The following is a 57,671-nucleotide window of genomic DNA, read 5'->3' as shown; positions in this document are numbered from 1 at the left end:
TGGCCGCGGAGAAGTCGTGGTCGAAGTCGGGATAGCGCAGGTAGTCGAGGTGGATGCCGTCGACGGGATAGCGTTCGAGGATGTCGCCGACGCTGCGCAGGATCGCGGCGCGCGCCCGGATGTTGGCCGGCGACAGCCAGTCCTTCGAGGCGGTCCCGTCGATGCCAGTCATCGCCAGATCGGGGTGGGCCTGTGCGACGTGCGGATCCCGGCAGGCCACCAGCCACGCGTGCACGCGAATGCCGCGGGCCTTGAGCGCTGCCACGGCACTCGAGAAGACATCGCTGCGCACCGGCCCGCCGTCGGAAGGGTTGGCGTAATAGCGATTGCCTTCGGGGTCCTTGGCCTGCACGAAGACGTCGGTCATGCCCGCGGCCACGACATCCTCGACCAGCTGCGGGATGTCGTGACTGCCCTGGCTGAAGTCCACCCACACGCCCGAGCGCGACGGCGCCGCATCCAGGACGCGATCGACGTACTGCTGCGCCGTCATCAGCTCGCCGCCGCGCTGGCGCACCAGATCCAGGAAGTCGGGCAGCAGGCTTTGCCGCTGAGCCAGCAGGCGAGGGCGGAACATCACGACCAGCGGCCGTCTGCGCGCGGCGCGCTCGTCGAAGCGTCGCTGCAGCCACGCCAGGGCCTGCGCTTCGGTCATGCCTGCGCGTTCGAAGAGGTCGTAGTCGGAGGCGAGGCGCTCGCTGCCGTCCTCGTTGGAAAGCGGCAGCTCGAGCATCGAGAGCTGGCGCGACCACCGTTCCTGGTCGGAGCTGTCGTACCGGAAACCGACCTTGACGGCGGCCCTCACCACCGCATCGTCGTAGGAGAGGAACGGCGCGCGGAACCACTCGATGGGGGAGCCTGCGATCTTCTCGAGCACGAGGCGACCGAGCTGGAGCTCGCGATGCAGCGCTCCGGGATCGAGCGTCGTCAGGTCCGGGTGCGAGTAGGACAGCGAGCCGAGCGTGTTGTTGGCGGCCAGCCTTCGCACCAGCGCCTCGTGTCGTTCGGCGAAGGCGCCGGTGACGAAGTAGGTGGCGGGAAGGTCGCTCGGAAAGCTTCGCACCGCCAGCGCGTCGTCATCGGTCTCCAGATTGAAGGTGACGATGACCGGACCGGCGCTGCCGCCGCCCGCGGCCGCCATGGGCACTGCTGCCAGCAGGAGCATCAACGCAACGACTGCGCCTGAAATCATTGACTTAAGACGATCGCTCACGTCAGATGCGGCTCGCTTCGGAGGGGGACCCCTGCTCGACACTAGCCCGCGCTGGCGGGCATTTGGAGCGGCACGCTCATGCCGCCTCCGGGTACATGCGATTGTAAGAGGGAGAAGTCGATGAAACTGCCGCATATCTTTGTATCCACCTGCCGCAGGGCGGTCGCCGTTGCCTGCCTTGCCGCCGCCACCCACGGCCACGCGCAAGCGGCCGAGGTGCCAGCGCAGGAATTCTTTGGCGGGTGTCCCGGCCCGATCTTCATCGCCGAAGACACGGTCGTCAGCGGCAAGGCCACTGTCGAAGGCAGCTGCACCTACGGCATCAGCGGCTTCTCGCTCGCCTTCCAGGACGTCAAGCTGACGATCAGCGGAGATCTCTATGTCAGCGGAGACGCGACCACGTTCACCATCGATGGCAGCCGCATAACCGCCGGCGGCTCGATCACGCTGGATTCGTTGGGTCTCCTCAGCATCGTGGGCAGCAAGCTGACCTCCGAAACGAGCTTCATCCGACTGCCTCCGCGCAACGGCGCAGTCATCGAGGGAAGCAGCGTGACGGCGCCCGGTGATGTCACACTCGGCGGCTCGACCGGCCCGTGGACCGTCACCGACAGCAAGCTGACCAGCGGCGGTCAACTCAGAATCGCACCCGGCACCAGCGGCGGCGCTCCGATCGGCATCTACTCGAGCACGCTGTTCAGCGAAGGGCGGCTGACGCTGGCCGGCGCGGCGCACATCATTCACGACTCGGCGCTCGTGACGATGTCCTCGGAAGCTTCGAGCTTCAACGGCTCGATGAACCTGGGCCCGTCGACGTTCCCTCCCGTCGACAGCGAAATTCGCCGGACGACGCTGTCGGCGCTGAACGGCACGATCGGCCTCGGCGGCAACTGCCAGTTCACGCTCGAGGACGTCGACTTTCATGCCGGTGGCGCCGGTGGCGCCAACCCGCACGAGTCGGCATTGTCGATGGCCCCCGAAGGCGTCACCGGAACCAACGTTTCCTTCGTTGCGGACCAGGGATCGGTGCACATCGGCGGCAACGGCACCTGGACGTGCACGGACTGCAAGATCGACGCTGCGGGCGTCAACTATGCGGGCGAGGGCGTGGCGATCGGCCCGTCCAGCGTGCAGCTGACCAATGCCAAGATCCGGGCGCGCGGCGGCAGCATTCGCGTGGGCGGCTCCGGCACCGTCACGATCGCCGACAGCCAGCTGCAGTCGGATACGTTCGATGCCGACGGCGATGCCATCATCATCGGCCCGGGCGGAACGCGCACGATCACCGATTCCAAGTTCAAGGCCGACGAAGGACGAATCACCGTCACCGGCAGCTCCGCTGCCACGGTGTCGGGGTCCAAGTTCACGGCCAAGCTCGGCAACGGGGTGTTGTTCACGGGGTCGAGCACGATGACGGTGACGGATTCGAAGATTGGCGCGAAGTTGGGTGACGTCACCGCCCCCAACGGTGGCAGCGTCACGTTCAGCGGCAACAAGATCAAGGCGGGCGGCGTTCTCGGTTTCGTGGCCGAGAGCGGGTTCAACGGCAGTACGGACGTGTCGGAGAACTCCATCAAGGCCGACGCCGCAGCGATGCGGTCGTTCCAGAACACCACCGCGCTCAACAACGATTTCAACGTCGACGGCACCATCGAGATCAGCGCGTCGAGTACCTGCACGTCCAGCGGCAACGACCCGGACGTGCCGTGCATGTAGATCGAACGACAGTGGTCGGCGCGGCCATCGCGGGGATGGCCGCGCCGCACTTTCCACGGTGACGGGGGCTTCATCCATCCTCTCGCGCCTGACCCGGCGCGAGATTCGACTGACGCAGGTGCTCTTGGCGGCTGCGCTGGCAGGGCTTGCCTTGCCGCTGACGGATATCGCCCATGCGCTGGCATTGGCGGTCGCTCGCGGGGCGTGGTTGGACGCGCTCGCCGACGCCATCTCTCTGTTGGTGCTGTCGTGCGTAGGCTACGGCGTGCTCGTGCACGAAGTTGCGCGGCTTGCGTGGCTGCGCTCGTCGCAGCGGCCTGCGATGCGTACGGCGGTGCATGCGGGATGGGGTCATCCGGTCGAGAGCGGCGAGGCGAGTGACAGCGCCCGGGCCGGCAACGGGAAGAATGCGTGCGGCCGGCCGAGCGCCAGCGGCTGCGCAGGCGACGATCGCCACCGGAGCGCCGGCGCGCAGTCCGTCGCCAGCTCGGTGCCCTCGCTGACGATCCTCGTGCCTTCGTACAAGGAGGAGACGCGGATCGTGCGGCGCACGCTGCTCTCGGCGGCGCTCCAGACGCATCTGAGTCGCCGCGTGGTGCTTCTCATCGACGATCCGCCGCATCCGCAGGACGTCGAAGGCCGCCGTCTTCTTCTGTCGGCGCGAAACCTGGTGCAGGAGCTCGATGCGCAGCTGCGTTGCATGCACGCGCGCTGCCGCGACGCGGGGTCGGCGCTCCTGTCCTGCGGCGAGACGGCCGAGTCGCGCATTCGTCTGGCCGAGCTTCTCGAGTCGTGTGCGCAATGGCTGCGCGAGCGCGCCGCCGACTGCGACGTCCGCGACCACGAAGAATCCTTCTTCGCCGACCACTGCCTCCTCGCGAGGGCGACGGCGCTCGAGGAGGAGGCGGCGAGCTGGCGCTCTGGAAGCGGCGACATTGCCGAGATGGCGCGGGTCCACGCCGAGGTTGCGTCGATGTTCGACTGCGGCGTCGACGCGTTCGAGCGCAAGCGCTTCGAGAACGTGGCACACGAGCCCAACAAGGCGATGAACCTCAACAGCTACCTGGCCTTGATGGGCGGCTGTTACCGCGAGGTCGCCTCGGGAGCCCGGCTGCTCCTGGAGCGGTGCGATGCGGCGCATGCAACGCTGCGGGTACCGGAGACGGAGCTGGTGCTTTTCCTGGACGCCGATACGATCGCGCTGCCGCAATATGCGCAGCGGATGGTCGAGGCGATGCGGCGCCGCGGCCACGAGAGCGTGGCCGTCGTGCAGACCCCTTACAGCGCATTCCCGTCCGCCTCCGGCTTCGTCGAACGCATCGCCGGCGCGACGACCGACGTCCAATACATCGTTCATCAGGGGATGACCGTGGCCGGCGCCGGCTTCTGGGTCGGCGCCAACGCCGTCGCACGTCTGGCGGCTCTGCGCGAGGTCGCGGTGACGGGCTGCGAGCGCGGCTGGCCGGTCACCAAATACCTGCACGACCGTACGGTGATCGAGGATACCGAGACGACGCTGGAACTGCGCCGGCGCGGCTGGCACGTGCGGAGCCTGGACGAACGCTTGGTGTTCAGCTCGACGCCGACCGACTTCGGTTCGCTTCTCGTGCAGCGACTTCGCTGGGCCAACGGTGGCGTGCTGCTCGTGCCGCGCCTGGTGCGGTCGCTGCTCGGCGGTGGGGGCTCACTTCGGTCCCGGGCGGCCGAAGCGGCGGTTCGCCTGCACTACCTGGTCTCGCTCGGACCGGCGAGCCTGGCGCTCCTGGCGTTGCCGTTCTGTTTCTACGACGAGGCGGTGCGGGCGCCGTGGCTGCCGCTGATGACGCTGTCGTATTTCGGACTCTACGGCCGCGACCTCGTCCGGTGCGGCTATCGGTGGAGCGATGTCGCCCGCGTCTATGCGCTCAACCTGCTGCTCATCCCCGTCAACGTTGCCGGGCTTCTCCTGTCGCTGCGGCAGTTGCTGACCGGGGACAAGCCGCGCTTCGTGCGCACGCCCAAGGTGGCTGAGCGCACGCCGGTGCCGGGAACGTGCATCGTCGCGCAGGTGGCGATGCTGTGCTTTTGGGCGGCCTTCGCGATCCACATCGCCATGGAAGGTGCGGTGCTGCGCTCGTCGCTGGTCGCGCTGCACGTCGGGTTGCTCGCCTACGGAATCACTCGCTACATCGGGTGGAACGAAGCGCTTTGCGACTTCCTTGCCGACGTGCGTGCCAATGTTCCGGAGGTATCGCGGGCTGCCGTGGAAGAGTGGGGTGTGCCGGGCGAGCGGTGATGGAGGCGGCCGCCGCTGGCGTGCGAAACGCGGCGTAGGCGCGTGTCGATTTCTCGTCGCCGCTCCGCTTTCGGGCTGCCGAAGCGTGCGCGTGCTGCGTCGAGATGCAAGCGTTGCAAGCCGCGGCGGGCGCGGCTACTTTCTTCGTTCCACGAACGGAGAGGTGTCCGAGCACGGTTTAAGGAGCACGCCTGGAACGCGTGTGTACTGTAACAGGTACCGTGGGTTCAAATCCCACCCTCTCCGCCACTTCATTTTCTGCGAAACGACGGTTCACAGACGACGACGCGACAATTGCGGGATTGCCGGGGCTTCTGGTGATCCAGTGGGCGCGGACGCTTCTCTCTGAACTGGGTTCGGGTCGATCTCCGCCGATATGGCCGAGTTTCTCCAAGTGCGATTTGGCCGGTTCCCGTAGGGTCGGCGGTGAGGCGAAAGTACAAGAGCCCGGCGGCTCGCTTCGCTGGCGACACCGGCCGCTGACGCCGGGCCTCTGGTTGGCGTGAAGCGGCCCGCCAGATGAAAGAAGAGGACGGCCCCACTGGACTTCTCGATCCGCCGAGCATCACGCGCTTCGCATCCGTTGGACCAAAGTCAACGCGGATTGGTCTGGCACGCCGTGTAGGAGTAGGATCGTATTGCTATGACAAAGGCTCTCCAGAAGGCTTTCGAGATCGCGTCGCGGCTGTCCGATCGCGAGCAAGACGAACTCGCTGCGGCCATCCTCGAGGAGATTCGTGCGGAGGATGCAAGGGATGCGGCTCTCGCAGCACCGCTGCCTGCTCTGGAGAAACTTGCAGAAGAAGCGCTGGCCGAGCACAGGGCCGGGCGCACCGAGCCACTTGATCCCGACAAACTGTGACATCGAAGACCACGGCCCGGTCGCGGCGCTGGAGGCGCTTCCGGCCCACGTTCGTGCGCGGGCGCGCAGCTCCTACCGCCTCTTCAAAGACAACCCCTCGCATCCCAGCCTGCAGTTCAAGCCGGTACATCCGCAACTTCCAATTTATTCTGCTCGGATCGGCTTGGGACACCGAGCGGTAGCGACGGTCGATGGGGACGAAGTTGTCTGGTTCTGGATCGGAACGCACCCGGAATACGAAAGGTTGTTAAAGCAGCTGTGAGCGGTGGGTCCAACTACACATGCAGCGGACGGGACGAGGCGGTGTTGCTGAAGGCGCAGGGCGCCCGCCGCTCAGGCAATCGTTAGGCGACTCAATCCCGACCCGTCACGCGGCGATAGGCTTTACTCCCAGTGTTTTTCGCTTCCGCTCGACCGCGGCCGGGTCGTACTGGATCTGCTGTGCAAGCCAGCTCTCCGCCCGTCGTGTCGAACGCGATGGAGAGACGCACCGCCACCATCCCGCTTCCCTTTCAGTGGGTGCCGCTTTGATGCTCGGACAGCCACATGGATAGTCGCTCCGGTGCGAAAGAGTATCTCGAACTTGAGGTCACAGTTTGTGACCTCGAGTTGCCGAATCCGTTGCTGACAGCTGAAGCATGGCGTCGCGACTGATGCTCCCTTACGTCGATCCAAATAAGCCGCGCAGCCGCCTCTACCTCGCCCTCGCGCGCCTTTCCTCCACAAGCCTCGGCGCCTGGATCTCCACCAACATCTCCTGGAAGCTCGACCCCTTCCTCCTCAGGCTCACGAACGGCCGCCTCAGCACCGCCAGCCCGCTTCCAACCGCGCTGCTGGAGACGCGAGGCGCCCGGACCGGCCAGCCGCGTTTCAACGCCACGCTCTACTTCCACGACGGCGACCGAGTCACGATCATTGCATCGAAGCGCGGCCTGCCGGAGCACCCGGCGTGGTACCACAACCTTCGCAAGAATTTCGACGTCATCTACGGCGGCGTTCCGTTGCGCGCCGTCGTCGTCGAGGACGACGCCGAGCGACAGCGGCTCTGGCAGCTTGCGGATAAAGTCTTCCCGGAGTTCAAAGGCTATCGCGCGCGAGCTGCGCAGGCCGGCCGCACGATTCCGATCGTCCAACTCGTTCCGCGTTGAACTGGCCTGAGGGTATGGAGATGAGCGAACCGCCATCACCAATAGAGTTCTGGTTCGACTTCGCTTCCGGCTACGCCTACTTCGCCGCGCTCGAGATCGACGCGCTGGCGCAGCGGCACGGCCCGGCCAGGTCGGCAAGGTGGGGGACCGATCGGACGGACCCAGAGCTGCGGCGCGCGGCCGAGTTGACAGGAGACCGACGGATTCGACCGGCGACGCTTGGAGATGGCGGCCTGTTCTTCCTATCCCCCGAGGTGCTGCGCAGCCTCGGTCTGACCGACGGCTGCGGCTTCGACTCCGAAGGCAACCTGTGGGTAATGCTGGTCACCGCGAACAAGATCGTCGCGATCACGCCGGCGTTCGAGGTGGTGACCATGCTTGAGGGACGGGAGTCACGACCGAGACCAAGGAACGCGGTGGAGTCGCTGGCCACAGTCAATGCCTGACTGCTAGGTTCGGCCCATGTCACGGCAGACGGTCGCAGTAGCACCGGTGGTCGCCTTTTGTCTCGCGGCGGCTATAGATGCGTTGGCCGCCCCGCCGCTTTTCTTTCCTGCCACTGAGGATCTCATCACCACCACCCTCCAAGCAGTGCCGGCGGTGAAAGAAGGCATTGCCGGCCGGGCGTTGCGCGAACGGCTCGTCCTGCTCGAGGCCGGGCTGCTGGAACGCTCATCAACTGTCGAGCTGAATCTGTTCGACGATGTCCGCGTCTTCGCCCGCCGGACCGCCTTGACATACCGAGCTGGTGGCATGCTGAGCTGGAGCGGCAAGCTCGAGGGCGTTGACGTCGGTCAAGCGGTGGCGGTAGTCGCGGAGGACGGCATCGTCGCACGGGTTCAGGTGGACTATGCAACCTTCGAAGTGGAACCGGCTGCGAACGGACTTCACTGGATCCGGCAACTGCAGCCACAGCCCATATACGGCGACGGAGAGCCTCTGAGGGCGTCCCACGGACACAAACGGCGTGACTTTCCGGACGTCACTCATTCGCTGCCATCTGTACGCGAGCGCCACTCGGACGTCATCAATGTCCTGGTGGTCTACACCAACCGAATCGCGACATTCGATCCAGCAGCCGAGGCAAAGATTCAGCTTGCTGTGGATGCCGCAAACGACGCCTACGACAATAGCGGCATGATCACGAGAATCCGGCTGGCTCATGTCGCCGGCCTCGACTATCCCGAGGTATCGCCTGATCCTGCGGCGATCGTTCCGAGCCTGCGTGATCCCGGTGACGGAGTCCTCGATGAGGTCCATGCGCTGCGCAACGCCTATCTCGCTGACCTCGTCGTCTTCGTCTCGCACACTTCCGACAACGTCTGCGGCCGTGCCTATCTCATGCAGGACGTGGACGTCTCCTTCGAGTCGTCTGCCTTCAGCATGGTGCTCTTCTCCTGCCTCCCTGGCGGACTGACCCTCGCGCACGAGCTGGGGCACAACATGGGCTGCCAGCATGATCGGGTGAACGCCGGGTCGGTGCCGGCATTTCCCTACGCCTATGGCTACCAGGAACCACGAGGCGATTTCCGCACGGTGATGGCTTCTTTTGAGGGCTGCGCGGGGAGCTGTCCCCAGATTCCGTACTTCGCCAACCCGGAAGTTCTCTACGAGGGAGCACCGACCGGCGTGGCGGCGGGGTCGGCCGACGCCGCGGCCTGCGCGATGGCGATCGATCAGACTTACGAGACCGTGAAGCGATTCCGCGAGCTGATCGCGCCGACGGGAATCACAACCTCCTCGGATCTGACGGACGCGGTGCGTATCGACGTCATCCACCCATGGCCGTACCGCTTCCGCATCTACCGATCGTTGGCAGATTCACCGCTGGAGTTGATCGCCGACGGCGTGGAAAGTTCCTTTCTCGACCGTCCGCTTCAGGCCGGTATCGGTTATCAGTATTTCGCGAGTGCTGTCACGGCGGATGGCCAAGAAAGTGACGTGTTCGGCCCTGTCCTCGGCACGCCTCTCGTCCCGACGTGCGGCAACGGGCTACTGGAAACGCCGGCCGAGGAGTGCGACGACGCGAATACTGAAGCGGTAGACGGGTGTTCACCTTCGTGTTCGCGCGAGCCACGGATCAGCCAGATCGGCGAGGCCTGCATCGGTGTCGCGAATCGAACGGCGATAAACGTGAGCTCGATGCAGGCACGACAGAGCCTGTCGTGCCTGTCGGATGCGCAGGCTGCCCGCGATGATTTCGGCGACTGCGTCGACAGCCCCAATGATAGCCTCGCTGCCGCACGCGACGACGCGATCGCCTCTGAATGGCCGGAGTGCAGCAAAGTCGAGTACGGTTACGCCGGCATGGCCGCCGCCATCGATGCAGCGGTCGCCGAGCGGACCGCCCTTCTCGAAGACCTGTTTGGACGAGACATATCCGCGGCACCGGTCATCCGCAGCCAGAACTCATCGGGCGCACGCTGTCAAAAGCTAACTGTTAAAGCCGTCGACGGTGTCATGGCCAAGTACATGCGCCGCTACACGGCCTGCACGGACGTCCGCATCGATCAAGGCAAAGTGACCGCACCGCAGAGCTTCGCGTATTGCTTGACAGCCGCCCCGGGCGACACACCCAAGGAGGACCGCCTGCTGTTTCGTGCGCTCGACAAGCTGGAGCGAACCGTTCTGCTGAGCTGCGCTCCGACAGAATTGGCGCGACTTTTGCCGGGTCAATGCGCAACGTCTTCACCGCAAGTGTTCACGCAGTGCATGCACCGCGGCGTGATCTGTCGAGCTTGCCGCATCTACCGTCAAGCGGGCGAGCTACCGTTCGATTGCGACGTGATCGACGACGGCACCGCCAATGGCAGTTGCGCGCCGTGAAACAAGAGCGGCAAGTACAGCACGTCGGCGACGTTCGTGGTGATGAACTGAGCCGCACCGATGGAAGCATACTACCTACTAGGCATCATTGCGTGGTCAGCCGCGCCTGCACCGCGGTGTTGCGCCGCACGGCGTCGAGCTCGGCGCGCACGCACCACTGCTCGACACCGTCGCGGCTCATCGACAGCTCGGCAACCACCGGAGTGGCCACCGGCAGCCTCGAAGGATGCAGGCCCTCCGCCAGCAAGCGAGAAGCGGGTACGGCCGGCGCCGGCGCGAAGACGCGCCCCGGCCACTGCGCCCGAGACGTTGCGGTCCGGGTAGGCAAGCGTGCCGGGACTGCGTGCGGTCCAACACGCCGGCTCGGCGCACTCGTTCGCGAAGATGAGCTCGCGTGAGAGCGCGCCGTCGTCGTGAACGCACAGCGCGTAGCTCGCTGTCGAATCAACGGACGGATCGAGCAGCTCGGCGGCCGTCACCTGCGGTCCGTGGACGTGATCCCAACCCAGCCTGTCGCCTTGCGCGCCTGCATCTATTCGCAAGTGCGCCTTCTCCTGCTGCCGGTCGCGGCACGGTGACGGTTCGCGCACTGCCGGCGGACACCGGTAAGGCGGAGGCGGCAGGCTCTTGATCCACTCCTCCAGAACGGTGACGAACTCCTCGTCACGCTCGGCGCGTCCGACCGATGGCATGCGAGCGGCGCGATCCGTCGTTTCGGTTCGCTGATGGAGGATCGACAGCGACGGGACACCGGGCCGCACCACCCGCGCGGCGTCGCTGGCATAGTCGCCGGCCAGCTCGCCCATGACCAGGCCCTGCTCCGCAAGCGGCGTGGTAAAGCGGCCGTCCCACAGCGCACGGTCGATCACGATAGCACCGTGGCAGTGCGAGTAGTTCGAATCCAGATACGAGCGCACGTGCGTCTCGGCCGTCGCCGTCTCGTCGTCCAACGCGCGCAACGGCTCGATCGCGGCGATGGCCTCGTCGCTCAACGGCGTCGAGAAGTACGAGGCATCGCTCAGCCACTGCAGCTGATCGAGATCCGAGTCGAGCGAGGCGTCGGCGGTCAGGCCGGTCGGATGGCGCGACTTGATTCCGAGGACCTGGCCGGCGCCGCCCGTGTGGCAGGTCAGGCAGCCGTTGGGGCCGGGAAACCAGTAGGTCTGCATTCGCGTGCCGCCGCCGGTCTGCACGGCGATCTCGGCCTCGAAGGGCTCGGTGTGAGATCGGCATCGCTTGCATCGGCGCGCCATCGATATGTTGCGCCATAGAGCTGCCGGCTGGCCTGCATCACCAGCACACGCGTCTCCAGCGGTGTCAGCTGTGCGGTCGACGTGGCTAGGTCGAAGTGCTTGACGAAGACGCTGCCGGCCGGGAACGTCCACGCGCCGTCGGTCGAGTACGTGATGGAGCTACCCGTGGGGACCGCCAGCCAGCGCCGCTTGAGCGCGCCATCCGACCATAGGGGGCTGCGCACCCAGTACGGAACCAGACCGGTGCGCGGCGTCAGCGGCGACAGATCGGTGAAGAGCCCGGTCTGCGAGAGCAGAAGAGGCATCGCGCCGGGATCCTTGGGAGCGGCCACGATCTTGTGGATCTGACCCGGCTCGCCGAGCGTCAAGAGGTGCATCTCGCCGGCATGGTCGACTCCGAAGGAGGTGATCCCATCCTCGCGGAAGCGGAACGGCGTCTGCATGAGAAGGGTGTTCTCCAGCACCGAAACGGTCTGCCCGGTCTTCCCGTACCGAAGGGCCCCGACGCGGCCCGAGAGGTAGTCGCCGTAGATGTACCTGCCGTAGAGATCGCGTAACGGCTGCCGCGATCGACGTATCCGCCGATGATGGTCCCGCCCAGGCTGCGGTCGTAATCCAGGATCGGATCGGTCCGGTGCCGATGAGCGGGCTGGGAACCCCGAGGTGGTCCTCGAAGGCGATGCTGCCTTCGCGCCAGTTCCACTGGAAATTGGCGCCAGCCTGCAGGATGTCGAGCTCCTCGCGATTGTTCTGGCCGGCGTCGGCGATCCAGGTCAGGTCGTCGGCGGCATCGTGCGTCATGCGGTGAGGGCTGCGAAGGCCGATGGCGTAGAACTCCTCGAGCGCGTCGGTGACACCGACGAAAGGGTTGTCGCTGGGAATGTAGTAGTTGTCGGTCATTTTCGTCAGCGGCTGGCGCCAGATCGGATGGCTGACGTCGCCTCCACGCATGTCGACGTCGATGCGCAGCACGCCCGGCCAGGTCGGCAAGGTGGGGGACCGATCGGACGGACCCAGAGCTGCGGCGCGCGGCCGACGGATTCGACCGGCGACGCTTGGAGATGGCCGCTTGTTGTTCCTATCCCTTATCCCCTTCAGTCCGGTTCAGCTCCGACTAGGTCTTCGAGCGACACGCGAAGCACCTTCGCAAGCCGGCGTAGCAGCGCGACCGAAGGATCCCCTTTGCCGGATTCCAGCTTGAAGACGTGGGCGGGAGTGATGTCGACGGACGCCGCGACCTGGGCTGCCGTCATACCGCGGTGCTCGCGCCATACGCGCAGCGGAGTCTCCCCGGCCAGCAGCCGATTGACGACAGCGGCAGGGACCGTCTCCTCCTTGCCCGCGGCGTAGCGCTTCGCGAAACGAACGAGCGCGGCGGTGTCCTCCGCGTCGTCGGCCAACGCGCGCAGCGCCTGGTATTCATCGTAAGCAAGCACTGCGAACGCAGGCTTCCCATTGGCTTCGAGAATTCGGACACTCATCGATACACCTCGCTTCGCGACTCGGATTACCTGGATCACGATGCGTCCATGGTCGAGCAAATACACGACGCGCCAGTCGCCGACTCTCAGACGGTAGCCCGGATGCTCCGTCAGCTTCTTGACGTTGGCGGCCGCCTGCGGGTTCTTCGCCAGTTCGTCGAGCTTGCGGCGGATACGAAGAGTCTGGTCTCTCGGCATCCGCAGAAGCGCCCTCGCGGCATCGCGCGTGAATTCCAACTCCCACACGCGCCAGAGATAACCTGAAGTGTACCCAGAAGCAACTCTGAGTTTACGCCCAGTACGGCACGTTTTTGATGGAATGGAACGGAAGCCGGCGGAGTTCTCGGTATTTGGAGGGCCCGTCTTCTGTCTTCACGAGACAATGGCTCCGGGGCTTCGATTCTGTCGCGAGGGCCTACGAAAATTGGCCCCATCTAATTTTGCTGACCGCTGGGACCAACAGCGATTTTTTCGGGACGCCCCGAATTCCGGTGACAATTCCCACAGCTTTTGGTGACAAAAGTCTCTCGCGAATGATGCCAACGATTGGCCCGACATTGGCATCCCACGCGCAGGCGACTGCGTTCCCGCGCGTTCCCTGATCCGGCGAGGCATTCTGTTCGGTGGTTCAGGGAATTCACTCGGATTCAGGCAAGCGCAGCAGACTCGCCGCTAGGCAGCCAGTCGCGAGAACTCCCAGTAAATTCCCGAGTATCAGGGAATCTGCGGTCCAGTCCGCAGAGAACGGATCTCCGATACCTCCGCCCACCGCCAGGTTACAGAAGATCGACTGCCGGCATCGCGGCGGTGGTAGGCGACGACGGCCTGAGTAGGATCGCGCGGCCGGCGATCTAGTGTCGCAGGTCTTCGGACAGCACTTCGCTTCTGTCGGCGCGCACCGTCAACCGTCCATCTTGCACGGTGACCTGGATGTCGTCGGCCGACGGCGATAGCCTGGCGCGAACCTCGCCGTTGACGATGACGCGGTCGTCTTCGACCAGCAGCTCGTGCTCTCCGACGCGAACTCTTGCCCTGCCTCCCTCTGCCTGGATGCTCACACCACTGTCGCCGGACGCGCGGATGGTGCGATCGCCCACGGTTGCCGTCGCCATTCCCGGCGTGGCGCTTCCACTCGTCGCGCTGCCGCTCGTGGCGCTGCCGCCAACGGCCGTTGCCGAGCCGCTCGTTGCCGATCCGGGGGTTGCGGAGCCGCCAGTCACCGAGCCGCCGACCGCAGACCCGCCGACGGCATCACCACCGCGCGCGTCACCGCCCCGCGCCGAGCCACCGGTAGCCGAGCCGCCGGTAGCCGAGCCGCCCACGGCGGAGCCACCAGTCACCGTGCCGCCCGTGATCGTCACGCTTGAGTCGCCTCGTCGATGTTTCTGCGGATCCGCTTGCGCGGGAGATGTCAGGCAAAGAATCGACAACGCCGCAGTTGTGGCGATGCCGGATAGCGATGGAACACAGAGTGATGATGGTTTCATGGAAACGAAACGCGACAGCCCGCGGTTTCCCGCGGGCCGTCATTGCGTTCTCTATGTTTTGTATCGGACCTTACGGGGCGGCGGTGCCGTCGCCGCCGGTGCCCGTGGCCGAGCCGCCGGTGCGATCGATCGAGCCGCCGGTGCCGCTGCCGCCGGTGCCGGTGGCCGTGCCGCCGGTGCCGGCTCCGCCAGTGGCCGAGCCGCCGGTGGTGGTACCACCAGTGGCGCTACCGCCAGTGGCCGCTCCGCCCGTCGCGGTGCTGCCGGTCGTCGGCGTGTTCACCGTCGAATGCGGCATGATCTTGGCCTTGTCGCCGAGCTGGATGGTCGCACCCGTGGTGTCGCCACTGCTCGCCGATCCGCCGGTGGCCGCGCCGCCGGTGGTGTCGCCGCCGCGAGTGTTGCTCGCAGCGTCGCCGCCGGTGCCCGTGCTGGTCGCGGTGCCTGAGCCGCCGGTGCCCGTGCTGGTCGCGGTGCCACTCGTGGATGCGGCGCCCGATCCGCCCGTGCCAACGGCCTTTTCAGAGCCGGTTGCGCTGCCGTGTTTGTTCTTCTGGTGCCCCTTGCCGTGTTCCAGCCCAGTCTCCGACTGGGCAAAGCTCATCGGCGCGGGTGCAACTGTGATGAGAAAGGCTGCTCCAAGGATTGCCGTGCATGCGTTGAGTTTCTTCATAATGACCTGCGACCGGCAGCGGGTTTGTATTATTCATGTTGTGCCGGTGCGATTCTTTTTTAGCAGGCAATTGCACAGTCGACAGGACCGCAGCCGTGGGTATGGCGCGCATCCAGCAGAAAAATGACTGGTCGCGTGGTGAGCAAACGTCGAAACTCTGCTGCGCCAGCGCGTCTGCGCACTGCGCGAAGCTGTCGTCGCATGTTCATTCCAGCGCTTGCGCGAGCGAGGCCATATCTGCCGGTGGCGATCGAGAACGGTAGCACGCCCGACGGCAGCATCGCCGCGTGGCATCTGCCTCAACGTACCTCAACGAGCGTCATCATTCCCGAGTCCGCATGCTCCAGGATGTGGCAGTGGAGCATCCAACGTCCGAGGTCGACCGGAACCACACCGATGTCGATCGATTCGCGCGGCCGCATCAGCACCGTGTCACGCCATGCCGGTTCGTCCACTGGGGAACCGGAGCGCGCCAGTACCTTGAAGAACATCCCGTGGATGTGCATCGGATGGAGGCGTGCCGAATCGTTGATGAAGCGGATCTTGGCGAAGCGGCCGGCGTCGAGCCGATACGGCGCCTCGTGATGATGGTGCCCGGGCTCGTCATGCCGCATCACCGCAGCGTTGATCGTCCATTCGATGCCATAGGGGCCGCCGGCACGTGCGTTGAGGCGCAGCTCATGGTCCGGCGCGAGCCTCGACGCCTCCGCCCACGCCGGCACGGTGCCGGACGGATGCCCTGCAGGAGGCGTCGCAACCGCCTCGCCTTCGACAGTGATCGATGCGAGCTCGATGGGAGTCCTGGTGAACCGGTCATGGATCACGAAAGTGCGGCCGACAGCGTCCGAGGGGATGACGAGGTCGAAGTCGGCGCGGTTGCCCGGTGCCAGCTCGACGCGCGAAGCCGGTCGCGGCTGCGGCAGATACATTCCGTCCTGCGCGATGATCTGCGGCCGCAGCTCGCCAAAGTCGAGCGCAAACACGCGGCCATTGGCGACGTCGACCGCGCGGATGCGCAGGCGTTGCCCCGGACGTGCCGAGAATCGCGGACGCACCTTGCCGGACACCGTCACGACGTTCCCCCAGCGTCCGTCGTGCGCAAGGTCGCTGCGGGTGATGAAGCTCTCGCGCAGCCGGCCGGTGCCGTCGAGCAGCCAGTCATCCAGCACCCAGATCATCTCCTCGACGTGCGCGGCCGGTGCTTCGTCCTCGACGATCAGCACGCCGTACAGGCCTCGCTCGACCTGCTCGCTCGAGCGCAGATGCGGATGGAACCAGAACGTTCCCGCCTCGCGCGGGGTGAATTCGTAGACGAACGTCTGTCCGGGCTGGACCGGTTCCTGCGTCACGCCCGGCACGCCGTCCATGGCGTTGGGCACGCGTACGCCGTGCCAGTGGATCGTAGTCGGCTGCGGCAGGCCGTTCGTGAAGTGAACGCGAAGCGTATCGCCGCGCCGTACGCGCAAGGTCGGCCCCGGCACCTGCCCGTTATACGCCCACACGTCGAAGGCGCGGCCGTCGAACATCGGCACGGTCGCCGGCGCCGCGCGAATTGCCGCCTCCACGATTCGCCGGCCGTTGCGCTCACTTGCCTCGAAGGCGCCTTCGGCTTCGAGCGCCAGGCATTGGCGCAGCGTCGCATCGTCGACGGAAGCCCCTGACCGGCAGCGCTGGCGAAGCTGCCACCGCTCCAGGCCCGGCAAGGCCACGGCTGCGGCGGCCGCGGCGACCATGGCGGCCGCGACAGCTGCGGCAAGGACGCGCGGGCGCGGCCGGCCACCTTCCCTGGACACGTCGCGGCTGCGCACGTGTTCGTCGTCGATCATCGGCAACTGCGCATGCTGCGGCATCGGGCCGCAAAATCCATCGAGAGTGGGCGCTTGCATCGGTGACGATGCGCAGGAGGGCCGGCGGCGAGCCTGGCAGACGCCCGCGGCCGTCCGCGCGCGCCAAGGAAACGTTGCACCGCCGTGCTAGCATCCAGCATCCGGCTGCGGCCATGAAACGCCTCTCCTCACCGTACACGTTTCTGAACAAGCGCGTCTTTCCCGTGCTGTGGTTCGTCTTCCTCGGCGGGTTCCTCGTTCACGTCGCCGTCAGCGGCCGCGGCCGGGAAAGGCCGATGCTCTTCGTCATCCCCACCGTCATGGCGGCCTTCGGCTTCGTCACCACCAGGAAGCTGGTGGGTGATCTAGCCGATGAAGTCTACGACTGCGGCGACTTCCTGCTCTTCAAGCGCGGCGGGGAGGAGGAGAGAATTGCGCTGTCCGATGTCATGAACGTCAGCATCACGACGCTGGTCAATCCGCCGCGCATCACGCTGCGCCTGGCGGCGCCGTGCAGGTTCGGCGATGAGATCGCCTTCTCCCCGATCGTCGGGCTGCGCCTGAACCCGTTCGGCAGGATCGAGATCGGCGAGGACCTCATCCACCGCGTGGACCGTGCGCGGTCGCAGCGGCGAAGCTGAGGGCCACGCCTGCGCCCGGGCGAGTTGCTCGCACACGCGTGAGCGAGCGGCTGCCGCCCATGAGCGCACGGCGTGCGTGCGCGGGCGCGAAACGCGTTGCTGAGGGCGCAATGGCAGGCCACTACTCTCCTGTCGGACGCGCGAAGCACGCAAGGAGACGGCCATGAACGAGGACATCCAAGTGGGCTATCACGCCTTCACCAAGGACGGGACCGAGGAGTTCGGCGCCATCCGGGGAATCGATCCCGAGCGTCGCCGCCTGACGGTCTACGTCGAGAACGCGGGCGACTTCGACGTCTCGGCGGATGCCGTCGCGCAGGTGGGCTACCAGAAGGTGATGTTCGATTGCGACAAGCTCGATCCGGAGCTGCGCGAGGCCATCGTTCATGCGCACGACGCGGAGCTGGCCAACGACGCCGCCATCGTCGACTATAACCGCGACGAGGGTGACGACGGCGACCCGAGCGATGCGGAGAAGCTCGAAATCCTGGACGACCTCGAGACCATCGCCAGCAACGGCCTGCGCAACGAGCGGCGAAGCTAGCGCAAGGGACGACGCCTCTTCACGCGTGACGCGGCGAGCCGCTCCCGGTGAGGCGGCGCATCACTCGCCCACTGCGGCGCGGCGCTGGCCGGCCGATGCGTCGCAATAGAATTGCCGCGCATACCTTCGATACATCGCGATTGGCGCTTCGGCCGCCGTCAGCGGCGGCCGCTCCACGAACCGTTTGCGCGTCCAGATCGGGATGTCGCGCAACAAGTCGGAATGGTAGCCGCGGACGAAGGCGGCCTTCATCAGCATGGTCAGCAGCGGCACGCGCGACCTGCGCACGCGTGCGCCGAAACGCAGCTGCACCGTAGAGGCATCGATCGGAGTCGGCAGGATCAGCAGATCGGCCTCGATCCCAACGCGGGAGACTCGCGCCCGCACGCGCGACAGGCCCAGCCCGTGGACCTGCGCATCGAAGGAAAGCTCGGCCTTGGCGCGCGGCAAGCCGATGAAGTCGAGGCTGCGGTCCATGGTGTACGAAGAGTAGAGCACGTGCCCTTCGATGCGCGGCCCATCCGTGATGCAGGCATTGCCGTAGCCGTGCGTGGGTCCGAAGTGGCCGCAGTCGGCGCTGTTCTCGGACACTTCCTGAGGGTGACCACGAAACGTCCGGCTGCTGAAGTGGAAGCCCGTGAACTCCTCTTCGTCGAGGTCGGGCGGCTCCCAGGCCGGGGCCTCCCCACGCTCGTGCCAGTGCGCGAGGATGATCCCGTTGGTTTCTCGGATGGGAAGGCCAACCAGACGGATGCTCGGCGGCGCGCCGCCGGAGGGAGTGGCGGCGCAGCGGCCGTCGGTCGCGTACTCGAAGTGATGGAAGGGGCACTGCAGGTGCTCGCCGCAGACGCGCCCGTCACCGAGGTGCGCGCCGAGGTGTGGGCAGTAGGCGTCCTGCATGGCCACGCGGCCGCTGACGCTGCGCCACAGCACCCATTCCCGCCCGAAATAGCGTCGCTCGAGGACGCAACCGCGGCGCAGCTCGCTGCTGGTGGCAACGGCGAACCAGCCATGCGGGACGCCCTGATATGGAACCGTCATGCCTTTCCCCTCAGGCATCGCGGCGTGGAAGAGGCACGTGGCGACGCGCCGCCATGCCATAGCAAACGTGCAGGGTCAGGACGAGCCATCTGCGGTGGTGGCGGGCGGTGCGCCCGCACCCGGCGGAGGCAAAGCCGACGGAGAAACGTGCCTTTCCAACTGGACACCCACGGCGCTGTCGTGCCAAGAATTTTTGGAGGAGTTGCCGATCCCTCAGGTGCTGAATCGGCCTGATCGATCGGGGCGGGGGCCGGGACAGCTCGTAGCAACCGGAGGGGGTTCCCTGAAGATCCACCGGCCCATAGCCAGCGGCACGCGACTTTTCCTCCTGGTCATCTGCCCCTTCGTCCTGACGCTGGCCTGCCTGCTCATCTTCTCCGCCGTCAGCATGGACATCCTGACGGCGCTGCGGGCGTATGTGACCGGCGAGGCGATGTGGTCGAAGGCGCAGAAGCAGGCCGTCTACAACCTGCAGCGCTACGCCCAGAACCGCGACGAGCGGGAGTTCCAGCGCTACCTGAAAGCGATCGCGGTTCCCCTCGGCGACCGCAAGGCGCGCGAGGAGCTGGAGAAACCCGAGCCCGACTACTCGCTGGTCCGTCAGGGATTCCTGGAGGGCCGGAACGATCCTGCCGACATCGACGGCATGATCATGCTCTTCCGCCGCTTCCGGAACGTCAGCTTCGTCAGTGCCGCCATCGACATCTGGACCGAAGCGGACCAGCACATCGAGAAGCTCACCCATCTTGCCGACCAGCTCCGCGCCGAGGTCCAGAAGGAACATCCCGATCCGGCGCGGGTGGCGGTGCTTCTGACGCAGATCGACCGCATCGAGCGTATTCTGACTCCGCTCGAGGACGCGTTCTCGTACACGCTGGGCGAGGCATCGCGGCAGACGCAGCAGCTGCTGGTCCTGATGCTGACGGTGGCAACTTTCGTGCTGACCGCGCTCGGCGTGTGGATCACGCGCGCGGCGCTCCAGGAACGCGAGCGCTACCAGCAGGCGCTGAGCCAGAGCGAGGAACGCTACCGCTCGACATTCGAATGCAGCATCGACCCGGTCCTGGTCGCGCACCCCGATGGTGCGATCCTGGCGGCCAACCCTGCCGCCTGCCGCGCCTTCGGCTACACGGAGGCGGAGCTGCGCGCGTTGCCGCGCGGGGCCGTGCTTGCCGATCCCTCCGACCTGCAACGCGCGATCACGGCTCGCAGCAGCACGGGCACCTTCAAGGGCGACATGGTGTTTCGCCGCAAGGACGGCAGCACGTTCGTCGGAGAGGTGTCATCGGCCAGCTTCGTGGACGCGGCAACCGGCGAAAATCGCGCCAGCGTCAGCATCCGCGACATCACCGAGCGCACTCGTGCCGAGGAGGAGATACGGCGCCTGAACGCGTCTCTGGAGGAACGCGTCAGCACCCGCACCGCCGAGCTCGAGAGCGTCAATCGCGAGCTCTTCGCATCCAACCGCGAGCTCGAAGCCTACAGCTACTCGATCTCGCACGACCTGCGTTTGCCCCTGCGCGCGATGAGCGGCTTCAGCGAGATGCTCATGAGTGAGTACTCCGACAAGCTCGACGACCGCGCCAAGGGCTACCTCAAGAGGATCCGCGACGCGAGCCAGCGCATGGGCCGGCTCATCGACGACCTGCTGAACCTCGCCCGTTACACGCGCCAGCGGATCGTGCCCGCCGAAGTCGATCTGGCCGCCGCCGCCAACCGGATCGTCGAGGAGCTGCGCCGCGAGCATCCCGAGCGCAGCGTCGAGGTGCGCATCGAGCGCGATCTCGTGCGCGCCTACGGCGACACGGGCCTGATCCGTGTCGCGCTCGGCCATCTGCTCTCCAATGCCTGGAAGTTCACCGCTGACCGCGACCGGCCCGTCATCGAGCTCGGCTGCTACGCCGAGAGCGACGAGACGGTGTACTTCGTGCGCGACAACGGCTGCGGCTTCGACATGCAGTTCGCCGACAAGCTCTTCGGTGTATTCAACCGCCTGCACGCGCCCGACGAATTCGAAGGCACCGGAATCGGTCTCGCTACCGTGCAGCGCATCATCGCCCGGCACGGCGGCCGCGTGTGGGCGCAGGCGGCGCCGGACAAGGGCGCCACGTTCTTCTTCACTCTTCCCACGTTTACGGGACGCAGCAGCACCGCACGCCACAACGCTGCCTGAGCATCTTGCCCGGGGCCGGCCCCGGTGGTACCGACAGCGTTCGGCCATGTCGTATGAGGTTGTAGCGCGGCGCTGGCGTCCGCTGAGTTTTTCGAGCGTGGTGGGGCAGAGCCACGTCACGACGACGCTGGCCAACGCCATCAAGCGCGACCGGGTGCCGCACGCGTTCCTGTTCACGGGCACGCGGGGAGTCGGCAAGACCACGGTGGCGCGGCTGCTGGCGCGTGCGCTCAACTGCTCGAACCGCCAGGGCGCCGAGCCGTGCAACCAGTGCCCGTCGTGCAGCCAGTCCCTGGCGGGCGCCTCGGTGGACGTCATCGAGATCGACGGCGCGTCCAACCGCGGCATCGACGAGGTGCGTCACCTGATCGAGGCCTCGCAGTACCGTCCGGCCATCGGCCGCTACAAGGTCTACATCATCGACGAGGTGCACCAGCTTTCGACGGCGGCATTCAATGCGCTGCTCAAGACGCTCGAGGAGCCGCCGCCGCACGTCAAGTTCATCATGGCGACCACCGAGGTGCACAAGCTGCCGGCCACGGTGCTGTCGCGCTGCCAGCGCTACGACTTCCGCCGCCTGGGCGAGGAAGAAATCACGGAACAGCTCGCGCGAATCGCGGGCAGCGATTCGCTGCCGATCGCGCGCCCGGCGCTGGCGCTGCTGGCGCGCGAGGCCGACGGCAGCATGCGCGATGCGCAGTCGCTGCTCGAGCAGGTGCTCTCGGGCGCCGACGGCGAACTGAGCGCCGACGACGTCGCGCAGGTGCTCGGCGTTGCCGGCACCGAGCTGGTCAGTGGCTGCGTCGAGGCGGTGCTTCGGGGCGAGCCCGCGCGCATCGTCGAGCTGGTCGCCCAGGTCCGGCGCTACGGCTACGACGCCGAGAAGCTGGTGGGCGAGATTCTGGAGACGGTCCGGCACGTCACGGTTGCCGCCGTGGCCGGTGCCGGCGCTCTCGGCGACAATGTTCCCGAAGCGCAGCGTCGCCTGGCGAACGAGCTCAGCGGCGCGCGCAGCGTGCTGGACCTGCAGCGCATCTTCTCCTCGCTGCTCGGCACGGCTTCCGACCTGCGGCGCGGCAGTCATCCGGAGCTGGTGCTGGAGATGGGGCTGCTCAAGGTCGCGTCGCTGGAGCCGGTCGCGACGGCTGCCGAGATCCTGGCGCGGCTCAACGCCGGCGGGGACGATCGTGGTGGGCGAGGGGCGCAGCCGGCGGCCGGCGCCGGCGTCACGCCCGTGCGTGCGCCTGCCGCTCCGCCGCAACGGGTTGCCGCGCCCGCGCCTGCCGCTCCGCAGCGAACGGCGGCGCCGCCGCCGGCCGCCGCGCCGGCACGCCAGGCACCCGCGCCTGCGGCCGCAGCGCCGCGCCGACAGGTGCCCGGCGCTGCCGACACGGCAGGCTCGCTGCCGCCGGCCGCGACCGCCGGCGTTTCCGACCTGTGTGCCGCCGCGCCGCCGGGACCGGCAGGCGAGCGCCTGCCGCTTGCAGGCTCGCGTCCGCCGGCGCAGCCCGAGGTGTGGGACGGCGCCGAGGGTGAGCCGCCCGAGCCCGTTTCCGACGAAGAGGCCGCCGCCCGTCGCTGGGAGGCCTTCGTCAACGACGCGCGCACGCGCTATGGCCTCGACCTCTACGTCACGCTGACCAACTGCAAGGCAACGCGCATCACGCCGACGCACCTGGACCTGTGGCCGACATCCACCGCCGTGCGTCCCGACAAGCTGCAGAACCCGACCGTCATGTCGCGCATCACCGAGCTGGCGCGCGTGCACTTCGGGCCGGACGTCAAGGTCTCCATCACCGACAGCGGCGGTGGCGGCGACGTGAGCATGCAACGCATCGAGAACGATCGAATCGCGCGCAAGCGGCAAGAGGCGCTGGCCGATCCGCTGGTCGGCCGGGCCGTCAGCGAGCTCGGCGGGCGCGTGACCAAGGTTTCGGTCCTGGACGAGTAGTCCGGCGCCGGCAAAGGAGTACGAACGTGGCGGAAGAGCCATCCATGATGCAGATGCTGAAGCAGGCCCGCGGCCTGCAGAAGCAGATGAAGCAGATTCAAAAGAAGGTCGAGAAGCGGGACGTCTCGGCTACCGCCGCCGACGGCAAGATCGAAGTGGTGTGCAGCGGCAAGCTCGAGATCAAGCGGGTGCTGATCGACCAGTCGCTGCTCGAGAACCCGGACAAGCGCCAACTCCAGGATCAGCTCGTCAAGGCCGTCAACGGCGCCATCGCCAAGGCGCAGAACCTGATGGCAGCCGAGATGCAGAAGATCGCCGGCGACATGGGATTGCCCGGCGGCGGCGAGGAGCTGGGGCTCGGCGCCGACGAAGACGACAAGGACGAGGCGGCGGGCGAGAGCACGGGCGGCGGCCGCTTCCGCCGCTGGCTCGGTCGCTGAGGCGCCGGCTCCCGGTCGTCGGACGGAGAAGACGTGGCCTATACGCCGGCGCTGCAGGCGCTCATTCAGCTCTTCACCAGGCTGCCGGGCATCGGCGAGAAGAGCGCCGCGCGTCTGGCCTTCTTCATCCTGCGCGGAGACCAGGGCTTCGCCAGCGAGCTGGCGCGCGCCATCGAGACGGTCAAGACGCAGACACGGTTTTGCAGCCGCTGCTTCGCGCTGACCGAGAAGGATCCGTGCACGATCTGCGACGACCTGCGCCGTGACCGTTCCGTCCTCTGCGTGGTCGAGGAGCCGGCCGACCTGGTCTCCATCGAGCGCAGCCACGGCTTCGCCGGCACCTATCACGTCCTGCACGGATCGATCTCGCCGCTCGACGGGCGCGGCCCCGAGCAGCTTCGCATCCGCGAGCTGATCGAGCGCCTGGGCGGCGAGAGCGTGCAGGAGGTCGTGCTGGCGACCAATCCCACCATCGAAGGCGAGGCCACCGCCGTGTATCTGGCGCGCCTCATCAAGCCGCTCGGCATCCGCGTCAGCCGCATCGCGCACGGCATTCCCGTGGGCGGCACGCTCGAGTACAGCGATCAGGTCACTGTCGGGCGTGCGCTCGAAGGGCGGCGGGAGATGTGACGCGCGACGGACGCTGCGCTCAGTCGTTGACGGGGATACCCCCTACGTAATCCATCTTGCCGAGCTCGACCCCGTTGTGGCGGAGGATCGCGTAGGCGTGGCAGACGTGGAAGTAGAAGTTCGGCACTCCGACCTGGGTCAGGTACTCGTCTCCCTTGATCCACTTTCCCTGCAGCCACGCCGGCGACACGCGGGCGTCGGCGGCATTGGCGTACCTTGCCGCATCGGTGCTCTCGACGAAGGCCACGCACTTGCCGATGCGCGCCCGCAGCTCCTCGATCGTTTTTTCCGTATCGGGGTGCGACGGCGCCTCGCTGCCGGACAAGTACGCCGCGGCGTACTTGGCGGCGTCGCATGCGGACTGGACCTGGCGGATCAGCTCGTACTGATCGGGCGCCAGCCGCGATTGCGTGTACACCTCCGGATCGAAGCCCTTCTTCCTGGCGTGCTCGACCGCCGTCTCGATCCAGCGGTCCAGGTTCTTCAGCATCTTGGCGAACTGCGTAATGGTCGCGGCTGTGGTCATGGCACTACTCCTGCGGAAACGTTTCGACCCGGTAGGTGCGCATTAATGAGGGCAGCCACCGTTTCCAACAACGGATGAGCAGGTTGGCGCGGATCGAGGGGCCGGCGGCCGGCTCGTCGGCGCGTCGTGCACGCCAAGCGCGGCAGTGAACGCGACGCGCGCCCGCCAGGCCGTCGCCCGCGCCTTGACCCTCCACACGCGAATGATAATTATTCGCAGCCGATGACGACTTCCAAGTCCCGCAGGATGTTGCCGGCCGCCGCCGCGGACGGTTTCGCCCAGCGCTGCCGCGCCGCGGGCCTTGCCGACACGCCGCAGCGCCGCGTGATCTATCGTTGCCTGGCCGAGAGCCTCGATCACCCCACGGCCGAGGCGGTCTATCTGCGGGTAAAGCCGCATCTGCCCAAGGTCTCGCTGGCCACCGTCTACCGGAACCTCAAGCTCTTCGCCGAAGCCGGCATCATCGACGAGGTCGCCACCGGCAGCAGCCTGGCGCGCTACGACGCCAACCAGGACCAGCATCATCACCTGATCTGCAAGTCGTGCGGCAGCGTGGCCGATTATTACGACGATCGTCTCGACGGCGCCGGAGTGCTGACGAGCGCGGCGGTCATCGACGGCTTCGAGGTCCACGGCGCCAAGGTCAACGTCTTCGGTCTTTGCAGCGCCTGCCGGCCCTCGGCGGCGCGCAGCGAAAGCGGCCGCAGCCCTGCGGCCGATGTCCCGTCAACCGAGCAATGAACAACGGCCGCGCCCTCGCGGTTTCAAGGTGGAGGAACACTCATGGCACAACTCAAAGGAAGCAAGACCCAGGCGAACCTGCAGGCGGCATTTGCCGGCGAGTCGCAGGCGAATCGCCGCTACCTGTATTTCGCCAAGCAGGCCGACGTCGAAGGATATCCGGATATCGCCGGTCTGTTCCGCGACACCGCCGAAGGTGAGACGGGCCACGCCCATGGCCATCTCGACTATCTGAAGAAGTGCGGCGACCCGGCCACCGGCCTTCCGCTCGGCGACACCGAGGCCAACCTGAAGTGCGCGATCGCCGGCGAGACGCACGAGTACACCGACATGTACCCGGGCATGGCTCGCACTGCTCGCGAGGAAGGCTTCGACGAGATCGCCGACTGGTTCGAGACGCTGGCCAAGGCCGAGAAGTCGCACGCCGGTCGTTTCGAGCAGGGACTCAAGACCATCGCCTGATCACTTCGAGCGGACGCCGATAGCGGGTGATCTGCATTGCGGCGGCTCGCTCATCGCCACGGCGATGGTCGAGCCGCTCGCTTCGTGCCGGTGGAGCAGGACGCGGCGCCTTCGCGCACGGCAGCTCCTGCTCCACGCACGGCACGTCGCCTTCGCCCGCGCTCGGCATCCGCACCGAGAGGCGCCATTGGACCCCATCAAGACACATCCGACTCCGGGGCTGTCCTACAATCCCTCCGACGAGAAGTATTGGGACGAGAAGGGCCTGCACGACGAGATCGAGCGTGTCTTCGACATCTGTCACGGCTGCCGCCTCTGCTTCAACCTGTGCCCGTCCTTCCCTGCGCTGTTCGACGCCATCGACGCCAACGACGGCGACGTCCGCGCGCTCGGTGCGGCCGACGTCGAGCGCGTCGTCGACCTCTGCTACCAGTGCAAGCTCTGCTACGTGAAATGCCCGTACACCGCCGATGACGGGCACGAGTTCCAGCTGGACTTCCCGCGCCTGCTGATGCGCTACACCGCGCAGCGTACGCGCCGGCGCGGCGTGCGGCCGCGCGAGAGGATGCTGGGTGATCCGATGCGCCTCGGGCGCCTTGCCACCCGGGTCGCGCGGCTCGCCAACTGGGCCAATGCCACGCGCTTCCACCGCCTCGTGCTCGAGAAGATGGCCGGCATCCATCGCGACAAGCTTCTGCCGGATTTCGCGTCCCAGACGTTCGGGCGGTGGTGGAGCCGGCGCGGCGCCAGGCCGGCAACGGCTAGGCAGGTGGACGAGGTCGTGCTCTTCCACACCTGCTTCGTCGAGTACAACAATCCCGATCTCGGCCGCGATGCGGTGGAGGTGCTCGAACGCAGCGGCGTGCGCGTGCTGGTGCCCGAGCAGACCTGCTGCGGCATGCCCGCGCTGGACGGCGGCGACGTCGATTTCGCGCGCGAGCAGGCGCGGCGCAACGTGGCCGTGCTCGCGCCGTACGCCGACCGCGGCTGCTCGATCCTGGCGATCAATCCGACCTGTTCCTACACGCTGCGCAAGGAGTATCCGGAGCTGGTGGGTGCCGACATGGAAGCGGCCGCGCGCAAGGTGGCCACGGCAACGCACGATCTGATGGAATACATTCACCAGCTGCGCCGCAACGGTCATCTCGACACCAGCTTTCGCAGCACGCCCGGCGCGGTGGCCTACCACGTGCCGTGTCATCTGAAGGCGCAGAACATCGGCTTCCGCTCGCGCGATGCCATGAAGGCCGTGCCCGGCGCCACGGTGCGCGTGGTCGACGGCTGCTGCGGCCACGACGGCACGTGGGCGATGAAGACGGAGAACTTCGCTCTCTCGATGCAGGTGGGAAAAGCGACGTTCGAGGCGATGCAGGAGGGCGGCGTGATGGCCACCGACTGCCCGCTGGCGGCCATCCAGTTCGAGCAGGCGACGGGCACGCGTCCGATGCATCCCGTGCAGGTTCTGGCGCTCTCCTACCGCGAGAACGGCTTTCCCACTCCCGTGCCGCCCAGGGAGGATGAAGCGACATAGTGGCGGGCCTGCCGCCTCCAGCGCGACGCGCGGCTGCATGTGGTGCGCCGCCGCGTTCCAGAGGAAGGTGATTCATGCGACCCATCCAGCCTTCGGAAGTGAAACCCAACGCGGATTACGAGCGCGTTCGCGACCAGGTGCGCCAGCGCATCCTGCCGATCAAGGCCGCGCGTCGGGTGCAGCTCGGCGACGAGATCACGCTGCTGTTCGAGAACCACGACACGATGCTCTACCAGGTGCAGGAGATGGCGCGCGTCGAGCAGATCACCGACCCGAGGGCGCTCAAGCATGAGGTCGAGACGTACAACGAGCTCGTGCCCGGCGACGGGGAGCTGTCGGCGACGCTGCTGCTCGAGTATCCGGAGCCGGAAGTGCGCGCGCGCCGCCTTGCCGAGCTCGTCGGGATCGAGAAGCACGTGAGCATGGAGATCGAAGGCGAAGGCAGCTTCCCGGCGGTCTTCGACATGCGCCAGATCGACGACCGCAAGGTCAGCTCCGTGCACTACGTCAAGTTCCGCATCGGCGATGCCGGCGGGCGGGCGATCTGCGGAGGCGCAGGGGTCGAGGTCGTCGTCGACCACCCGCGGCTGCAGGCGCGGACGCGGCTGACGGATACGCAGCTGGCCGCGCTGCGCCAAGACCTGACGAGCTGAGCGAGCGCGTAAGGCGCTCAGTCCACGGCGGCTGCGCTTCCGAGCCGGCCTAAGTGCAGCCACTCGGCCATGTCGGGCGGGATGCGCTCGGCCAGCAGGCGCTCGTACAGCTTCAGGCTTTCCTCGTTGAGCATGCCCTGCCACTGTCCCGACTGCCCCTTGTGGAAGAAGCGGGCGTTGTCCTTCCAGCCATTTTCTTCGGACAGCGGGGCCAGCTCGGCGGCTCGGGCCTTCATGCTCTCGAACGACGCAGCCTGCACCAGCTGCGGCCATTTTTCCTCGGGCACCTCGATGTCGAGGAAGCGCGCTATGCGGCGCATTTCGCCTTCCCGATCGCGCTTCAGATCGGCGTAGTGCAGCAGCAGGATGTTGGGAAGGTGCCGGAACCGCCAGAACGTGCGCGTATGATAGAAGGCCGAGCCGAACGGGAAGCCATCCTCCATCCAAGGCGTGGCACCGGTCGTCAGCCACATCTGGAACGACTCGTTCGGATCCTCGGGGAACTCGAGCGGCACGTCCATTCCGGCGGCCGCCATGATGCGCTCGCGCATGCTGTCGCTGAGGTTTTCGGCGTGGTTGCCGAAGGAGAAGAAGATGTCGCGCGGATCGCGGCCGCAGTAGAGGTAGCGGACCTCGTCGTAGAAGGGGAGGCCGTCCAGCGGCGTGTGCGTCTTGATGAACCGGCGATGCTTCTGCGTCTCGTACTCGGCGGCGATGGCATCGATGTCGCCGCCGCGGAAGTCGAACCACTGGGAGATGACGCTTAGCGGCCGGCCGAAGTCCGGGGACTGGAAGATGAGCAGGGCGCAGATCATCTGCGTCCAGGTGGTGCCCGCCTTGGGCGGCGTCGAGATGACGATGTCGCCTGCCCGCGGGGCGTAGCGCTCCCACCGAGTACTGTCCGTGGTCAGTGTCAGGTACTCGTGCTCGCGCTGCGGCCGTGCCGACGTCGTCATGGCGCGCAGAATGAAACGCGCTTGGTGCGGGCGCAACGGCGGCTCCGCGAGCGCTGGCGGCACCGCGCCGCCGGTGTCGCCGGCCTGCGGCGCGCAGCCGCCGCGCTTTGTCTTTGCCGGCGAGCCGTCCCAAAAACGGCGGCTGCGCCGCGCCCGCGCTGCGCTCACGCGATCCTGGTCCGCCCTCAGGTGCCGAATGGAACAGATCGACCCGACTCAGCAGACTCCAGCTCCACCCGGTGGTGACGTCGTCCGCCACGGATCGGCCGCGTGGCGCTGGATGGACCAGAACGTCTTCGAGCTCGGGCGCGAGATGCGGCTGTCCTACCTGCCGCCGCTCATGGTGTACATGGCGGCGGGTATTTCGAGCCTGACCGGAATCGTCGGCACCTTCTTCGTCAAGGAGTATCTGGGATTGTCGGCGGCCTTCCTTGCCGGCCTCGGGTTCTGGGCCGGCATCCCGTGGGCCCTGAAGATGCCGGTCGGGCACATCGTGGATCTGGTCTGGCGCTGGAAGAGCTGGCTCATCTATCTCGGCGCCGGGCTGATCACGACCAGCCTGCTCATCATGATCGGCCTGCTGACCGATCGCGCCGCGATGACCACCGTCATGCCGGCCGAAGCCTGGTACGTGCTGAGCGTTCTGCTCGCGCCGATCGGCTACGTCCTGCAGGACGCCGTCGCCGACGCCATGACGGTCGAAGCCGTGCCGCGCGTCGACGAGGAGGGCAGGCCGGTCGCCGAGGAACGCCGCAAGCTCATGCACACGACGATGCAGACGCTGGGGCGCGTGGCCATCATCGGCGGCGGCGTCATCGTCGCGTTGCTGAACCTGTACGTCTTCACCGGGCTCGAGCAGCTCCCGCCCGAGCAGATGACGCCGGTGTACCGCCGCGTCTACCTGATGGCGCTGGCGATCCCGCTCATCTCCGTGCTCGGCGTGGCCGTTGCGGCGGCGCTCAAGGTGCGCGACCGCCGCCGCCTCATCGCCTCCGGCATCGACCCGGCCAGGGCGCGCGAGCTGCTGCGCGAGCCGCACGTGCCGCCGCCGCCGAACTGGTGGATTCTCGGCGGCGGGCTGCTGTTCGTGATCTTTACCGTCTCGATGGGCCTGAGCGAGATCGCCTACAGCCAGGAGATCATCTTCGCCGGCTCCTTCGCGATCGTCGCATTCCTCGTCGCCCGTCTGACGCGCGAGCTCGACGACGTGGCGCGCCAGACGCTGGTCGGCACCGCCATCGTCATCTTCGTCTTTCGCGCGCTGCCGACCACGGGCCCCGGCGTGAGCTGGTGGATGATCGACACGCTCGGCTTCGACCCGCAGTTCTTCAGCGTCCTCAGCCTGATCGGCAACGTGCTGACACTCGCGGGCATGTTCATCTTCCGGCGTTTCATGGCCGAGCGTTCCATCACCTACGTGGTCGGCTTCCTGACCATCTGCGGCACCGTCCTTACCCTGCCGTACGTCGGCATGTACTACGGCCTGCACGAGTGGACCTCCGAGATGACGGGGGGGCTGATCGGAGCGCGCTTCATCGCGCTCATCGATACCGCGCTCGAGTCTCCGCTCGGGCAGATCGCGATGATTCCGATGCTGGCCTGGATCGCCCGTTCGGCGCCGGCCAATCTCAAGGCCACCTACTTCGCGGTGATGGCCTCCTTCACCAACCTTGCGCTGTCGCTGGCCCAGCTCGGCACCAAGTACGTCAATCAGATCTTCGTCGTCACCCGCGAAGTGAAGGACCCGGCCACCGGAGCGGTCGTGACGCCGGCGGACTACTCGCAGCTCGGCGATCTTCTCATCACGACCACGGCGGTCGGCCTGCTGCTGCCTTTCACGGCGATCCTGCTGGCGCGGGCGCTGCGTTTGCGCACGGCGTGACTTCACGTGGCGCGGTTGCGCCGGCACCGACCTCGGGGGCCAGTGTGTTGCGGCCGACGCCGTGCGTGGCAGTATCGCGCGCCCGGCAACTGCCGGCGGAGGTCTGCCGTTCATGAATCGCCGCGTGCTTCGCCTCTGGCTCCTGGCGCTGTTGCTGGCGCCCTCGACATCGACGGCTGCCACCGAGGGCCTGATCGGCGACTATCAATTCAATCAGACGCTGGCGCCGGTGGTGGGCTCCCTGCCGGCAATGACCGAGATCGGCCCCGCGGACGGCATGTTCATCGTCGACGAGATCCATGGAATCACGCGCACGGCATTCGAGTTCCCGCAGCACAACGGGCTGCAGATCACGCCCACGACCGGCCTCGACGGCACCGAGCCGTACACGATCATCCTGGAGGTGAGGTTAGCCGATCTTTCCGGCTATCGGCGCCTGGTCGATTTCAAGAACGGACAAAGCGACACCGGTCTCTACCTGCTCGGCGGCGCGCTGATCTTCTACAACAAGTCTGCGAGTGGAGGCCGGGTCTGCCCCGATACCTGGGTGCAGATGGCCATCACGCGCGATGCCAACAAGAACGTCATCGGCTACATCGACGGCAATGCCTATTTCGGCTTCACCGACACGACCGACCTCGCCATGATCTCCGACTCGACGCTGCGCTTCTTCCGCGACAACGAGTGCGCGGCCGGTGCCTGCAGCGAGGCTTCGGCGGGCGCGGTCGCCCGCGTCCTCATCTACGACACCGCATTCCTTCAAAGCACGCTGCGCCAGATCGCGGGGGTGCTCTGTGGGGACGCCAACCGTGACGGGTCGATCAAGGCGTCCGATGCGCTGCTGACGCTGAAGACTGCCGTTGGCGCCGCCTGCTGCCAGGTCGAGTCGTGCGACGTCGGTGCGCCCGGCGGGATCAGTGCCAGCGATTCGCTGGCGATCCTCAAGGCGTCAGTCGGGCAGGAAGTGGAGCTCGTGTGCCCGTCGCAGGCGATCGCTCCGTAGGCGGGTCAGGCCGCCTCGGTCTGCACGGGCGGCGCCGGCGCATCCATCCAGCGCATGCTGGAAGCTCCCACGAACACGCGGCTCATCTTGACGAAGCGGCGCGAGACCGGCTCCTGCAGATACGGCACGCCGTGGCGTTCGCAGATCTCGCGCACTCGCGGCTGGATGCGACGGTACGCCAGCATCGGCGCGTCGGGGAACAGGTGGTGCTCGATCTGGTAGTTCAGCCACAGGTGCGCGAAGTCGAGCACGTCGCCACCGGTCCGATAGTTCACCGAGCCGACGACCTGGCGCAGGTAGAACTCACCGCGGCTGGACGGGCTGCCTTCGAAGCGGAAGACGTCGTCTCCGGTGTGGTTGGGCCCGACGACGAAGAACGTGTGCAGATTGGTGAGGACGTCGGCCATCATCGAGTTGCAGAGCGCGGAGAATGCCGCCCACCAGCCGAACGGCGCGAACAGCAGGGGCAGCGCCACGAAGTGCAGCGCCGCATAGGGCGCGTAGCAGCGGCGCAGCAAGGCCGCCACCGGCGTCGCCCGCGGCGCATCGTCGCCAGCGCCGCGGTGCCACCACGCCCGCAGCGTCTTGGGCGCGTAGTAGGAAGCGCGCCAGCTCACGGCCAGCACGGCCAGCAGCCCGTAGCGCACGGCGACCGGGACGTCCGACGCGTTGACGCCGCTGACGTTGCGCTCGATGAGGTCGGGATCGCGCGTCTCGCCGGTGTGCTGGTGATGCAGGATGTTGTGCTCGTAGATCCACGCCTCCGGCACCATCCAGTCCGGCCAGTCGAGCATCCGACGCCAGCGTCGCGCGAAGACGCGGGAGGTGTAGCGCGGCGCCACGCCCGGAACACGGTCGTAGCCGCGGTGGCCGATGTGGTGCATGAGCAGCCAGCGCGTCGAGCGCCCGAGCGCGAGCGCGGCCGCGCTGAGCGGATTGGGTGCGATCCATGCCGTGGCCATGCCGACGGCGGTGGCGGCGCGTCCCCAGCGCTCGATGCGGCGAAGATGGCGCAGGTCGTCCTGGCCGAGAGATGCGCGCAGCTCGGTGCGCAGCTGGGCAATGTCACGTTCGAAGGCTTCGAGGTCGATCTGGTCGAGATTCACTTGTTGCGGTATCCGGGCTGGCTGCAGTGTCACGGTCGGCGCGACCTACGCCGGTAGCGCGGCGGAACGAAGTCGCTTGAATCGGAAAACGAATACACGTCGTTGCCGGCGGCGATCCTGCCGCGTCGTCGGCTGGGACGGGAAAGAACGGAGCGCTGCGGAGTCAGGTCCCGGAATGCCGACAGAACCGGCAATCCAGGCCTGACTCCGCGCACGGTCAGGCTACGCGTTTGCTGGCAGGGGCGGCGCTCTCCTCGGGCCAGATCTGCGAGCGCAGGACGTCCTCGACGGTCTCGGCGCGGCGCACCAGCTCGATGTCGCCTTCGAGATTGATCGCGTAGACGGCGCTGCGCGGGCGCGTGAACTGGTTGGAACGCGCGACGCTGTAGGCGCCGGCGTCCATGATCACGACCGCGCGGCCCTCGGCGGCGCCGGGAACCTCACGCTTGAAGTAGAGCACGTCCTGCGTGGCCAGCGTCGGGCCGGCCACGTTGTATGGCCGACCTTTGGCATCCGGCTTCTCGCCGGGAACCACCAGACGCCACTCCGAGAAGAAGAGGTTCTCGGGAACGTCGTTGATGGAGATATCCGTGAAGAGCCAGTCGTTCTTGACGATGCGCATCTGGCCAACGACGGTCTGCGCGTTCGCGCACAGGCAGCGGCCGGGCTCCAGGGCCAGGCGCGGGCTGTAGCCGGTGCTCTTGACCAGCGCGTGATACTTCTCGGAGATCGCCTTGCCGAAGTCGTCGATCGAGGACGTCTTCACCTCGATGCGTCCCATGCGCTCGAGGACCTGCGCGATGACGAACCGTCGCGACAGGCGCAGGTTGCGCATGCTCTGGGCGGGATAGCCGCCGCCCATGTTGATCTCTTCGATGTGGATGCCGCGGCGCTCGCACTTCGTGACGAGGTCGAAGATCCTCTCCATCGCAACCAGGTATCGGCTCGGCGTGAAGATCTGCGACCCGATGTGGGTCATGATGCCGCGGAAGTCGAGGCCCGGCATCTTGGCGATCTCGGCGATGGCCGCTTCGGCCTGATCGATGGGCAGGCCGAACTTCTGCTTGTACGTGGAGATGACCTTGTCGTAGTAGGGCTTGGAAAGAACCGGATCGATGCGCATGCCTACGCGCACCTTCTTGCCGGTCTCGGTGGCGATCCTGCTGATCAGGCGCGCCTCGGTCAGCGACTCGATGTTGATGAATCGGATGCCCCATTCGATGGCCGCGCGAAGATCCGCCTCGGGCTTGCACGGGCCGTCGAAGACGACCTTGCTGGGGCTGAAGCCGGCGCGGCGGGCCAGCTCCATGTCGAGCGCGCCCGAGATCTCGGCGCCGCAGCCTTCCTGCTGCAGCGTGCGCAGCACGATGCTCTCGAAATTGGATTTGACCGAGTAGTACGTCTCCAGGCCCTCCACGGATGCGAAGGCCTGACGCAGGCGGCGATAATTGTCGCGAAGCTGCCCCTGCGAGATCAGATAGAAGGGAGTGGGATACTTCCTGGCCAGCTCGGCCAGATCATGACCGTCGATGCTCGCCTTCCCCGACGGCTCCCAAACGAAGTGTTCCCCCTGCCTTGAAACGGACATACCTGTGTCTCCTGACTGTTATTCGATGTGGTGCGGCGACCTGCCATCGCCGGCGCCCTGCCACTTCCCCCGTGACGTTTGGGCCCCGCGCTGGCTCGGCGGTTCAGCTCTGCTCGGACTCGATCCGCTCCCCGGTCCCTGCTGCATGGCGGCGGCGGCGGCGCACGAGGCGCGATGCCGAAGTCGTGATCTCAGGCCATGCCGATGGATGAAGGTAGAGAGGGTCCCGGAAGCTGCGCCAATTCCCCATACTGGTCGACAAGGCCCCTATCATCAAACGCGACGGTAGGGCAAGGCCATGCCTTCCGGCACGGTAGCAGCGGGCCAGGAACGCCATCGAGCCTCTCGGCGAGACCCACTCGGTAGCCCCGGTTCGCCCAACCTTAGGGGCGATTTTCAGTCCCGTCGCCTCGTTGAAAGCGGCCAGCAGAAGATGATGTCCTGCCCTCGTCCCCAGGTTCAGCCACAGCCACGTGCGGGGGTTGGCGTCGAGGATCTTGTGCTCGCCGGTGCGCGCGTCGAGCTTGAACTCGATGTCGCAGATGCCCCAGTACCCGAGCTCGTTCAGAAGCCGCACGCACGGCTCCAGGAGCTTGGGCGCCTTGATGATGCGGACGATGAGACCGTCGCCGAACGGCTCGGGATACTCGTGCTGCTTGCACGCTGCGAAGAAGTCGCGCAGCCGGCCGTCGCGTCCGATCGTCAGCGCCACCGTCACCAGGTTCTCGAACGGCCCGGGCACCGCCTCCTGCAGCAGAGTCGGGAACTGCGCGGCGATGCACTCGCGTGCCGCCAGCGCCGGCTCGCCGCCCAGCGCCTTGGTGGCGCCGGTTGCCTGTCGGAACGTGTAGATGCCGTCGCCTTCGAGGCGGTAGCGGAGCGCGGGCTTGATGAGCCAACCATTGGCCTTCAGGCCCGCCAGCTCCTCGGCATCGTGCACCTCGCGGAAGTCGGGTACCGCCACGCCGACCCGCCTGGCTGCTTCGTACAGGCGCCGCTTGTCGATGACGTTGCCGACGACCGCCGGAGCCGGATACGGCTTGACCGATACCCGCGCCAGATCCTCGTGATGCTTCTCCGCCGCCAGCAGCGCCGCATCCTCGCTGGCGAACAACACCGGCGGCATGCGCTGCAGCGACGCCCACGCGCACGTCGCTTCCGCCCAGGCGCTGGTGCTTTCGTAGAGGTCGGGCAGGGGCAGGAAGCTGGCAAAGCGGGAGCGGGCGCCGGGGCCGGGATGCGGCCCGCCGATGACCACGCGGATGCCTGCCGAACCAAGCTCGCGCGCGGCAGCGAGCGCGGCCAGGTTGTCGGGGAACACCAGCGCCGTGGGCGTCCCGTTCATCGCACGCCTTGACCGGCGTCGCCGCCGCCGGCGTTGCGCACGTCCTGCTCGGCAAAGCGCACCAGGCCGCTGGCCTTGCGCCATACGACGTTGGCGTCGTCGCGCGAGCCGATGGTGTGGAGCAGCTTTCGCACGCCGGGAAGCGACAGCGCTCCGCGCAGCATGGGGTGCAGCACGACGCGCTGGCGGATCGGCTTCTTCTCGTACCCCAGCGCGAGCTTGAACGCGTCCAGCTCCTCGACCGGCTCGGGCGATTCCAGGCCGAACGTCACCTCGCGCACGCCCCGGCGCACCAGCATCTCCTCGGTCAGCGTGTAGATGAGCGCGTTGTTCGGGTAGTGCTTGAGCAGCTCGTTGCGCGAGCGCGCCTGATAGAACTCGCAGACGTCCTCGATGCGGATGGTGATGAGGTAGCTGGCGAACTGGCCTTCGTGCCAGGCGCTCCACACCTCGACGGCCGGCGATTCGTCGGACGCCTTCAGCAGGCGCTCCCATTGCTCCAGCGCTGCGGTCGAAGCCCTTTTCTGCCGCTCCATCGTCTCGATGAATGCGCCGCGGCCGAGCTCAAGCAACTCCGCGCCCGTGATGCGCCGGATTTCGTTGCGCGACAGCCCGCGCCGGACCTTGCTGCGCGTGTTCGCCGACAGCTTTTCGAGCGAGTAGGCGGGATCGCTGCAGGCAAGATGGAAGCTCGGCTTTCCGCCGTCGGCCTCCTCGCACACGTAGCGGACGCCGACGGTGCGGGATTGCGCCAGCAGGTCCTTGATCTCGTCGTCGCCCACGTGGATCGAGCGGTGCGAGGGCAGGCTGAGGAGGAAGCGCGGCCCTGCCTCGTACCACCAGGAGCTCGGGCTGCGGAAGATGCGCATCCCGAGGCGCTCGAAGAAGTGCGCCAGGCCGTCGGCGTCCAGCGCCGGGCCCGAAGCGGAGGATTGCGAGGAGTCGCTCGGCGGCTGCACCTTCCTTTCCCTGTCAGCGATGACGCGAGCGGCAGCCGGCGACGGCGGCTCAGAGGAGCTGCGGAGTCGACGGCAGCTTGGTCTCGCCCATCAGGTACGCATCGACGGCGCGGGCGCATTCGCGGCCTTCCCAGATCGCCCAAACGACGAGCGACTGGCCGCGCCGCGCGTCTCCGCAGGAGAAGACGCCGTCGATGCTGGACATCCAGTTCGGTCCCGCCTTGACGTTGCCCCGCTCATCCAGCGCAACGCCGAGCCCGTCGAGCAGCGGGTTCTTCTCCGGCCCGACGAAACCCATCGCCAGCAGGACCAGATCCGCCGGCATCTGGAACTCGGAGCCTTCCACCTCGCGCATCTTGCGACGCCCGTCCGTGTCCGTAAACCACTCGACGCGCACGCACTCCATTGCGCAGACGCGGCCGTTCTTCTCGACGAAGCGCTTGGTGTTGATGCTGAACTCGCGCTGCACGCCTTCCTCGTGCGAGCTGGAGGTGCGGTAGATCATCGGCCAGTAGGGCCAGGGCATGTCCTGCGTGCGCGTCTCGGGCGGCTTGGGCAGGATCTCGAGCTGGGTGATGCTCCTGGCGCCCTGCCGATTGGAGGTGCCGATGCAGTCCGAGCCGGTGTCGCCGCCGCCGATGACGATGACGTGCTTGTCGGTGGCCGTCAGCGTTCCCGCCTTCTCGTCCGGATCGCCTGCGACGCGCTTGTTCTGCTGCGGCAGGAACTCCATGGCGAAGTGCACGCCATCGAGCTCGCGGCCCGGCACCGGAAGATCGCGCGGCTGTGTGGCGCCGATCGAGAGCACCACCGCGTCGAACTGCTTGCGCAGCTCGTCGGCGGTGATGTCGGTGCCCACGGCCACTCCGGCACGGAAGGTCACGCCTTCGGCGCGCATCTGCTCCATGCGGCGGTCGATCAGGTGCTTCTCCATCTTGAAGTCGGGAATGCCGTAGCGAAGCAGGCCGCCGATGCGATCGGCACGCTCGAACAGCGTCACGTCGTGACCGGCGCGCGCCAGCTGCTGGGCGGCGGCCATGCCGGCGGGCCCCGATCCGACCACCGCCACCCGCTTGCCGGTCTTCTCGAGCGGAGGCTGCGGCCGCACGAAACCCGCCTGCCAGGCGTGATCGATGATGTTCTTCTCGATCAGCTTGATGGTCACCGGGTCGTCGTTGATATTGAGCACGCACGCCTCTTCACACGGCGCCGGACAGATACGGCCGGTGAACTCGGGAAAGTTGTTGGTGGCGTGCAGCGCCTCGATGGCCTCTTTCCAGCGGCCTCGATACACGAGATCGTTCCAGTCGGGGATGACGTTGCCGAGCGGGCAGCCGTTGTGACAGAACGGTATGCCGCAATCCATGCACCGCGCGCCCTGCGTCTTGACCGTGTCCTCCGAAGGCTTGCCTTCGAATTCCTTCCAGTCGCGCAGACGTTCGGGCACCGGGCGCCTTCTCGGCACCTCGCGGCGGTACTCCATGAATCCGGTGATCTTTCCCATCAGGTCGTGTCTCGTCGTGGGGCAGGCCGCGGATTAGCGGCCCATCTGCTGTGTTGGCCGCGGGGCGCTCGCTCGGGCGTACATCGAAGTACGCCTGCGCTCGCTTCACCCGCGGCCGCCTTGCATCTGGGCCACTCTTCGCGCCCTGCGCGTTGTTATCTCTACCGTCTGGTCAGCTGCGGCAAATCCCTGCCGCGAAAGTGTCGCGCGGGGGCGGCGTGTCTGCCGCGGGATCCGCCGCGGACATGCCCGCCCCCGCGCCGCAACGCTCGCGTGAGATGTCCTCGCTTCAGACCGCCGCCAGCTTCTGCGCCTCCGAATCCAGGTGCATCGACTCCAGCACCTTGCGGTACTCGGTGGGCAGCACCTTGAGGAAGTCTCGGCACGCCGCGTCCCACTCATCGAGCAGACGCTCGGCCACCGTGCTTCTGGTGTACTGGTGGTGGCGAACCAGGAGCTGATGGACGCGCTTTCGATCCTCTTCGTCCTCGAGCTCGAACAGCTCGACCATCCCCATGTTGCAGCGCCGCTTGAACACGCCCTCTTCGTCCAGGACATAGGCGACGCCGCCGCTCATGCCGGCCGCGAAATTCCTCCCGGTCGGCCCCAGGCACAGCACGGTCCCGCGCGTCATGTACTCGCAGCCGTGGTCGCCGAGGCCTTCGACCACGGCCGTGGCGCCGCTGTTGCGAACGCAGAAGCGCTCGCCGGCGCGGCCGCGAATGAAGACCTCACCGCCGGTGGCGCCGTACAGCGACACGTTGCCGATGATGATGTTCTCGTGCGGCTTAAAGGTGACGCGCTCGTGCGGCATGATCACGACCTGTCCGCCCGTCATGCCCTTGCAGAAGTAGTCGTTGGCGTCGCCCTTGACGGTCACCGAGACGCCGCGGGCCAGGAAGGCGGCAAAGCTCTGCCCGGCCGAGCCCTCGAAGTTGATTTGCACCGTGTACGGCGGCAGCCCCTCCTCGCCGTATCGCTTGGCGATCTCGTGGCTCAGGGTCGTGCAGACGGTGCGGTTCGTGTTGCGGATCGGCAGATCGATGCGCACCGGCTTGCGATCCTCGAGCGCGGGCCGCGCCAGGCGGATCAGCTCGTTGTCGAGCGCCTTCTCCAGCCCGTGGTCCTGCGTGCCGGTGCCCGAGATGCCGACGCCCTCGGGAACCTGCGGCTTGTAGAGGATCGGCGAGAAGTCGATGCCCTTGGCCTTCCAGTGCGTGATGTTGTCGCGCACGCGCAGGCAGTCGACGCGCCCGGTCATTTCGGCGACGGTGCGGAAGCCGAGCGAGGCCATGATCTCTCGCAGCTCCTGCGCGATGAAGAACATGAAGTTGATGACGTGCTCGGGCTGGCCCGTGAAGCGCTTGCGCAGCTGCTCGTCCTGCGTGGCAATGCCCACGGGGCAGGTGTTGAGGTGGCACTTGCGCATCATGATGCAGCCTTCGGACACCAGCGCAGCCGTGGCAAAGCCGAACTCGTCGGCGCCGAGCAGCGCGGCGATGGCCACGTCGCGGCCGGTCTTGAGCTGACCGTCGGTCTCGACGCGGATGCGGCTGCGAAGATCGTTCTCGACCAGCACCTGCTGGGTCTCGGCCAGGCCAAGCTCCCACGGAATGCCCGCGTGCTTGATCGAAGAGAGCGGCGAGGCGCCGGTGCCTCCATCGTGTCCGCTGATCAGGACGACGTCGGCCTTGGCCTTGGACACGCCCGCGGCGATCGTGCCCACGCCGACCTCCGCCACCAGCTTGACGCTGACGCGCGCGCTCGGGTTGCTGTTCTTCAGATCGTGGATGAGCTGGGCCAGGTCCTCGATCGAATAGATGTCGTGGTGCGGCGGCGGCGAGATCAGGCCCACGCCGCGCGTGGAGAAGCGCGTGGCGGCGATCGTCTCATCCACCTTGTGGCCCGGCAGCTGCCCGCCCTCGCCGGGCTTGGCGCCCTGCGCCATCTTGATCTGCAGCTCGTCGGCGTTGGTGAGGTATCCGATGGTGACGCCGAAACGTCCGGAGGCCACCTGCTTGATCGCGCTGCGTGCCGAATCGCCGCCCGGCAGCGGCTGGTAGCGCCACGGCTCCTCTCCGCCTTCGCCGGTGTTGGACTTCCCGCCGATGCGGTTCATCGCGATGGCCAGCGTCGTGTGCGCCTCGCGTGAGATCGAGCCGAAGGACATCGCGCCGGTCTTGAACCGCTTGACGATCTCGGAAGCCGGCTCGACCTCGTCGATGGGGATCGGCGCCGTCGGTGTGACGAACTCGAAGAGGCTGCGCAGCGTGCACAGGCTCTTCTCCTGCTCGTTGATGAGGCGCGCGTAGCTCTTGAAGATCTCGTAGTTGCCCGCGCGCACCGCGTGCTGCAGGCGCGCGATGGTCTCCGGATTGAACAGGTGGAACTCGCCGCGGCGGCGCCACTGGTACTGACCGCCGGGATCGAGGCCGTCGTCGTCGGCGACTTCGAGGCGCCACGCGCGCTCGTGCCGCATCTGGATCTCGCGTGCGAGCACGTCGAAGCCCACACCCTGGATGCGGGAGGCGGTCCAGGTAAAGCAGCGGTCGATGACCTCGTCGGAAAGACCGATGGCCTCGAAGATCTGCGCGCCGCGATAGCTGGCCATGGTCGAGATGCCCATCTTGGACATCGTCTTGAGCAGGCCCTTGCCGATGGCCTTGCGGAAGTGCTCGATGACCTCGTCGATGTCGTTGCCGTGCAGCAGGCCACCCTCGGCCATGTCGACCAGCGTGTCGATGGCCAGGTACGGGTTGACCGCGCTGCAGCCGTAGCCGCACAGCAGAGCGAAGTGCATGACCTCGCGCGGCTCGGCCGATTCCAGCACGATGCCGGTCAGCATGCGCAGGCCCTCGCGGATGAGGTGATGGTGCACCGCGCCCACCGCCATCAGCGAGGGCACCGGGTCGTGGCGCTCGTCGATGCCGCGGTCCGAGAGGATGATGATCTCGCAGCCCTCGCGCACCGCCTTCTCTGCGTCGGCACAGATGCGGTCCAGCGCCGCCACCAGCGACTCCCTGGTTGCCGGCGCATCGAGCAGGATCGAGATGGTACGGCTGCGAATCCCGTTGCAGTCGATCTCGCGGATCTTCGCGAGCTCCTCGTTGGTCAGCACCGGCTGCGGGATGCGAAGCTGACGGCAGTGGCCGGGGCTCTCCTCGAAGATGTTGCCCTGTCGGCCGACGCCGGTCTCCAGCGACATGATCAGCTCTTCGCGGATCGGATCGATGGGCGGATTGGTCACCTGCGCGAACAGCTGCTTGAAGTAGTTGAAGAGCAGCTGCGGCTTGTCCGACAGGCACGCCAGTGGCGTGTCGGTGCCCATCGAGCCTACCGGCTCCTGGCCGTTCAGCGCCATCGGCGCCAGCAGAACGCTCAGATCCTCGCGGGTATAGCCGAAAAGGTTCTGGAGGCACTCGAGCTGCTCGCCTTCGATGTGCCACTCCACGCTGTCCGGCTCGGGCAGGTCGTCGAGGTCGACGCCGTTCTTGTCCAGCCACAGCGCGTAGGGCTGGCGCGCGGCCAGCTTCAGCTTGATCTCGTCGTCGGCGACGATGCGCTGCTCGTCCAGGTCCACGTAGAAGATGCGGCCGGGCTGCAGGCGCTCCTTGAGCAGCACGTTTTCGGGCTCGACGTCGACGACGCCGGTCTCGGAGGCCATGACGACCAGCCCGTCCTTCGTCACCAGATAACGCGACGGACGCAGGCCGTTGCGGTCCAGCACGGCACCGATGCGGCGGCCATCGGAGAAGGCGATGGAGGCAGGGCCGTCCCACGGCTCCATCAGCGAGGCGTGGTACTGGTAGAAGGCCTTGCGCTCGGGCGGCATCGCCTCGTGCTTCTCCCACGCCTCCGGGATCATCATCGCCACCGAGTGCGGGAGCGAGCGGCCGGTCTGCACCAGCAGCTCCAGGGCGTTGTCGAAGCTGGCCGAGTCGCTCTGGCCGGCCGTGATGATGGGAAGCAGCTCCTTCATGTCGTCGCCGAACAGCTTCGACTCAAAGAGCTTTTCGCGCGCGCTCATCCAGTTGATGTTGCCGCGCAGCGTGTTGATCTCGCCGTTGTGCGCCAGGTAGCGGAACGGGTGCGCCAGGCGCCACGTCGGCAGCGTGTTGGTGCTGAAGCGGGAGTGGATGAGCGCCAGCGCGCTGATCGTGCGCCTGTCGGTCAGGTCGGGGTAGAAGCCGTCGAGCTGCGAGGAGATCAGCATCCCCTTGTAGACGATGGTGCGGCACGAGAAGCTGCACAGATAGAAGTGGTAGGCGATGTCGTCGCCGAGGCCGGCCGCCGTCTTCTCGGCGACGCGGCGTGCGACGTAGAGCCGCCGCTCGAGGTCCTCCTCGGACAGCTCGCCGTCGGGCACGACGAAGATCTGCGCGATGGCCGGACGCGTCTGATCGGCCACCACGCCGACGAATCGCGCGCCCGTCTCCGGATCGACCGGAACCACCGGCACCTCGCGCCAGCCGAGCACTCGCAGGCGGCTGCGCCGGCAGGCTTCTTCCAGGCACTCGCGCGCCTTGCGCTGAGCCGGCTCGGCCGGCGGCAGGAAGACCATTCCGACGCCGTAGCGGCCACGGTCGGGAAGTCGGATGCCGCGCTGGTCGCACGACTCGGAGAGAAGCTCGTGAGGAATCTGAAGGAGGACGCCGGCGCCGTCGCCGGTTTCCGAATCGCAGCCGCAGGCGCCGCGATGTTCGAGACGCTTGAGAACCTCGATGCCCGTCGTCACCAGGTCATGGCTGCGTTCGCCACGAACGTTGCACACGAAGCCGACGCCGCAGGCGTCGCGTTCGATCAGGGAGCGGGTCAGTCCCTGATGACGGGTTGTCTCGTCTTGCATATCGGCTGTCCTTGATCGCTCCAGCTGGGCGGGAGCGACCGGTGACGTTGGCTCGGGGGTACGAGCGACCGGCGACTCTAGGGAAGCAACCGAAAGATGTCAACCAATCGAGTATTCTGTCCTACGTATGTTGTGCCTCAATCGAGAATGGCCTAACTTCGCCCGTATCACGCAGTCCGTGACTCAAAGGTGAAGAATGCGCAAGCTCGACGAACAGGAATTGAAGATCGCGAAGGCCCTTGTGAGGAATCCGCGCCTCTCCGACAACAGGCTCGGCGAGCTTTACGACATTCCGGTGCGAACTGTCAGCCGGAAAAGGGCCCGCATGGAGCAGGAAGGCCTGCTGCGCTACTTCGCCGAGGTGGACATGGCCGCCGAGGGTACCGGCTGCTTCTCGTGCAGCCACCTCTACATCATCCAGTTCAAGGTGGGCGTCACCGTCAGCCAGATCCAGGATGAGATCCGCAACGAGCCCAACGTCGTGACGGTCTTTACCGAGCTCATCCGCGAGTCCTACATCGCCGAGATCTCGGGGCGCGTGGCGCTGGTGATGGTGGTAGAAGGGACCAGCGACCGCGACGTGGTCGAAAGCTTTCAGCAGAAGATCGTACCGTCGCTGCAGAAGAACCACGGCAAGGACTCGATCGAGGATGTGTCGACGATTCGCCTGCTTTCTCGCGTACGTATACTGCGAAACTACCTGCCTTCCGTGAACATGGAGAACGGCATGATGAAACCCGACTGGAGCACCGACTCGATCTTCGTCGCATGAAGGAGCGATACGGGCCATGGGTGCTGGTGACGGGCGCATCCTCGGGCATCGGCCGCGAGTTCGCGCGGCGGCTGGCCGCGCAGGGGTTGAACGTTGTGGTGGTCGCGCGCCGCGCCGACGCGCTCGAGGAGCTGGCGCGGCAGATTCGCGCTCCCGTTCAGTGCCGTGTCATCGCCATGGACCTGTCCGAGCCCGGGGCGGCGGCGCGCCTGGCCGAGGCCGTTGCGGACCTGGAGATCGGGCTCCTGGTGGCCAACGCGGGCACCGGATGGATCGGCCGCTTCGATCTTCAGGCGCCCGAGTTTCACAGCCGCCTCATCCGCCTTCACTGCGAGCTGACCGTCGAGCTGACCGCGCGCCTGGTTCCCGCGATGCGCGAGCGGGGGAGAGGCGGCATCGTCGTCGTCTCCTCGGCCGGCGCGTTCCTGCCGCTGCCGTACTATGCCGTCTACGGCGGGACCAAGGCGCTGCTGCAGAACTGGGGCGAGGCGATCGCGGCCGAGCTCAAGGGAACCGGCGTCGATGTGCTGGTGGTATCGCCCGGCGACACCAGAACCGGCTTTCAGGATGTCGCCGGGGAGATGTCCACCCGATGGTCGTCGGTCGAGGACGTGGTCGGCGAGGCGCTGGCGGGCCTCGGCAAGAAGACGGTGGTGGTGCCGGGGCTGGAGAACAGGCTGGGTCTGTTGGCAGCCAGGCTGCTGCCGAGATCGATGGTGATGTCGATGATCGAGAAGCGCCAGCGGGCCCAGACTCCCCGTGATCGTCGCTAGCGTTCTTGTGCGGAGCTCGCCGTGAAGCTGCCGTCGAGGATGCTGCCCGCAATCGCCGCCAGGCTCCTGGCGTCGACGATGCTGCTGAGCGCCGCAGTGGCGAGCGCGCAGCCGGAGTACGACGAATACGGCCTCAGGCCCGACGGTGGCGGTGACGGTGGCGGCGAAATGGCCTGGCCCGAGCCGCGCGGCGACGGCGCGCGTCCCGAGCCCATCGCTCCCGATGAAGAAGAGCTGGATCCGTTCGACGAACGGGCCATCGAGCTCGAGCCCGAGGTGCGCATCCCGGCCGATCCCAACGAGCAGCCGGAGCTGGCGCCGCCGCCGGTGCAGGAGAAGCCGGCCGAGCCGTTGCTGCCTCCGGTCGAGCAGCTATTGAGGGAAGGCCCGGGTGCGCAGCCTGCCGACGCCGAAGATCCGCACGGTCTCGATGCGCACGACAAGGCGCAGCAGGCGGAGAAGGCGGATCCGAGCGCGTGGTAGTCCCGCCGCGACGACGTCAACGGCGCGTTTCGGGAAGTGCAAGCCGTTCGATGCCGGCCCGGCAACGACCACGATGGACGGCGTCCGCAGATTCGCGGATGCGCGATGCAGGAGGTGAGCGATGCCCAACGTGCGTGCCGCGATCAAGCTGAGCGACGAAGAGCAGCGTCAGTTCTTCGAGACGGCCAAGACCGTCATCATGGCCACGCACAATCACGACGGGTACCCGCACCTGGTGCCGATGTGGTTCAGCATGATCGACGGCCTCGTCAGCATGCACACGTACAAGACGTCGCAGAAGGTGCTCAACATCCAGCGTGACCCGCGCGGGTCGATCCTGATCGAGGACGGCACCGAGTACGACAAGCTTCGCGGCGTCTTCATCCGTGGCCGCTTCGAGCTGATCGACGACCAGGAGCTGTGCTACCGCATCGCCGTGGCCTCCGCGCGCAAATACAACGGCCTCGATGAGGAAACCGCGGGCCCGGCGCTGCGGCATTACATCCGCAAACGCATCGCTCTCGTCTTTCATCCCGAGAAGACCTCCAGCTGGGATCACCGCAAGATCGGCTCGGCGCGCTGAGCGCGCCGCTTCTCAACTGAGCGCTGCCGAGCGCTCGCCCCCGTTTCGCAAGCTCGCATTGCGCATGCACCGCGCCGTCCTCGATGGAGGCCGCACGGCGCGTCGCGCGGAATCGCGCGCATTATCGCTCTCGTTGCTGCACGCGCGACCGTTGCACGCGCGCAATGGACGGACACGTATTGCTGCCGGTGCGAAGGCGCCTCTACATTTTCCCGAGTACGCGAGTTTCTCCGGCCCACAAGGAAAGGCCTCATGCGTCTCGAGTACCAGAACGCCCTCGGCGACATCGTCTTCTTCCACATTGCGCACCAGCTCGCGTCGGCGGCGATGCACGGCTACCTGCTGGTGGGGTCGTTCATGGTGGCGTACCTGACCACCGCCAGCTCCGAATGCCGCGGCGCCGCTCCCTGCACCGAGACGTTCAGCTTCGTGCTGCTCATGACGTATCTGCTGGTGCTGACGGCGCAGCTCCTGTTCAGCGCAATCAACCTGTTCCACGATGACAACCGCGCCTCGCTGACACGCCATGTCGTCGACGTCTCCGATGCGGGCGTCGGCGAGTACACCGTCTACCAGCACTCGGTGTATTCGTGGGAAGGCATCCTCAAGGTGGTCAGCGTGGCCGGCTTCGTCGCCATCTACGTCTCGCCGCACACCGCCCTGGTGGTTCCGCCGCGTGCATTCACGACGCAGCGCGAGCGCGGCGAGTTCCTGGCGCTGGTGCGTTCGCACATCCACGCCGCACGGATCGAGCAGACCGCGACGGCGTAGCCGCGGGCGGAGCCGCGCATCGCGCATACCGCCGCCGCGTACCGTCACGGCCACGCTTCATCCATCCGGACGATCCGGCGCAGCCTGTCGCGCCGGACGATCCGGCGCAGCCTGTCGCGCCTGCGATCGGCCCCACCGCGATCGGCACGCGCCTCTCTCCGCCTGGCGCGCGGCCGTGCAACCCGCGCCGACGCCTGCTATGCCTCCGCGCCGATGAAGAATCCCGTCTCGGCAACGCTGCGCGGCTTGCGTGACGTGCGCACCGAAGGCCGCAGCCTGGCGCCGCTCGAAGACGACGAGCGCATCGACGGCCGCACCGTCCTGGTCACCGGCGCCAACCGCGGCCTCGGGCGCGCGGTCACCGAGGCGCTGGTGCGCCGCGGCGGCCGCGTCGTCATGGCCTGCCGCAGCGGCATTCCCGATGCAGGCGAGGAGGTGAAGCAGGCGACCGGATCGTCCTTCGTGGCGATGCGGCACGTGGACATGGCCGACCTGCGGACCGTCGATGCTCTCGTCGATGGTCTCGACCGCGACGGCACCGTGCTCGACGTGCTCGTGCTCAACGCCGGCGTGGTGCCGCGTCGGGCACGGCGCACCGAGCAGGGCCTGGAGCTGATGTTCGGCGTCAACTATCTCGCCAACGTCGCGCTCGTCGAGCGGCTGCTCGCCGCGGGTCTTCTGCGCGTGGGCGGCAAGGACCGGCCGCGAATCGTCTTCGTCTCCAGCGAGTCGCACCGCGACGCCGGGCCCGTTCGTGTCGAAGACCTGGGACGCTTCGCGGCGTACGGCGCCATGGGCGGGATGAAGGTCTACGGCTACAGCAAGCTGCTGCTGACCACGTACGCGATGCATCTGAGCCGCCGGCTGGGCCAGAAGGCAGGCGTCCACGCCTGCTGTCCCGGCCCCGTCGACAGCGACATCGCGCGCGAGGCCCCGGTGTGGATCAAGCCGCTGCTGCGTCCCGTGATGAGGCGCTTTTTTCGCGCGCCCGCAGAGGCGGCCGCGCCGGTGGTCTACCTGTGCTGCGCCCGTGCGCTCGATGCCAGCACGGGCAGATATCTGCACCTCATGATGGAAAAGGCGCCCGATCCGGCCGCCACCGATCCGCAGGCCGGCGAACGCCTGCTGCACGAGAGCATGCGGCTGATCGAGCAGGCGAGGGGACACCATGCGGGAGGGACACATGAGCGATGATGCCGAGCGACGCGTGATCTCGGGCGAGAGCTGGCGGCGCTTCTGCAGACAGCTGGAGGCGGCGGGCGAGCCGATCTTCGCCAACGAGCACGCGACCGACGCCCTGAGCCGTGCTGAGGGCACGCGTTACCTGACGCGCCTCGTACGCGCGGCTCTGGAGACGTTCGTCGAGTTCGCCGATCCGATGGCGCCGGTGCTGCGGCGAACGGTGCACGAGACGATCAAGATGGGCGCCGACAATCCGGACAACTGGTACGAGAACGCGCCCGTCCACGGCGACTACGAATATCGTCTGTACGGCAGCCGCGGAACGGTGCCGTACCTCAGCATCGCCACGCAGGTCGGCCATTACGGTCAGGGTGCGGGCATGCCGCCGGCTGGTTTCCTGGAAGCCAAGGACCTGAAGATCGGCGCCGACGGCACGCTCGAGCTGATCCTGAGCCGACGACAGCAGGCCGGCAACTGGCTGCCGCTCGCCGACGGTTATGGAACGCTCATCATCCGGCAGACGTTCCTCGACCGCGCCCGCGAGCAGCGCGCCGAGCTGACGCTGGAGCGCATCGGCGGCCCGCTCTGGCCTGCGCCGCTGACGGCCGAGGCCATGGATGCCGGCCTCGCCAGCGCCGGCAGCCTGGTCGCGGCCTGCGCAATGATCTTTCCGGGCTGGGCCGACGGCTTTCGCGCGCACGCGAACACGCTGCCGCGCTTCGATCCCGATCTGTCGCGAATGTTCGGCGGCGATCCCAACATCGCCTACTACCACAGCTACTGGGAGCTGAAGGACGACGAGGCGCTCGTCATCGAGACCACGCCGCCGCCATGCGAGTACTGGAACTTCCAGCTCAACAACTACTGGATGGAGTCGCTCGACTACCGCCACCATCGCGTGTGCATCAACAAGGCGGGCGCGCGCCTGCGCAGCGACGGCAGCGTGCGCATCGTCGTTGCGCATCGGGACCCTGGCGTCGAGAACTGGGTCGACACCGCCGGCCACCGCTTCGGCACGATGTGCTTGCGCTGGGTGCGCGCGGCCGAGCATCCGCAGCCGCAGACCCGCGTCGTCCAGCTCTCGGACCTGCGACCGTGAGGACGGCGGCGGCGCCAGCCGCGGCGTTGCCGGAACGGCCCTATCGTCCGCGCGCGATAGCCGCGTTTCACGCCCTGTGCGCCAAGCTGGAGACGCGCGGCGTTCGTATCGCCCGCCTGCGAGAAGAGGAGCTGTTGCGCGACGCGCGCGCGCGCACCGGCCTGCACGACTTCGGCGACGAGTGCTTTCGCGAGCCGCTGCGCGTCCTCATCGATTCGATCGAGCGCGAGGCGCGGCTTCACCCGGTCGGTCGTCTGATCACGCGCGCGCGGCTGCTGTCGGCGCTGTGCACGCGCTTGCGCGTGCAGGAGTACGTGCGGCGCCATCCGCAGGTGCTCGCGCTCGAGCTGGCGCCGCCGGTCGTGATCGCCGGCCTGCAACGCACCGGCACGACGATGCTGCACCGGCTGCTGGCGAGCGACCCGGGGCTACGGCCGGTGCTGGCATGGGAAGGCATGGCGCCACTGCGAGGCCGCCTGGTTCTGGGGGCGGACGTGCGGCGGCTGCAAGGCAAGATCGGCGAGCGGGTGCTCTCGTACATGGCTCCCGCATTCTTCGCCATTCATCCGGCCGAGGCCGATGCGCCCGAAGAGGACGTGCTGCTGCTCGACATCGCGTTCATGAGCACGACGCCCGAAGCGACGATGCACGTGCCCACGCAGGCGGCGTGGCTGGAGCGGCAGGATCATACGGCAGCCTACGAGTACTTCGCGCTGCTGCTGCGCATCCTCGCGCATCAGGGGCCGGTCTCACGCGACCGCGTCGCCGGCTCAGGCCCGGTGAGATTCGTGCTGAAGACGCCGCATCACCTCGAGTACCTCGACGTCCTGCGCAAGGTCTTCCCCGGCGTCCGCGTCGTCCAGACGCATCGCGACCCGGCGCGCACGCTGGCGTCGTTCTGCAGCATGGTCTGGCACGGGCGCGGCGTGTTCAGCGACGAGGTCGACGCGCGCGAAGTGGGCGCGCACTGGTCGCGCAAGGTGGGGCGTCTGCTCGATCGCAGCATGGAGGCACGCGGCGCCGCAGCCGATGAAGGCTTCGTCGACGTGTCCTACTACGACCTCGTCGCCGATCCCGTCGCAGCCATCCGGCGCCTGTACGACGCCTTGGGTCTTCCGTTCACGCCGGCGGTGGAGGAGCGCATGAAGGTCACGCGCAAGGCCAACCCGCAGCACAAGTACGGCGCGCACCGCTACCGGCTGGAGGATTACGGTCTGACCTCCGGCGGCGTCGAACCGCTCTTTGCGCGCTACCGGAAGCGTTTCGCCGTGCCCGTGGAGGCGAGTGCCTGACTGCGGCACTCCGAACTGCGTGGGGCGGGTGGCGCCCGGCTCGGTACCGGCACCTCATCGCGCGCACCGGTGCGTCTGCAGGCAAGCCTCTGACAGCCGCCGCTCCCTCCCCATGCGGTCGACCGTGCCCGGATCGCGCGTGCGTCCGACCCCACTGCGGTTGGCGAAATCGTGCAAAGCGACGTTTCCCGACCCGACTCCGGCCGGCCGCATGAACAGCGGCAATGCGTGCTCGTCGAAGCCGGCAACATCGACGATCCTTGTCGCGACGGCACGACCAGTCACCGTCGGCAGGCGTCGCAGGAGGTTTTCCAATGGACGCACGAACGACGGCCAACATGCTGGGACTGACGGGTATCGGCATCGGCCTCACCGAGATCGCAGCCCCCGTCTTCGTCGAGAAGTCTCTCGGGATCGGGCACCGGCACGTGCTGATGCGGGCGATGGGGCTTCGCGAGATTGCAAGCGGGGTGGCCATCCTCACCCAGGACAAACCGGCCGCCGGCATGTGGTCACGCGTGGCCGGCGACGCGCTCGATCTGGCGCTGCTCGGCGCGGCCGCGATCAAGTCCAACCGCAAGGCTTTCGTGTTCGGTGCCATCGCCGCCGTCATGGCCATCGCCTATCTCGATTACCGCAACGCCACCGAGCTGAGCCGCTGATCCACCATGCGCGTCCACCATCTGAACTGCATTTCGACGTGCCCGCTCGGCGGCAAATTGATGGACGGCCGTACAGGATCGCTTCTCGAGCGCGGACATCTGACCTGTCACTGCCTCCTCATCGAGACTGACGAAGGGCTGGTGCTGGCGGACACCGGGCTCGGCCTGCGGGACGTGGCGGCGCCGTCGGCCAGATTGAGCAGCTTCTTCCTGTCGCTGGTCAGTCCCGACTTCCGCGAGGAGATGACGGCGGTGCGGCAGATCGAGCGCATGGGCTTCGACGCCTCCGACGTGCGCCACATCCTGCTCAGCCATCTCGATTTCGACCACGCCGGCGGCCTCGACGATTTTCCCCACGCGACCGTCCACATGCTGGGCGCCGAACGTGACTACGCCATGGCGCAGAAGACGTGGCTGGACCGGCAGCGCTTCCGTCCGCAGCAGTGGTCGACGCAGCCCAATTGGAAGGTCTATCGAACCGGCGAGGGCGAATCGTGGTTCGGTTTCGAGCGGGTGCGCACGCTCGAAGGACTGCCGCACGAGATCGCGCTCGTACCGCTGGTCGGTCATACGCACGGTCACGCCGGCATTGCGGTGGATCGGGGCGACGTCTGGCTGCTGCTGGCCGCGGATGCCTATTTCTTCTACGCCGAAATGGACGTGGGCAATCCGCGCTGCACGCCCGGTCTGCGCCTGTATCAGTGGATGATGGAGAAGCAGCGTGAGGAGCGGCTGCGAAATCAGGTACGCCTGCGCGAGCTGTGCCGCGATCACGCCGGGCGCGTCAAGGTGTTCTGCTCGCACGACGTCGGCGAGTTCGAGCGCCTGGCCGGGCGGCCGGCTGATGCGCCTGCGCCGCCGCTGCAGCCAGCCCGCGAGCCTGCTCGCCCGCACTACGCGATGGCAATCTGAGCCGCAGCGCCGGCGTCCCCGCGCATGGCGCGCGCGCCGCGCTGGTGCGAAAGCCGTGGGTGGCAGCACCACACCGCCGCCTTGCCGCACGTTGACGTGCGCCGGCATGACCGCTAACCAGGGCCGATGGCACAGGCGAAGGACTGCAACACCACGAGCGGCGAAATCCATCTCGACGATCCGGAGGCGGCGGTCGTCCTGCGCGGCCCGCTGAGCGATCTGCAGCGCGCCGCCGAGCGGCTGGAATCCAGCGGCATCGACTGCGCCATCGTGCGTCCTCAGCAGGACGCGGCCGGTTGCTGCTCGACCACGCTGTACCTGGCCGTGGCCCGTGACGATGTCCCCGCCGCCTACGCACTCTTTGATCGGGAATGGCGCCGCGGCCTGACGCCGGAGCAGCTTGCGGCTCTGGATGCCGCCTCCGATGTGGTTCTCGATCCGGACGCTCCGGAGACGACCTGCCCCGCCTGCCTGACGACGTTCGCGACGGGGCCGGCGGCTTGCCCCGATTGCGGCCTCGCACTCGGCTGAAGCGCCCAGCGATCCACTCGCGCGTTGAACTTTCCCCATCGGCGGCAGAGGTCTTGCTGACCGCGCTATTCGCCCGCAATCTAGCCTGACCGTTCGCGCTGAGGCACAGGGTGGGAAGCCCGAAGTGCCCTCGGTAACCGGCTTGGAAAAACGCTTCGGGCTTTCCTCGCAAATGCTGATCGACATCCTCGCTCTCCCCCCGTGGGGCGACGACGGCAACGGTGAAGCGGACCCGACGCAGGATCAGCGGCGCCGAAACATGCGCGCCACCCGCTCCTGCGCCAGCGTCACGGAAAAAGATCGCGATCGGAGCCGGCCAGCAGGTTCATTCGCGCGTTGCGGTTCGCTATTTATCCGAACGCCTTCGTGGCTGCGGCCTCCTCCTTGGAGAATGATCCCGCCGCCACTCGCTGCGATCGTCCATCTCCCGGGCCGCCAGTCAGCGGCGGCCGAGCGTCTCCGAGGTCGGTACCATGCCTAGAGAGATCACTGTCCAGACTGGCGGAAAGAAAGCGGCGAAGCCCGAGGCCGTCATCGTCGCAGAGCTCGAGCAGAAGGCGGGCGTTGCCGATGCGACCGCGGTCCCGCGCAAGGCTGGCGATGCGGGCGGCAAGAGGACGGCCGCCGTGATGACGGCAGCCGCAGGCAAGGCCGCGCCGCAGGCGGCCCGTGGCCGCGGCAGGAAAGCTGCCGTCACGCCGCAGCAGGGCCGGAAGGCCAGCGTCGGCGGATCGGTGGTGCGCAATGGCACGAAGCCGGCGCGCGCCAATGGCGAAGCCGGACGCAAGGGCAAGGCCGCCGTCAACGGTGCAGCCGGACGCAAGGGCAAGGCGGCCATCAACGGCGCAGCCGACCGCAGGAGCCGAGCCGGCGTCAACGGCGCTGCCGGACGAAAGGCGACCGTCGCGGTCAACGGGCGCAAAGCCAAGGCGGGCGTCAACGGCGAAGCCGCCACCAACGGCCATGCAAGCAGAACGCCTGTCGAGCTGGATCGCCGCCAACTTCTCTACGCTCTGCAACGGATGCGCGCCGGGGATTTCTCGGTGCAGCTTCCCGGCGACTGGGGCGGCCTCAACGGCAAGATTGCCGACACATTCAACGACATCGTTGCGGCCAACCTTCGGATGTCGCAGGAGCTCAAGCGCGTCGGCCAGGTGGTCGGACGCGAGGGCAAGACGCGCCAGCGAGCCCGTTTCGACATGCATCGCGGCGCGTGGGGCGAGATGGAAGGCTCGGTCAACACGCTGATCGACGACCTTCTGCGGCCGACCACCGAAGTGACCGCCTCCATCGCCGCCGTTGCCCAGGGCAATCTCAACCAGACCATGCGTCTGGACGTGGACGGCAGGCCGCTGGAAGGCGAGTTCCTGCGCTCGGCCACCATCGTCAACAAGATGATCGAGCAGCTCGGCGTCTTCACTTCGGAAGTGACTCGTGTTGCCCGCGAGGTCGGATCGGACGGCAAGCTCGGCGGACAGGCGCAGGTGCCGGGCGTGTCGGGCGTGTGGAAGGACCTGACCGAGTCGGTGAACTCGATGGCGAGCAACCTGACCGCGCAGGTTCGAAACATCTCCGAGGTCACCATCGCCGTCGCCAACGGCGACCTCTCGCGAAAAATCACCGTGGACGTGCGCGGCGAGATCCTCCTGCTCAAGGAAGCGATCAACTCGATGGTGGACCAGCTGCGCGGCTTTGCCTCCGAGGTGACGCGCGTGGCGCGAGAAGTCGGCACCGAAGGCAAGCTCGGCGGTCAGGCCGTGGTGCCGGGCGTGGCCGGAACGTGGAAGGACCTTACCGACTCCGTCAACGCAATGGCCGGCAACCTGACCGCGCAGGTGCGAAACATCGCCGAGGTGACCACCGCCGTGGCGCGCGGCGACCTGTCACGAAAGATCACCGTGAACGTGTCGGGCGAGATCCTGGCGCTCAAGGACACGATCAACACGATGGTGGACCAGCTCAACGCGTTTGCCGGCGAGGTGACGCGCGTAGCGCGAGAAGTGGGCACCGAAGGCAAGCTGGGCGGCCAGGCGCAGGTGCCCGGCGTGGGCGGCACCTGGAAGGACCTGACCGACAACGTCAACTTCATGGCGTCCAACCTGACGGCACAGGTCCGCAACATCTCGGAGGTGGCCACCGCCATCGCCAACGGCGACCTTTCGAAGAAGATCACCGTGAACGTGTCGGGCGAGATCCTCCAGCTCAAGGAAACGCTCAACACGATGGTCGACCAGCTCAACGGCTTCGCGTCCGAGGTGACGCGCGTGGCGCGCGAGGTCGGAACCGAAGGGCGCCTGGGCGGGCAGGCCGTCGTGCCCGGCGTGGCGGGCACCTGGAAGGGCCTGACCGACAACGTCAACCTGCTGGCCGCCAACCTGACCACGCAGGTCCGAAACATCGCCGAGGTCACCACCGCCGTCGCGCGCGGCGACCTCTCGCGAAAGATCACCGTGGACGTCAAAGGCGAGGTGCTCGAGCTCAAGGTCAACTTCAACACGATGGTGGACCAGCTCAACGCGTTCGCGGCCGAAGTGACGCGCGTGGCCCGCGAGGTCGGAACCGAAGGCAAGCTCGGTGGCCAGGCGCAGGTGCCCGGCGTGGCCGGAACCTGGAAGGACCTCACTGATTCGGTGAACTCGATGGCGTCCAACCTGACCGCGCAGGTCCGAAACATCGCCGAGGTGGCCACGGCCGTCGCACGAGGCGACCTCAGCCGAAAGATCACCGTGGACGTGAAGGGCGAGATCCTCGAGCTCAAGGACACGCTCAACACGATGGTGGACACGCTCAACGCGTTCGCCTCCGAAGTCACGCGCGTGGCCCGCGAGGTCGGAACCGAAGGACGCCTCGGCGGACAGGCCGTCGTGCCGGGCGTGGGAGGAACCTGGAAGGACCTGACGGACTCCGTCAATTTCATGGCGTCCAACCTGACGGCGCAGGTTCGAAACATCGCCGAGGTCGCCACCGCCATCGCCAACGGCGACCTCTCCAAGAAGATCACCGTGGACGTGTCGGGCGAGATCCTCGAGCTCAAGAACACGCTCAACACGATGGTCGACCAGCTCAACGCGTTCGCCTCCGAAGTGACGCGCGTGGCGCGCGAGGTCGGAACCGAAGGCAAGCTCGGCGGCCAGGCGCAGGTGCCCGGTGTGGCCGGAACCTGGAAGGGCCTGACCGACAACGTCAACTTCATGGCCGCGAACCTGACGGCCCAGGTGCGAAACATCGCCGAGGTGACCACGGCCGTGGCGCGTGGCGACCTCAGCCGCAAGATCACGGTCAACGTCTCGGGAGAGATCCTCGAGCTCAAGAACACCATCAACACCATGGTGGACCAGCTCAACGCGTTCGCCGGCGAAGTCACGCGCGTGGCGCGCGAGGTCGGAACCGAGGGCAAGCTCGGCGGTCAGGCGCAGGTGCCCGGAGTGGCCGGCACCTGGAAGGACCTGACCGATTCGGTGAACTCGATGGCCTCGAACCTGACTGCGCAGGTTCGAAACATCGCCGAAGTGGCAACCGCCATCGCCAACGGCGACCTGTCCAAGAAGATCACCGTCGACGTGCGCGGCGAGCTGCTCAACCTCAAGGAGACGCTCAACCGCATGGTCGAGCAGCTGCGCTCCTTCGCCGCCGAAGTGACGCGTGTCGCCCGAGAGGTGGGAACCGACGGCAAGCTCGGCGGTCAGGCCGTGGTCTCCGGTGTAGCGGGCACCTGGAAGGACCTCACCGACAACGTCAACCTGCTTGCCGCCAACCTGACCACGCAGGTCCGGAACATCGCCGAGGTGACCACCGCCGTGGCGCGCGGCGACCTTTCGCGAAAGATCACCGTCGACGTCAAAGGCGAGATTCTCGAACTCAAGCTCACCATCAACACGATGGTGGATCAGCTCAACGCTTTCGCCGCCGAAGTGACGCGCGTGGCCCGCGAAGTGGGAACCGAAGGCAAGCTCGGCGGCCAGGCCAAGGTGCCTGGCGTGGCCGGCACGTGGAAGGATCTCACCGACAACGTCAACGTCATGGCGGCCAACCTGACCGAGCAGGTGCGCGGCATCGTCAAGGTGGTGACCGCGGTCGCCAACGGCGACCTCAAGCAGAACCTGACGGTGAAGTCGAAGGGCGAGGTCGCGGCCTTGGCCGAGACCATCAACAACATGACCGACACGCTGGCGACCTTTGCCGATCAGGTGACGACCGTCGCACGCGAGGTCGGCGTCGAAGGCCGCCTCGGCGGCCAAGCGAACGTGCCCGGCGCCGCCGGCACCTGGAAGGACCTGACCGGCAACGTGAACCTGCTGGCCGCGAACCTGACCACCCAGGTGCGCGCGATCGCCGAGGTGGCGACCGCCGTCACCAAGGGCGACTTGACCCGGTCGATCCAGGTCGATGCGCGCGGCGAGGTCGCCGAGCTCAAAGACAACATCAACACGATGATCGACAATCTGCGCCTGACCACGGACCGCAACACCGAGCAGGACTGGCTGAAGACCAACCTCGCGCGGTTCACCAACATGCTTCAGGGCCAGCGCGACCTCGCCACCGTCGGCCGCCTGCTGCTGTCGGAGCTGACCCCGCTGGTCAATGCGAACCAGGGCGTCATCTACCAGATGGAAGGCGACGAGATGCCGCGGCTGCGGCTGCTCTCGGCCTACGCCGACGATGCGAACGCCGGCCATCCGGAGGAGATCCAGCTGGGTCACGGCCTGATCGGCCAGTGCGCCGTCGACCGCCGCCGCATCCTGCTCAGCGACGTGCCCAACAACGTCGTGCCCGTGGGGTCGGCGCTGTTCCGCATCCTGCCGCAGAATGTGATCGTGCTGCCCGTGCTGTTCGAAGGCCAGGTGAAGGCGGTCATCGAGCTCGCCTCGATGTCCAGCTTCACCGACCTGCAGATCACCTTCCTCGAGCAGCTCACCGCCTCGATCGGCATCGTGCTGAACTCGATCGAAGCGACGATGCAGACGGAAGGCCTGTTGAAGCAGTCGCAGCAGCTCGCCGCCGAGCTGCAGGCGCAGCAGTCCGAGCTCCAGACCACAAACGAGCAGCTCGAGCTCAAGGCGCAGCAGCTTGCCGAACGTAACGTCGAAGTGGAGCGCAAGAACCAGGAAATCGAGCAGGCCCGCCGCGCGCTGGAAGAGAAGGCCACCGAGCTCGCGCTCACCTCGAAGTACAAGTCCGAGTTCTTGGCCAACATGTCGCACGAGCTGCGCACGCCGCTGAACTCGATCCTGATCCTGTCGCAGCAGCTGGCCGAGAACGCGCCCGGCACGCTGACGCCCAAGCAGATCGAGTTCGCGCGCAACATCAACTCCTCGGGCAGCGACCTGCT

The 57,671-nt window shown here is 67.0% G+C and carries 46 protein-coding genes and 1 tRNA gene (1 of these 47 running past the window's edge); 31 read left to right on the top strand and 16 right to left on the bottom strand.

Translation table 11 applies throughout. The features are described from left to right. A protein-coding gene (locus VEC57_06165; protein ID HYB98704.1) for a polysaccharide deacetylase family protein crosses the window boundary here: on the bottom strand, positions 1–1,192 show its 5' portion. The gene continues 707 nt to the left of window position 1, outside the view; only the first 1,192 of its 1,899 coding nucleotides appear in the window; its start codon is at positions 1,190–1,192; its stop codon lies off the left edge, out of view. A 141-nt stretch (positions 1,193–1,333) separates the two neighbouring features. Here VEC57_06165 and VEC57_06160 point away from each other — a divergent pair, with 141 nt between their 5' ends. The 7 genes from VEC57_06160 to VEC57_06130 all read left to right on the top strand — a co-directional run bounded on the left by VEC57_06160 (position 1,334) and on the right by VEC57_06130 (position 10,040). Next, positions 1,334–2,929, top strand: a complete 1,596-nt coding sequence (locus VEC57_06160) for a right-handed parallel beta-helix repeat-containing protein (GenBank protein ID HYB98703.1) — start codon at positions 1,334–1,336, stop codon at positions 2,927–2,929. Between the two features lie 58 nt (positions 2,930–2,987). Then, positions 2,988–5,204, top strand: a complete 2,217-nt coding sequence (locus tag VEC57_06155; protein ID HYB98702.1) for a glycosyltransferase family 2 protein — start codon at positions 2,988–2,990, stop codon at positions 5,202–5,204. Between the two features lie 157 nt (positions 5,205–5,361). Continuing rightward, positions 5,362–5,453: transfer RNA gene (locus VEC57_06150), tRNA-Ser, on the top strand. A 394-nt stretch (positions 5,454–5,847) separates the two neighbouring features. Then, positions 5,848–6,066, top strand: a complete 219-nt coding sequence (locus VEC57_06145) for a hypothetical protein (protein HYB98701.1) — start codon at positions 5,848–5,850, stop codon at positions 6,064–6,066. A 653-nt stretch (positions 6,067–6,719) separates the two neighbouring features. Further along, positions 6,720–7,214, top strand: coding sequence for a nitroreductase/quinone reductase family protein (locus VEC57_06140; protein HYB98700.1), 495 nt, complete (start codon positions 6,720–6,722; stop codon positions 7,212–7,214). 20 nt (positions 7,215–7,234) lie between these two features. After that, on the top strand, positions 7,235–7,660 hold the full coding sequence (locus VEC57_06135) for a hypothetical protein (protein HYB98699.1): 426 nt from the start codon (positions 7,235–7,237) through the stop codon (positions 7,658–7,660). A gap of 16 nt (positions 7,661–7,676) precedes the next feature. Further along, entirely contained in the window at positions 7,677–10,040 is a 2,364-nt protein-coding gene (locus VEC57_06130; protein HYB98698.1) for a M12 family metallo-peptidase, read from the top strand. Between the two features lie 71 nt (positions 10,041–10,111). Here the strand turns inward: VEC57_06130 and VEC57_06125 are convergent, their stop codons facing one another. The 6 genes from VEC57_06125 to VEC57_06100 form a co-directional block, all read right to left on the bottom strand. Next, a complete protein-coding gene (locus VEC57_06125; GenBank protein ID HYB98697.1) occupies positions 10,112–11,209 on the bottom strand; it encodes a hypothetical protein in 1,098 nt (365 codons plus the stop codon). After that, a complete protein-coding gene (locus VEC57_06120) occupies positions 11,170–11,736 on the bottom strand; it encodes a hypothetical protein (GenBank protein ID HYB98696.1) in 567 nt (188 codons plus the stop codon). Before VEC57_06120 ends, VEC57_06125 begins: the two co-directional genes overlap by 40 nt. 651 nt (positions 11,737–12,387) lie before the next feature. Beyond that, positions 12,388–13,011, bottom strand: coding sequence for a helix-turn-helix domain-containing protein (locus tag VEC57_06115; protein ID HYB98695.1), 624 nt, complete (start codon positions 13,009–13,011; stop codon positions 12,388–12,390). Positions 13,012–13,625: 614 nt separating this feature from the next. Further along, positions 13,626–14,135: a hypothetical protein gene (locus tag VEC57_06110; protein HYB98694.1), complete on the bottom strand. Its 510-nt coding sequence runs from the start codon at positions 14,133–14,135 to the stop codon at positions 13,626–13,628. 196 nt (positions 14,136–14,331) lie between these two features. Then, the gene (locus VEC57_06105; GenBank protein ID HYB98693.1) at positions 14,332–14,865 is read right to left on the bottom strand and encodes a hypothetical protein; all 534 of its coding nucleotides are present in this window, start codon (positions 14,863–14,865) and stop codon (positions 14,332–14,334) included. A 368-nt stretch (positions 14,866–15,233) separates the two neighbouring features. Continuing rightward, positions 15,234–16,760: a multicopper oxidase family protein gene (locus tag VEC57_06100; GenBank protein HYB98692.1), complete on the bottom strand. Its 1,527-nt coding sequence runs from the start codon at positions 16,758–16,760 to the stop codon at positions 15,234–15,236. A 173-nt stretch (positions 16,761–16,933) separates the two neighbouring features. Here VEC57_06100 and VEC57_06095 point away from each other — a divergent pair, with 173 nt between their 5' ends. Continuing rightward, positions 16,934–17,401 carry a hypothetical protein gene (locus VEC57_06095; protein ID HYB98691.1) on the top strand — a complete coding sequence of 156 codons (468 nt, stop codon included), beginning with the start codon at positions 16,934–16,936 and terminating at the stop codon, positions 17,399–17,401. Positions 17,402–17,564: 163 nt separating this feature from the next. Continuing rightward, the gene (locus tag VEC57_06090; GenBank protein HYB98690.1) at positions 17,565–17,945 is read left to right on the top strand and encodes a hypothetical protein; all 381 of its coding nucleotides are present in this window, start codon (positions 17,565–17,567) and stop codon (positions 17,943–17,945) included. A gap of 60 nt (positions 17,946–18,005) precedes the next feature. Here VEC57_06090 and VEC57_06085 read toward each other — a convergent pair whose 3' ends face one another. Next, positions 18,006–18,986: a Rieske 2Fe-2S domain-containing protein gene (locus tag VEC57_06085; GenBank protein ID HYB98689.1), complete on the bottom strand. Its 981-nt coding sequence runs from the start codon at positions 18,984–18,986 to the stop codon at positions 18,006–18,008. Between the two features lie 217 nt (positions 18,987–19,203). On the opposite strand from VEC57_06085, the gene VEC57_06080 reads away from it, so the two are divergent. The 4 genes from VEC57_06080 to recR are packed head-to-tail and all read left to right on the top strand — an operon-like array spanning position 19,204 to position 24,180. Next, entirely contained in the window at positions 19,204–21,159 is a 1,956-nt protein-coding gene (locus VEC57_06080) for a PAS domain S-box protein (GenBank protein ID HYB98688.1), read from the top strand. Positions 21,160–21,205: 46 nt separating this feature from the next. Continuing rightward, positions 21,206–23,110: a DNA polymerase III subunit gamma/tau gene (gene dnaX, locus VEC57_06075; protein ID HYB98687.1), complete on the top strand. Its 1,905-nt coding sequence runs from the start codon at positions 21,206–21,208 to the stop codon at positions 23,108–23,110. Positions 23,111–23,136: 26 nt separating this feature from the next. Then, positions 23,137–23,550: a YbaB/EbfC family nucleoid-associated protein gene (locus VEC57_06070; GenBank protein HYB98686.1), complete on the top strand. Its 414-nt coding sequence runs from the start codon at positions 23,137–23,139 to the stop codon at positions 23,548–23,550. A gap of 33 nt (positions 23,551–23,583) precedes the next feature. Then, a complete protein-coding gene (gene recR / locus VEC57_06065; protein ID HYB98685.1) occupies positions 23,584–24,180 on the top strand; it encodes a recombination mediator RecR in 597 nt (198 codons plus the stop codon). Between the two features lie 19 nt (positions 24,181–24,199). Here recR and VEC57_06060 read toward each other — a convergent pair whose 3' ends face one another. Beyond that, complete coding sequence (locus VEC57_06060; GenBank protein ID HYB98684.1) at positions 24,200–24,706, bottom strand: DUF1993 domain-containing protein; 507 nt, start codon at positions 24,704–24,706, stop codon at positions 24,200–24,202. Between the two features lie 222 nt (positions 24,707–24,928). On the opposite strand from VEC57_06060, the gene VEC57_06055 reads away from it, so the two are divergent. The 4 genes from VEC57_06055 (at position 24,929) to VEC57_06040 (ending at position 28,093) form a co-directional block, all read left to right on the top strand. After that, a complete protein-coding gene (locus tag VEC57_06055) occupies positions 24,929–25,447 on the top strand; it encodes a transcriptional repressor (GenBank protein HYB98683.1) in 519 nt (172 codons plus the stop codon). A 42-nt stretch (positions 25,448–25,489) separates the two neighbouring features. Further along, positions 25,490–25,909, top strand: a complete 420-nt coding sequence (locus VEC57_06050) for a rubrerythrin family protein (protein ID HYB98682.1) — start codon at positions 25,490–25,492, stop codon at positions 25,907–25,909. A gap of 187 nt (positions 25,910–26,096) precedes the next feature. Beyond that, a complete protein-coding gene (locus tag VEC57_06045; GenBank protein HYB98681.1) occupies positions 26,097–27,440 on the top strand; it encodes an anaerobic glycerol-3-phosphate dehydrogenase subunit C in 1,344 nt (447 codons plus the stop codon). Between the two features lie 74 nt (positions 27,441–27,514). Continuing rightward, the gene (locus VEC57_06040; GenBank protein HYB98680.1) at positions 27,515–28,093 is read left to right on the top strand and encodes a DUF3501 family protein; all 579 of its coding nucleotides are present in this window, start codon (positions 27,515–27,517) and stop codon (positions 28,091–28,093) included. Between the two features lie 17 nt (positions 28,094–28,110). Here VEC57_06040 and VEC57_06035 read toward each other — a convergent pair whose 3' ends face one another. Beyond that, entirely contained in the window at positions 28,111–29,049 is a 939-nt protein-coding gene (locus VEC57_06035) for a sulfotransferase domain-containing protein (protein ID HYB98679.1), read from the bottom strand. A 196-nt stretch (positions 29,050–29,245) separates the two neighbouring features. Between VEC57_06035 and VEC57_06030 the strand changes: the two genes are divergently transcribed. Beyond that, positions 29,246–30,931, top strand: a complete 1,686-nt coding sequence (locus tag VEC57_06030; protein HYB98678.1) for a hypothetical protein — start codon at positions 29,246–29,248, stop codon at positions 30,929–30,931. Positions 30,932–31,043: 112 nt separating this feature from the next. Further along, on the top strand, positions 31,044–31,934 hold the full coding sequence (locus VEC57_06025) for a LamG-like jellyroll fold domain-containing protein (GenBank protein HYB98677.1): 891 nt from the start codon (positions 31,044–31,046) through the stop codon (positions 31,932–31,934). A 5-nt stretch (positions 31,935–31,939) separates the two neighbouring features. Here the strand turns inward: VEC57_06025 and VEC57_06020 are convergent, their stop codons facing one another. The 6 genes from VEC57_06020 to gltB form a co-directional block, all read right to left on the bottom strand. Then, a complete protein-coding gene (locus VEC57_06020) occupies positions 31,940–33,040 on the bottom strand; it encodes a fatty acid desaturase (GenBank protein ID HYB98676.1) in 1,101 nt (366 codons plus the stop codon). 217 nt (positions 33,041–33,257) lie between these two features. Beyond that, positions 33,258–34,628, bottom strand: a complete 1,371-nt coding sequence (locus VEC57_06015) for an alanine racemase (protein HYB98675.1) — start codon at positions 34,626–34,628, stop codon at positions 33,258–33,260. Between the two features lie 103 nt (positions 34,629–34,731). Then, positions 34,732–35,973, bottom strand: coding sequence for a hypothetical protein (locus VEC57_06010; GenBank protein HYB98674.1), 1,242 nt, complete (start codon positions 35,971–35,973; stop codon positions 34,732–34,734). Beyond that, the gene (locus VEC57_06005) at positions 35,970–36,932 is read right to left on the bottom strand and encodes a GNAT family N-acetyltransferase (GenBank protein ID HYB98673.1); all 963 of its coding nucleotides are present in this window, start codon (positions 36,930–36,932) and stop codon (positions 35,970–35,972) included. Before VEC57_06005 ends, VEC57_06010 begins: the two co-directional genes overlap by 4 nt. A gap of 49 nt (positions 36,933–36,981) precedes the next feature. Further along, positions 36,982–38,436, bottom strand: coding sequence for a glutamate synthase subunit beta (locus VEC57_06000; GenBank protein HYB98672.1), 1,455 nt, complete (start codon positions 38,434–38,436; stop codon positions 36,982–36,984). 289 nt (positions 38,437–38,725) lie between these two features. Then, positions 38,726–43,282 carry a glutamate synthase large subunit gene (gltB, locus tag VEC57_05995; GenBank protein HYB98671.1) on the bottom strand — a complete coding sequence of 1,519 codons (4,557 nt, stop codon included), beginning with the start codon at positions 43,280–43,282 and terminating at the stop codon, positions 38,726–38,728. Between the two features lie 196 nt (positions 43,283–43,478). Here gltB and VEC57_05990 point away from each other — a divergent pair, with 196 nt between their 5' ends. From VEC57_05990 to VEC57_05935, 12 genes are all read left to right on the top strand, one after another. After that, complete coding sequence (locus tag VEC57_05990) at positions 43,479–44,054, top strand: Lrp/AsnC family transcriptional regulator (GenBank protein ID HYB98670.1); 576 nt, start codon at positions 43,479–43,481, stop codon at positions 44,052–44,054. Next, complete coding sequence (locus tag VEC57_05985) at positions 44,051–44,827, top strand: SDR family NAD(P)-dependent oxidoreductase (protein HYB98669.1); 777 nt, start codon at positions 44,051–44,053, stop codon at positions 44,825–44,827. The genes VEC57_05990 and VEC57_05985 overlap by 4 nt, the downstream gene beginning before the upstream one ends. A gap of 21 nt (positions 44,828–44,848) precedes the next feature. Continuing rightward, on the top strand, positions 44,849–45,310 hold the full coding sequence (locus tag VEC57_05980) for a hypothetical protein (GenBank protein ID HYB98668.1): 462 nt from the start codon (positions 44,849–44,851) through the stop codon (positions 45,308–45,310). 121 nt (positions 45,311–45,431) lie between these two features. Then, positions 45,432–45,893 carry a pyridoxamine 5'-phosphate oxidase family protein gene (locus tag VEC57_05975; GenBank protein HYB98667.1) on the top strand — a complete coding sequence of 154 codons (462 nt, stop codon included), beginning with the start codon at positions 45,432–45,434 and terminating at the stop codon, positions 45,891–45,893. 252 nt (positions 45,894–46,145) lie between these two features. Then, positions 46,146–46,664, top strand: a complete 519-nt coding sequence (locus VEC57_05970; GenBank protein HYB98666.1) for a YcxB family protein — start codon at positions 46,146–46,148, stop codon at positions 46,662–46,664. Between the two features lie 213 nt (positions 46,665–46,877). Further along, entirely contained in the window at positions 46,878–47,858 is a 981-nt protein-coding gene (locus VEC57_05965; GenBank protein ID HYB98665.1) for an SDR family NAD(P)-dependent oxidoreductase, read from the top strand. Next, entirely contained in the window at positions 47,848–48,945 is a 1,098-nt protein-coding gene (locus VEC57_05960) for a DUF1214 domain-containing protein (GenBank protein ID HYB98664.1), read from the top strand. Before VEC57_05965 ends, VEC57_05960 begins: the two co-directional genes overlap by 11 nt. Continuing rightward, positions 48,942–50,237 carry a sulfotransferase gene (locus tag VEC57_05955; protein HYB98663.1) on the top strand — a complete coding sequence of 432 codons (1,296 nt, stop codon included), beginning with the start codon at positions 48,942–48,944 and terminating at the stop codon, positions 50,235–50,237. Before VEC57_05960 ends, VEC57_05955 begins: the two co-directional genes overlap by 4 nt. A gap of 314 nt (positions 50,238–50,551) precedes the next feature. Then, positions 50,552–50,899, top strand: coding sequence for a hypothetical protein (locus tag VEC57_05950; protein ID HYB98662.1), 348 nt, complete (start codon positions 50,552–50,554; stop codon positions 50,897–50,899). Between the two features lie 60 nt (positions 50,900–50,959). Continuing rightward, the gene (locus VEC57_05945; protein ID HYB98661.1) at positions 50,960–51,811 is read left to right on the top strand and encodes an MBL fold metallo-hydrolase; all 852 of its coding nucleotides are present in this window, start codon (positions 50,960–50,962) and stop codon (positions 51,809–51,811) included. Positions 51,812–51,937: 126 nt separating this feature from the next. Continuing rightward, positions 51,938–52,342, top strand: a complete 405-nt coding sequence (locus tag VEC57_05940) for a hypothetical protein (protein ID HYB98660.1) — start codon at positions 51,938–51,940, stop codon at positions 52,340–52,342. Positions 52,343–52,815: 473 nt separating this feature from the next. Next, a partial coding sequence (locus VEC57_05935) for a HAMP domain-containing protein (GenBank protein ID HYB98659.1) occupies positions 52,816–57,671 on the top strand: 4,856 nt, incomplete at its 3' end.

The organism is Candidatus Limnocylindrales bacterium (assembly GCA_035626395.1).
GTDB lineage: Bacteria > Desulfobacterota > Binatia > UBA1149 > CAITLU01 > DASPNH01.
The sequence above is the reverse complement of the archived record's forward strand: the minus strand, read 5'-3'. Positions and strand labels throughout refer to the sequence as shown.

Bases quoted from the DNA above. Each gene is read 5' to 3' on its own strand.
- VEC57_06160 (HYB98703.1), top strand. From the start codon at position 1,334: ATGAAACTGCCGCATATCTTTGTATCCACCTGCCGCAGGGCGGTCGCC.
- VEC57_06145 (HYB98701.1), top strand. From the start codon at position 5,848: ATGACAAAGGCTCTCCAGAAGGCTTTCGAGATCGCGTCGCGGCTGTCC.
- VEC57_06140 (HYB98700.1), top strand. From the start codon at position 6,720: ATGCTCCCTTACGTCGATCCAAATAAGCCGCGCAGCCGCCTCTACCTC.
- VEC57_06135 (HYB98699.1), top strand. From the start codon at position 7,235: ATGAGCGAACCGCCATCACCAATAGAGTTCTGGTTCGACTTCGCTTCC.
- VEC57_06130 (HYB98698.1), top strand. From the start codon at position 7,677: ATGTCACGGCAGACGGTCGCAGTAGCACCGGTGGTCGCCTTTTGTCTC.
- VEC57_06125 (HYB98697.1), bottom strand. From the start codon at position 11,209: ATGCAGACCTACTGGTTTCCCGGCCCCAACGGCTGCCTGACCTGCCAC.
- VEC57_06120 (HYB98696.1), bottom strand. From the start codon at position 11,736: ATGCAGACGCCGTTCCGCTTCCGCGAGGATGGGATCACCTCCTTCGGA.
- VEC57_06105 (HYB98693.1), bottom strand. From the start codon at position 14,865: ATGAGCTTTGCCCAGTCGGAGACTGGGCTGGAACACGGCAAGGGGCAC.
- VEC57_06100 (HYB98692.1), bottom strand. From the start codon at position 16,760: ATGATCGACGACGAACACGTGCGCAGCCGCGACGTGTCCAGGGAAGGT.
- VEC57_06095 (HYB98691.1), top strand. From the start codon at position 16,934: ATGAAACGCCTCTCCTCACCGTACACGTTTCTGAACAAGCGCGTCTTT.
- VEC57_06090 (HYB98690.1), top strand. From the start codon at position 17,565: ATGAACGAGGACATCCAAGTGGGCTATCACGCCTTCACCAAGGACGGG.
- VEC57_06085 (HYB98689.1), bottom strand. From the start codon at position 18,986: ATGACGGTTCCATATCAGGGCGTCCCGCATGGCTGGTTCGCCGTTGCC.
- dnaX (HYB98687.1), top strand. From the start codon at position 21,206: ATGTCGTATGAGGTTGTAGCGCGGCGCTGGCGTCCGCTGAGTTTTTCG.
- VEC57_06060 (HYB98684.1), bottom strand. From the start codon at position 24,706: ATGACCACAGCCGCGACCATTACGCAGTTCGCCAAGATGCTGAAGAAC.
- VEC57_06055 (HYB98683.1), top strand. From the start codon at position 24,929: ATGACGACTTCCAAGTCCCGCAGGATGTTGCCGGCCGCCGCCGCGGAC.
- VEC57_06050 (HYB98682.1), top strand. From the start codon at position 25,490: ATGGCACAACTCAAAGGAAGCAAGACCCAGGCGAACCTGCAGGCGGCA.
- VEC57_06040 (HYB98680.1), top strand. From the start codon at position 27,515: ATGCGACCCATCCAGCCTTCGGAAGTGAAACCCAACGCGGATTACGAG.
- VEC57_06035 (HYB98679.1), bottom strand. From the start codon at position 29,049: ATGACGACGTCGGCACGGCCGCAGCGCGAGCACGAGTACCTGACACTG.
- VEC57_06030 (HYB98678.1), top strand. From the start codon at position 29,246: ATGGAACAGATCGACCCGACTCAGCAGACTCCAGCTCCACCCGGTGGT.
- VEC57_06025 (HYB98677.1), top strand. From the start codon at position 31,044: ATGAATCGCCGCGTGCTTCGCCTCTGGCTCCTGGCGCTGTTGCTGGCG.
- VEC57_06015 (HYB98675.1), bottom strand. From the start codon at position 34,628: ATGTCCGTTTCAAGGCAGGGGGAACACTTCGTTTGGGAGCCGTCGGGG.
- VEC57_06010 (HYB98674.1), bottom strand. From the start codon at position 35,973: ATGAACGGGACGCCCACGGCGCTGGTGTTCCCCGACAACCTGGCCGCG.
- VEC57_06000 (HYB98672.1), bottom strand. From the start codon at position 38,436: ATGGGAAAGATCACCGGATTCATGGAGTACCGCCGCGAGGTGCCGAGA.
- gltB (HYB98671.1), bottom strand. From the start codon at position 43,282: ATGCAAGACGAGACAACCCGTCATCAGGGACTGACCCGCTCCCTGATC.
- VEC57_05990 (HYB98670.1), top strand. From the start codon at position 43,479: ATGCGCAAGCTCGACGAACAGGAATTGAAGATCGCGAAGGCCCTTGTG.
- VEC57_05985 (HYB98669.1), top strand. From the start codon at position 44,051: ATGAAGGAGCGATACGGGCCATGGGTGCTGGTGACGGGCGCATCCTCG.
- VEC57_05975 (HYB98667.1), top strand. From the start codon at position 45,432: ATGCCCAACGTGCGTGCCGCGATCAAGCTGAGCGACGAAGAGCAGCGT.
- VEC57_05970 (HYB98666.1), top strand. From the start codon at position 46,146: ATGCGTCTCGAGTACCAGAACGCCCTCGGCGACATCGTCTTCTTCCAC.
- VEC57_05965 (HYB98665.1), top strand. From the start codon at position 46,878: ATGAAGAATCCCGTCTCGGCAACGCTGCGCGGCTTGCGTGACGTGCGC.
- VEC57_05960 (HYB98664.1), top strand. From the start codon at position 47,848: ATGAGCGATGATGCCGAGCGACGCGTGATCTCGGGCGAGAGCTGGCGG.
- VEC57_05950 (HYB98662.1), top strand. From the start codon at position 50,552: ATGGACGCACGAACGACGGCCAACATGCTGGGACTGACGGGTATCGGC.
- VEC57_05945 (HYB98661.1), top strand. From the start codon at position 50,960: ATGGACGGCCGTACAGGATCGCTTCTCGAGCGCGGACATCTGACCTGT.
- VEC57_05940 (HYB98660.1), top strand. From the start codon at position 51,938: ATGGCACAGGCGAAGGACTGCAACACCACGAGCGGCGAAATCCATCTC.